This window comes from Saccharothrix sabaoui (genome assembly GCF_051756985.1).
Taxonomy (GTDB): domain Bacteria; phylum Actinomycetota; class Actinomycetes; order Mycobacteriales; family Pseudonocardiaceae; genus Actinosynnema.
In genome coordinates this window covers 1-54895 of record NZ_JBPKJK010000012.1, presented here as the reverse complement: position 1 = coordinate 54895, position 54895 = coordinate 1, and the positions used below count along the sequence as shown (strand labels likewise).

General features: G+C 73.5%; 61 protein-coding genes (1 of these 61 cut by a window edge). 37 read left to right on the top strand and 24 right to left on the bottom strand.

The annotated features are described in order from the left end of the window. The 4 genes from ACR807_RS05995 to ACR807_RS05980 form a co-directional block, all read left to right on the top strand. Positions 1-168 carry the end of a DUF2784 domain-containing protein gene (locus tag ACR807_RS05995; RefSeq protein ID WP_438920195.1) on the top strand. The gene continues 222 nt to the left of window position 1, outside the view, so 168 of the gene's 390 nt are visible here — the last part of the coding sequence; its start codon lies off the left edge, out of view; it ends in the stop codon at positions 166-168. A gap of 222 nt (positions 169-390) precedes the next feature. Next, positions 391-954: a hypothetical protein gene (locus ACR807_RS05990; protein WP_438920194.1), complete on the top strand. Its 564-nt coding sequence runs from the start codon at positions 391-393 to the stop codon at positions 952-954. Between the two features lie 13 nt (positions 955-967). Then, positions 968-1654 carry a TrmH family RNA methyltransferase gene (locus tag ACR807_RS05985; protein ID WP_438920193.1) on the top strand — a complete coding sequence of 229 codons (687 nt, stop codon included), beginning with the start codon at positions 968-970 and terminating at the stop codon, positions 1652-1654. A 100-nt stretch (positions 1655-1754) separates the two neighbouring features. Continuing rightward, on the top strand, positions 1755-2807 hold the full coding sequence (locus tag ACR807_RS05980) for a glycoside hydrolase family 76 protein (RefSeq protein WP_438920192.1): 1053 nt from the start codon (positions 1755-1757) through the stop codon (positions 2805-2807). 64 nt (positions 2808-2871) lie between these two features. On the opposite strand, the gene ACR807_RS05975 is transcribed toward ACR807_RS05980, so the two are convergent. Continuing rightward, positions 2872-3828: a LacI family DNA-binding transcriptional regulator gene (locus tag ACR807_RS05975; RefSeq protein WP_438920191.1), complete on the bottom strand. Its 957-nt coding sequence runs from the start codon at positions 3826-3828 to the stop codon at positions 2872-2874. Positions 3829-3905: 77 nt separating this feature from the next. Here ACR807_RS05975 and ACR807_RS05970 point away from each other — a divergent pair, with 77 nt between their 5' ends. After that, entirely contained in the window at positions 3906-4739 is an 834-nt protein-coding gene (locus ACR807_RS05970) for a carbohydrate kinase family protein (RefSeq protein ID WP_438920190.1), read from the top strand. Next, entirely contained in the window at positions 4736-5359 is a 624-nt protein-coding gene (locus tag ACR807_RS05965) for a nucleoside/nucleotide kinase family protein (RefSeq protein ID WP_438920189.1), read from the top strand. Before ACR807_RS05970 ends, ACR807_RS05965 begins: the two co-directional genes overlap by 4 nt. A 44-nt stretch (positions 5360-5403) precedes the next feature. Here the strand turns inward: ACR807_RS05965 and ACR807_RS05960 are convergent, their stop codons facing one another. Then, a complete protein-coding gene (locus tag ACR807_RS05960; protein WP_438920231.1) occupies positions 5404-6042 on the bottom strand; it encodes a DedA family protein in 639 nt (212 codons plus the stop codon). 172 nt (positions 6043-6214) lie between these two features. Here ACR807_RS05960 and ACR807_RS05955 point away from each other — a divergent pair, with 172 nt between their 5' ends. Further along, positions 6215-7588: an FAD-binding oxidoreductase gene (locus ACR807_RS05955; RefSeq protein WP_438920188.1), complete on the top strand. Its 1374-nt coding sequence runs from the start codon at positions 6215-6217 to the stop codon at positions 7586-7588. Positions 7589-7679: 91 nt separating this feature from the next. On the opposite strand, the gene ACR807_RS05950 is transcribed toward ACR807_RS05955, so the two are convergent. The 5 genes from ACR807_RS05950 to ACR807_RS05930 all read right to left on the bottom strand — a co-directional run bounded on the left by ACR807_RS05950 (position 7680) and on the right by ACR807_RS05930 (position 12264). Further along, the gene (locus tag ACR807_RS05950) at positions 7680-8357 is read right to left on the bottom strand and encodes a DedA family protein (RefSeq protein ID WP_438920230.1); all 678 of its coding nucleotides are present in this window, start codon (positions 8355-8357) and stop codon (positions 7680-7682) included. 93 nt (positions 8358-8450) lie between these two features. Then, positions 8451-8636 (bottom strand): hypothetical protein, encoded by a 186-nt coding sequence (locus ACR807_RS05945; RefSeq protein WP_438920187.1) that lies wholly within the window; start codon positions 8634-8636, stop codon positions 8451-8453. A 101-nt stretch (positions 8637-8737) separates the two neighbouring features. Beyond that, on the bottom strand, positions 8738-9910 hold the full coding sequence (gene nagA, locus ACR807_RS05940) for an N-acetylglucosamine-6-phosphate deacetylase (protein ID WP_438920186.1): 1173 nt from the start codon (positions 9908-9910) through the stop codon (positions 8738-8740). Further along, positions 9907-10812, bottom strand: coding sequence for an ROK family protein (locus tag ACR807_RS05935; RefSeq protein WP_438920185.1), 906 nt, complete (start codon positions 10810-10812; stop codon positions 9907-9909). The genes nagA and ACR807_RS05935 overlap by 4 nt, the downstream gene beginning before the upstream one ends. Before the next feature lie 873 nt (positions 10813-11685). Beyond that, entirely contained in the window at positions 11686-12264 is a 579-nt protein-coding gene (locus ACR807_RS05930) for a SigE family RNA polymerase sigma factor (RefSeq protein ID WP_438920184.1), read from the bottom strand. Between the two features lie 65 nt (positions 12265-12329). On the opposite strand from ACR807_RS05930, the gene ACR807_RS05925 reads away from it, so the two are divergent. Then, positions 12330-12611 (top strand): YciI family protein, encoded by a 282-nt coding sequence (locus tag ACR807_RS05925; protein ID WP_438920183.1) that lies wholly within the window; start codon positions 12330-12332, stop codon positions 12609-12611. 109 nt (positions 12612-12720) lie between these two features. Here the strand turns inward: ACR807_RS05925 and ACR807_RS05920 are convergent, their stop codons facing one another. Continuing rightward, positions 12721-13575 carry an SDR family oxidoreductase gene (locus ACR807_RS05920; protein WP_438920182.1) on the bottom strand — a complete coding sequence of 285 codons (855 nt, stop codon included), beginning with the start codon at positions 13573-13575 and terminating at the stop codon, positions 12721-12723. A gap of 66 nt (positions 13576-13641) precedes the next feature. Then, positions 13642-14574: an aldo/keto reductase gene (locus ACR807_RS05915; protein WP_438920181.1), complete on the bottom strand. Its 933-nt coding sequence runs from the start codon at positions 14572-14574 to the stop codon at positions 13642-13644. Between the two features lie 110 nt (positions 14575-14684). On the opposite strand from ACR807_RS05915, the gene ACR807_RS05910 reads away from it, so the two are divergent. Further along, positions 14685-15572 carry an LLM class F420-dependent oxidoreductase gene (locus ACR807_RS05910; protein ID WP_438920180.1) on the top strand — a complete coding sequence of 296 codons (888 nt, stop codon included), beginning with the start codon at positions 14685-14687 and terminating at the stop codon, positions 15570-15572. A 43-nt stretch (positions 15573-15615) separates the two neighbouring features. Here the strand turns inward: ACR807_RS05910 and ACR807_RS05905 are convergent, their stop codons facing one another. Continuing rightward, positions 15616-15900 (bottom strand): DUF427 domain-containing protein, encoded by a 285-nt coding sequence (locus ACR807_RS05905; protein ID WP_438920179.1) that lies wholly within the window; start codon positions 15898-15900, stop codon positions 15616-15618. A gap of 93 nt (positions 15901-15993) precedes the next feature. Here ACR807_RS05905 and fbaA point away from each other — a divergent pair, with 93 nt between their 5' ends. After that, positions 15994-17028, top strand: a complete 1035-nt coding sequence (gene fbaA, locus ACR807_RS05900) for a class II fructose-bisphosphate aldolase (RefSeq protein ID WP_438920178.1) — start codon at positions 15994-15996, stop codon at positions 17026-17028. A 71-nt stretch (positions 17029-17099) separates the two neighbouring features. On the opposite strand, the gene ACR807_RS05895 is transcribed toward fbaA, so the two are convergent. Further along, on the bottom strand, positions 17100-18218 hold the full coding sequence (locus tag ACR807_RS05895; protein ID WP_438920177.1) for a hypothetical protein: 1119 nt from the start codon (positions 18216-18218) through the stop codon (positions 17100-17102). Between the two features lie 289 nt (positions 18219-18507). On the opposite strand from ACR807_RS05895, the gene ACR807_RS05890 reads away from it, so the two are divergent. Continuing rightward, on the top strand, positions 18508-18918 hold the full coding sequence (locus ACR807_RS05890; RefSeq protein WP_438920176.1) for a DUF3151 domain-containing protein: 411 nt from the start codon (positions 18508-18510) through the stop codon (positions 18916-18918). Positions 18919-18922: 4 nt separating this feature from the next. Beyond that, positions 18923-20005, top strand: coding sequence for an FUSC family protein (locus ACR807_RS05885; protein WP_438920175.1), 1083 nt, complete (start codon positions 18923-18925; stop codon positions 20003-20005). A 75-nt stretch (positions 20006-20080) separates the two neighbouring features. On the opposite strand, the gene ACR807_RS05880 is transcribed toward ACR807_RS05885, so the two are convergent. The 3 genes from ACR807_RS05880 to ACR807_RS05870 all read right to left on the bottom strand — a co-directional run bounded on the left by ACR807_RS05880 (position 20081) and on the right by ACR807_RS05870 (position 21782). After that, positions 20081-20284 (bottom strand): hypothetical protein, encoded by a 204-nt coding sequence (locus tag ACR807_RS05880; protein ID WP_438920174.1) that lies wholly within the window; start codon positions 20282-20284, stop codon positions 20081-20083. 70 nt (positions 20285-20354) lie between these two features. After that, positions 20355-20996 carry an HNH endonuclease family protein gene (locus ACR807_RS05875; protein ID WP_438920173.1) on the bottom strand — a complete coding sequence of 214 codons (642 nt, stop codon included), beginning with the start codon at positions 20994-20996 and terminating at the stop codon, positions 20355-20357. 108 nt (positions 20997-21104) lie between these two features. Further along, positions 21105-21782, bottom strand: a complete 678-nt coding sequence (locus ACR807_RS05870) for a hypothetical protein (RefSeq protein ID WP_438920172.1) — start codon at positions 21780-21782, stop codon at positions 21105-21107. Positions 21783-21855: 73 nt separating this feature from the next. On the opposite strand from ACR807_RS05870, the gene ACR807_RS05865 reads away from it, so the two are divergent. Then, a complete protein-coding gene (locus ACR807_RS05865) occupies positions 21856-23142 on the top strand; it encodes an adenylosuccinate synthase (protein ID WP_438920171.1) in 1287 nt (428 codons plus the stop codon). 180 nt (positions 23143-23322) lie between these two features. Beyond that, positions 23323-24480: an LLM class flavin-dependent oxidoreductase gene (locus ACR807_RS05860; RefSeq protein ID WP_438920170.1), complete on the top strand. Its 1158-nt coding sequence runs from the start codon at positions 23323-23325 to the stop codon at positions 24478-24480. 87 nt (positions 24481-24567) lie between these two features. On the opposite strand, the gene ACR807_RS05855 is transcribed toward ACR807_RS05860, so the two are convergent. Further along, positions 24568-25674, bottom strand: coding sequence for a glycerophosphodiester phosphodiesterase (locus ACR807_RS05855; RefSeq protein ID WP_438920169.1), 1107 nt, complete (start codon positions 25672-25674; stop codon positions 24568-24570). 117 nt (positions 25675-25791) lie between these two features. After that, positions 25792-27345: a Na+/H+ antiporter gene (locus ACR807_RS05850; RefSeq protein WP_438920168.1), complete on the bottom strand. Its 1554-nt coding sequence runs from the start codon at positions 27343-27345 to the stop codon at positions 25792-25794. 28 nt (positions 27346-27373) lie between these two features. Here ACR807_RS05850 and ACR807_RS05845 point away from each other — a divergent pair, with 28 nt between their 5' ends. From ACR807_RS05845 to ACR807_RS05790, 12 genes are all read left to right on the top strand, one after another. Further along, complete coding sequence (locus tag ACR807_RS05845) at positions 27374-27634, top strand: UBP-type zinc finger domain-containing protein (RefSeq protein ID WP_438920167.1); 261 nt, start codon at positions 27374-27376, stop codon at positions 27632-27634. A 98-nt stretch (positions 27635-27732) separates the two neighbouring features. Beyond that, complete coding sequence (locus ACR807_RS05840; protein WP_438920166.1) at positions 27733-29736, top strand: TRAP transporter permease; 2004 nt, start codon at positions 27733-27735, stop codon at positions 29734-29736. Continuing rightward, positions 29729-30718, top strand: a complete 990-nt coding sequence (locus ACR807_RS05835; protein ID WP_438920165.1) for a TAXI family TRAP transporter solute-binding subunit — start codon at positions 29729-29731, stop codon at positions 30716-30718. The genes ACR807_RS05840 and ACR807_RS05835 overlap by 8 nt, the downstream gene beginning before the upstream one ends. A 28-nt stretch (positions 30719-30746) precedes the next feature. Next, positions 30747-32003, top strand: a complete 1257-nt coding sequence (purD, locus tag ACR807_RS05830; RefSeq protein WP_438920164.1) for a phosphoribosylamine--glycine ligase — start codon at positions 30747-30749, stop codon at positions 32001-32003. A gap of 226 nt (positions 32004-32229) precedes the next feature. Further along, complete coding sequence (locus ACR807_RS05825) at positions 32230-32685, top strand: hypothetical protein (RefSeq protein ID WP_438920163.1); 456 nt, start codon at positions 32230-32232, stop codon at positions 32683-32685. A 19-nt stretch (positions 32686-32704) separates the two neighbouring features. Further along, a complete protein-coding gene (locus tag ACR807_RS05820; protein WP_438920162.1) occupies positions 32705-33283 on the top strand; it encodes a DUF3558 domain-containing protein in 579 nt (192 codons plus the stop codon). A gap of 9 nt (positions 33284-33292) precedes the next feature. Continuing rightward, positions 33293-34588 carry a PPE domain-containing protein gene (locus tag ACR807_RS05815; RefSeq protein WP_438920161.1) on the top strand — a complete coding sequence of 432 codons (1296 nt, stop codon included), beginning with the start codon at positions 33293-33295 and terminating at the stop codon, positions 34586-34588. Position 34589: 1 nt separating this feature from the next. Beyond that, entirely contained in the window at positions 34590-35354 is a 765-nt protein-coding gene (locus tag ACR807_RS05810) for an ESX secretion-associated protein EspG (protein ID WP_438920160.1), read from the top strand. A gap of 132 nt (positions 35355-35486) precedes the next feature. Then, the gene (locus tag ACR807_RS05805) at positions 35487-36017 is read left to right on the top strand and encodes an ESX secretion-associated protein EspG (protein ID WP_438920159.1); all 531 of its coding nucleotides are present in this window, start codon (positions 35487-35489) and stop codon (positions 36015-36017) included. A 450-nt stretch (positions 36018-36467) separates the two neighbouring features. Continuing rightward, the gene (locus tag ACR807_RS05800; protein WP_438920158.1) at positions 36468-37622 is read left to right on the top strand and encodes a pyridoxal phosphate-dependent aminotransferase; all 1155 of its coding nucleotides are present in this window, start codon (positions 36468-36470) and stop codon (positions 37620-37622) included. 67 nt (positions 37623-37689) lie between these two features. Continuing rightward, positions 37690-37860, top strand: coding sequence for a hypothetical protein (locus ACR807_RS05795; RefSeq protein WP_438920157.1), 171 nt, complete (start codon positions 37690-37692; stop codon positions 37858-37860). Between the two features lie 48 nt (positions 37861-37908). After that, positions 37909-38778 carry a potassium channel family protein gene (locus tag ACR807_RS05790; protein WP_438920156.1) on the top strand — a complete coding sequence of 290 codons (870 nt, stop codon included), beginning with the start codon at positions 37909-37911 and terminating at the stop codon, positions 38776-38778. Here ACR807_RS05790 and ACR807_RS05785 read toward each other — a convergent pair. Continuing rightward, the gene (locus ACR807_RS05785; RefSeq protein WP_438920155.1) at positions 38749-39330 is read right to left on the bottom strand and encodes an HAD family hydrolase; all 582 of its coding nucleotides are present in this window, start codon (positions 39328-39330) and stop codon (positions 38749-38751) included. The two genes, ACR807_RS05790 and ACR807_RS05785, sit on opposite strands and share 30 nt — an antisense overlap. A gap of 1 nt (position 39331) precedes the next feature. Beyond that, positions 39332-40351 carry a threonine aldolase family protein gene (locus tag ACR807_RS05780; RefSeq protein WP_438920154.1) on the bottom strand — a complete coding sequence of 340 codons (1020 nt, stop codon included), beginning with the start codon at positions 40349-40351 and terminating at the stop codon, positions 39332-39334. Between the two features lie 153 nt (positions 40352-40504). On the opposite strand from ACR807_RS05780, the gene ACR807_RS05775 reads away from it, so the two are divergent. From ACR807_RS05775 to purB, 6 genes are read left to right on the top strand one after another with little or no spacing between them, the layout of a single operon-like run. Then, the gene (locus ACR807_RS05775; RefSeq protein ID WP_438920153.1) at positions 40505-41023 is read left to right on the top strand and encodes a SigE family RNA polymerase sigma factor; all 519 of its coding nucleotides are present in this window, start codon (positions 40505-40507) and stop codon (positions 41021-41023) included. A gap of 17 nt (positions 41024-41040) precedes the next feature. Beyond that, positions 41041-41796, top strand: a complete 756-nt coding sequence (locus ACR807_RS05770; RefSeq protein ID WP_438920152.1) for a hypothetical protein — start codon at positions 41041-41043, stop codon at positions 41794-41796. A 25-nt stretch (positions 41797-41821) separates the two neighbouring features. Beyond that, positions 41822-42406 (top strand): TetR/AcrR family transcriptional regulator, encoded by a 585-nt coding sequence (locus ACR807_RS05765; protein WP_438920151.1) that lies wholly within the window; start codon positions 41822-41824, stop codon positions 42404-42406. A 43-nt stretch (positions 42407-42449) separates the two neighbouring features. Further along, positions 42450-42980, top strand: coding sequence for an RNA polymerase sigma factor (locus ACR807_RS05760; protein ID WP_438920150.1), 531 nt, complete (start codon positions 42450-42452; stop codon positions 42978-42980). Further along, positions 42977-43759, top strand: a complete 783-nt coding sequence (locus tag ACR807_RS05755) for a hypothetical protein (RefSeq protein WP_438920149.1) — start codon at positions 42977-42979, stop codon at positions 43757-43759. Before ACR807_RS05760 ends, ACR807_RS05755 begins: the two co-directional genes overlap by 4 nt. A gap of 46 nt (positions 43760-43805) precedes the next feature. Further along, a complete protein-coding gene (gene purB / locus ACR807_RS05750) occupies positions 43806-45239 on the top strand; it encodes an adenylosuccinate lyase (protein WP_438920148.1) in 1434 nt (477 codons plus the stop codon). 66 nt (positions 45240-45305) lie between these two features. Here purB and ACR807_RS05745 read toward each other — a convergent pair whose 3' ends face one another. From ACR807_RS05745 to ACR807_RS05730, 4 genes are all read right to left on the bottom strand, one after another. After that, positions 45306-45746, bottom strand: a complete 441-nt coding sequence (locus ACR807_RS05745; RefSeq protein ID WP_438920147.1) for a hypothetical protein — start codon at positions 45744-45746, stop codon at positions 45306-45308. Positions 45747-45817: 71 nt separating this feature from the next. Further along, positions 45818-46597 (bottom strand): amino acid ABC transporter ATP-binding protein, encoded by a 780-nt coding sequence (locus tag ACR807_RS05740; RefSeq protein ID WP_438920146.1) that lies wholly within the window; start codon positions 46595-46597, stop codon positions 45818-45820. Further along, positions 46594-47424, bottom strand: a complete 831-nt coding sequence (locus ACR807_RS05735) for an amino acid ABC transporter permease (RefSeq protein WP_438920145.1) — start codon at positions 47422-47424, stop codon at positions 46594-46596. The genes ACR807_RS05740 and ACR807_RS05735 overlap by 4 nt, the downstream gene beginning before the upstream one ends. A gap of 9 nt (positions 47425-47433) precedes the next feature. Continuing rightward, positions 47434-48288: an ABC transporter substrate-binding protein gene (locus ACR807_RS05730; protein WP_438920144.1), complete on the bottom strand. Its 855-nt coding sequence runs from the start codon at positions 48286-48288 to the stop codon at positions 47434-47436. 63 nt (positions 48289-48351) lie between these two features. Here ACR807_RS05730 and ACR807_RS05725 point away from each other — a divergent pair, with 63 nt between their 5' ends. Further along, positions 48352-49245: a phosphoribosylaminoimidazolesuccinocarboxamide synthase gene (locus tag ACR807_RS05725; protein ID WP_438920143.1), complete on the top strand. Its 894-nt coding sequence runs from the start codon at positions 48352-48354 to the stop codon at positions 49243-49245. 86 nt (positions 49246-49331) lie between these two features. After that, positions 49332-50060: a DUF2334 domain-containing protein gene (locus ACR807_RS05720; RefSeq protein ID WP_438920142.1), complete on the top strand. Its 729-nt coding sequence runs from the start codon at positions 49332-49334 to the stop codon at positions 50058-50060. Here ACR807_RS05720 and ACR807_RS05715 read toward each other — a convergent pair. Continuing rightward, on the bottom strand, positions 49982-50593 hold the full coding sequence (locus tag ACR807_RS05715) for an MBL fold metallo-hydrolase (RefSeq protein ID WP_438920141.1): 612 nt from the start codon (positions 50591-50593) through the stop codon (positions 49982-49984). The two genes, ACR807_RS05720 and ACR807_RS05715, sit on opposite strands and share 79 nt — an antisense overlap. 35 nt (positions 50594-50628) lie before the next feature. Continuing rightward, the gene (locus ACR807_RS05710) at positions 50629-51600 is read right to left on the bottom strand and encodes an NAD-dependent epimerase/dehydratase family protein (RefSeq protein WP_438920140.1); all 972 of its coding nucleotides are present in this window, start codon (positions 51598-51600) and stop codon (positions 50629-50631) included. A 155-nt stretch (positions 51601-51755) separates the two neighbouring features. On the opposite strand from ACR807_RS05710, the gene purS reads away from it, so the two are divergent. The 3 genes from purS to purL form a co-directional block, all read left to right on the top strand. Further along, positions 51756-51995, top strand: coding sequence for a phosphoribosylformylglycinamidine synthase subunit PurS (gene purS, locus ACR807_RS05705; protein ID WP_306743917.1), 240 nt, complete (start codon positions 51756-51758; stop codon positions 51993-51995). Further along, positions 51992-52663, top strand: coding sequence for a phosphoribosylformylglycinamidine synthase subunit PurQ (gene purQ, locus ACR807_RS05700; RefSeq protein ID WP_438920139.1), 672 nt, complete (start codon positions 51992-51994; stop codon positions 52661-52663). Before purS ends, purQ begins: the two co-directional genes overlap by 4 nt. Beyond that, the coding region (gene purL / locus ACR807_RS05695) for a phosphoribosylformylglycinamidine synthase subunit PurL (RefSeq protein ID WP_438920138.1) at positions 52660-54895 on the top strand (2236 nt) is incomplete at its 3' end. The genes purQ and purL, both read left to right, overlap by 4 nt.

The window sequence follows — 54895 nt, the reverse complement described above, 5'->3', positions numbered from 1 at the left end:
AGCGGCTTCATCGACACCTACATCGACGGCGTGCTGTACCCCGACGCGGCGGCCCGCCCGGTGCAGGTGCTGGTGGCGCTCGCGGTGATCACGTCGTGGGTCGGGTACTACCTGAAGCGACGCGCTGGACAAACCTCGTCGGCGCGCACGCCGGAGGCGTGTCGCTGAACCGGCTCAGCGGCCCGTTCGGCTGTTGGACCTACTTCGACCGCTCCGCTCCCCTCCCCGTTCTACGCTGACCGGGAGGCGATCGGTGTGAAATGGTTCACGCGCAGGAGAACCGCTTGGCGGTTAGACCTCTACTCGAATCTCCTGGCCCATTACTGCGGGCTTGTCGAACAAGGGATGGGGGCCAATTGGCGCGTCATCACGTGGGACCAGGAAGTGCGGGTGGCCGAGAACGGTGACGTGAGGCAGCGGCTGCTCTTCACCATCTCGGCGGAGTGCGACAGGCTCGACTTCGTCAGCTTCCACGACGCCGTGGACTGGGACTGGCCCGCGAAGCACCGGGATCGGGTCAGGATCGAGGTGCGATCACCGGAGGTCGACGGTGTCGGTGGTGCGAGGCTCGACGTGACGCACCGCCGGTCGGGCGACCGGAGGCTCAGGTCGTTCATCCACTTCGACCGCCCGCTCACGCGTGGCGAGGAGTTCACCGCGGTCGTCGAGGTGTTCTGGCCCGCGATGTGCCTGCCGTTCGTCCTCGGGCACGGACCCGACCGGTTCACCTCGTCGTTCGGCGAGACCGCGCGGCTCGTGAGCCACCGGGTCCTGGTGCCGAAGAAGTGGGCGGTGAAGTTCGAGCACGTCGGTGTGCTGCCCGGGCGGGACGATTACGCGTTGACCGTTTCCCACAACGCGCGAAATCAGGTCGAGGCCTCGCTGACGGTGCGCGACGTGCCCGGTTACCGGAAGGTCGGGTTGAAGTTCGACACGGCCCGGACGCCGGCCTGACTACGATCTCCGGGTGTCGCGAGTCGTCCTCGAAGGTTTTCACGCGGTCAAGCACGCCGTCCGGTTCGGCGCGACCGTCGAGCGGCTGGTCGCGCTCGACCGGGACGCCGCCGTCGCGCTGGCCCGCTCGCACGCGCCCGACCTGGTGGACGTGTTCGAACGGGCCGAGGTGGTGGACGTCGCCGGGTTCCAGCGGGTCGTGGGGCGGACCCACCCGACCGGGGTGGGGGCGGTGGCGGTGCGGCCCGCGGCGGAGGGGGTTCGGCCGGGCGCGCCGGTCGTGCTGCTGGACAACCCGCGCAACCTCGGCAACCTGGGCGCGGTCGTGCGGGTGGCGGCCGGGTTCGGGGCGGGGGGCGTGTGGTCCACCGGGGACGTCGACCCCTGGCACCCGACGGTGGTGCGGGCGGCGGCCGGGCTGCACTTCGCGGTGCCCGTGGCGCGGGTGGACCGGGTCGGGGAGATCGGCGGGACGGTGGTCGCGTTCGACGCCGGCGGCGTGGACGTGCGGGGTTTCCGGGTGCCCGACGACGCCGTGCTGGCGTTCGGGTCCGAGCGGCACGGGTTGTCGGCGGCGGTGAGGGAGCGGGCGGACGTCGTGGTGTCGCTGCCGATGCGGCCGGGCGTGTCCAGCTACAACCTGACCACCAGCGTGGCCATGGCGCTCTACCACTGGGAGCTGTTCCGGCCGGGCCCGTGACCGGCCGGGCCCGTGACCGGTTGGGCCCGTGACCGGTTGGACGGATGATCAGTTGGACCCGTGATCAGTTGAACCCGTGATCGGCGGGCACCCTGGTGGGGTGAGCACACCGAAGACCCACACCGCGCGGGCGGGGGCGGCCGAGCGGGCCGTCGTGTCGCGGCACGTCCGCCGGCTCTGGGGGCTGCCGGGCACGGCCCTGGGGCTGGCGCACTGGCCCGCCGACCCGCCGGACCGCGCGCACGTCCGGTTCGGCTACTGGTGGCAGGCGCACCTGCTGGACTGCCTGCTCGACGCCCAGCTGCGCGCGCCGCGCGGTGACCGGGAGGAGCTGGTCGAGCGGCTGGTGCGCGGCATCCGGCTGCGCAACCTGGGCCGCTGGGTCAACGACTACTACGACGACGTCGCGTGGCTGGGGCTCGCGCTCCAGCGGGCCGGGCGGGAGGGCCGGGTGTCGCGGCCGGGGGCGGTGGGGGTCATCGCGCGCCGGCTGCGGGACGCGTGGACCGACGACGCCGGCGGCGGGATCTGGTGGAAGACGGACGACGACTTCAAGAACGTGCCCGCGAACGGCCCGGCCGCGATCTTCCTCGCCCGCCTCGGCGAGCGCGGGCGGGCGCGGTCCATCGTGGACTGGGTCGAGGGCAGCCTGCGCGACGAGGGCACCGGCCTGCTGTGGGACGGCCTGCACGTCCACCCGGACGGCACGGTCCGCGAGGTCGAGCACAACCTCTACACCTACTGCCAGGGCGTCGTGCTGGGCGCGTGCGTCGAGCTCGGCGGCGAGCACGACGACGTGGCGGCGCGGATCGTCGACGCGGTCGGCGACCACCTCGCGGCGGACGGCGTGCTGCGCGGGCACGGCGGGGGCGACGGCGGGCTGTTCACCGGCATCCTCACCCGCTACCTGGCGCAGGCGGCGCTGCGGCTGCGCCGTCCCCAGGCGGCCCGCGCGGCCGACCTCGTGCTCCGGTCCGCGGAGGCGGTGTGGGCGAACCGGGCCGTCGTGGAGGGCGGGCCGCTGTTCGGTCCGGAGTGGTCGGAGCCCGCCGGCCGGCCGGCGGGCGGTGCTCCGGAGCGCGACCTGTCCGTGCAGCTGGGCGGGTGGATGGCGCTGGAGGCCGCGGCCCTGCTGGAGCGCGACGGCCGGTGAGCCGGGCGTGCGGTGAGCCGGGTGCCGGGGGCCCGCGGTGGAACGGGCCTGCGGTGGAACGGGCCTAGTGGCAGCCGCAGGACTGCCGGTGCCTCAGCACGGGCGGCAGGCGGATCGTCTCGGGCGGCCGGGTCGGGTCCTCGATGCGGGACAGCAGGAGGCGGACCGCGGTGCGGCCGATCTCCTCGACCGGCTGGGCCGCGGTGGTCAGCGGCGGGTCGACCAGCTCGGCCCACTCCACCTCGTCGTAGGTGACCAGCGCCAGCTCCGAGCCGATCCGCACGCCGTGCGCGCGGGCCGTGCGCAGCACCTCCACCAGCACCTGGTGCCCGCCCACCACGACCCCGGTGACCTGCCCGAGCAGCGGCTCCAGCGACGCGGCGACGATCGACTCGTCCCACGGCAGCCCGGCCCGGCCGAGGCCGAGGCGGTAGCCCAGGACGCGCTCGTCGGTGGTGGCCAGGCCCGGCGTGCCGCGGACCAGGCCGATGCGCCGGTGGCCCAGCTCCGCCAGGTGCCGGACCAGCGAGGACGTGGCCTGCACGTTCTCCGGGCCGACCTGGTCGGTGTCCTGCGCGACGGTCAGCCGGTCCACCAGCACGGTCGGCACGCCCAGCCGGCGCAGCTCGGGCAGCGCGGCCGAGCCGGACGTGGGCGTGAGCAGCACACCGTCCACGCGGCGCGAGCGCAGCATCCGCACGGCGGCCTGCTCGGACTCGGCGTCCCCCTGGGTGTCGATCAGCACGAGCGAGTACCCGGCGCGGGTGGCCTCGCCCTCGATGGCCGCGATCAGCTCGGCGAAGTACGGGTGCGACACGAGCGACACGGCCAGGCCCAGCGACTTCGTGCCACCGGTGACCAGCGAGCGCGCGATGGCGTCACCGGTGTAGCCGGTCTCCTCGATCGCCTTGAGGACCCGTTCCCTGGTGCCGGCCGCGACGGGTCTCGTCTCGTTGATCACGTGTGAGACCGTGGTGATGGAGACGCCGGCGAGACTGGCGACCTCCCGCATGGTGACCATGGACTCGTCCCCGTTCGGGCCTGTGCGCAAGCGATTGCGTGGGACTTTACCCGCCGGAGGGCCGTGCCGTGGTCTGCGTGCTGTGTGTCGGGCTGACGACCGTGGACGTGACCCAGCGCGTCACCGAGTTCCCGGAGCCGGGGCGGAAGGTGCAGTCGCTGGGCGTCGAGGTGGTGCCGGGTGGACCGGCGGCGAACGCGGCGCGCGCCGTGGCCGCGCTCGGGCACCGGGCCGTGCTGCTGACCGCCGTGGACGGTGACCTGGGCGGGTTCGCGCGGGAGCGGCTGCACCCGGTGGAGGTGCGCTCGATCGGGCCGGGGCCGGCGGTGAGCGCGGTGGTCGTGCGCGACCGCGACGGCGAGCGGACCGTGGTCTCGCGCAACGCCGCCGACGTGGAGGTGGGCGCGCTGGGGGCGGGTGCGGTGGACCCGGCCGTCGTGGACGGGGCGGACGTGGTGCTCGTGGACGGTCACCTGGGCGCGGCGGCGGTCGCGGTGGCGCGCGAGGCGCGGCGGCGGGGCGTGCCGGTGCTGCTGGACGGCGGCAGCTGGAAACCGGTGCTCGACGAGCTGCTGCCGCTGGTGGACGTGGCCGCGTGCGCCGAGGGGTTCGAGCTGTCCGAGGCGGAGCTGCACGACCGGGGCGTGCCGCTGGTCGTGCGCACGCGCGGTCCGCGTCCCGTCACCTGGTCGCGCGGTGGTGCGACGGGCTCGCAGGAGGTACCTGTTGTCGAGGTCCGCGACACCAACGGCGCGGGCGACGTGTGGCACGGCGCGCTGGCGGTCGCCCTCGCCCTCGGCCGGTCGATCGGACCGGCGGTGCGGTGGGCGAACGAGGTCGCGGCGGTGCGCGTGCGGCACGCGGCGGCGGACTGGGTGGAAGGGCTGGGACGGTGGCGGGACAGTCGGTGAGGTTCGACGAGCTGGTCGACCGGGCGCGGCTGCTGGCCGACACCGGTGAGCGCAGGCTGCTCGGCATCGGCGGCGCGCCCGGGTCGGGCAAGTCGACGCTCGCGCGCCGCCTGGTGGACGCGCTGGGGCCCGCCGCCGCGGCCCTGGTGGAGATGGACGGCTTCCACCTGGCGCAGCGCGAGCTGGAGCGGCTGGGCATCGCCGACCGCAAGGGCGCGCCGGACACGTTCGACGTGCCTGGCTACGTCGACCTGCTGGGCCGGCTCAAGGCGCGCGGGCCGGACGTGGTGTACGCGCCGGAGTTCCGCCGCGAGATCGAGGAGCCGGTGGCGTGCGCGGTGCCGGTCGACCCGTCCGTGCCGCTGGTCGTGACCGAGGGCAACTACCTGCTGATGCAGTACGACAAGTGGAAGCGCGTGCGGCTGGTGCTGGACGAGGCGTGGTTCCTGCTGGTCGACGAGGACCTGCGGGTGGCGCGGCTCGTCGACCGGCACGTCCGGTACGGGCGGTCGGCGGAGGAGGCGCGGGAGCGCGTGCTGCGCGGCAGCGACCACGTCAACGCGCTGATGGTGAACGCGTCGAAGGCCACCGCCGACCTGGTGATCGGCGAGGTGCTCTGAGCGGGGTCGCGGCCACCGGGGGTCGCGGCCACCGGTAGTCGCGGCTACTGGGGGAGGGAGGCTTCCTCGTCCACCGGCTTCTTCATCTCCTGCCGGTAGCGGAACACGCCGTACGCCGTGCCGAGCACGAAGAACGCGACGCTGACGACGAGCGCGACCGTCTCCAACCACGGCACGGCCGACAGCAGGCCCGCGCCGTAGTAGCCGGCCAGCACCAGCGTCGGCACCCACGCGATCGCGCCGATGGTCGTGGCCAGCATGAACCTGCGCGGGTCCATCCGGGCCGCGCCCGCGATCATCGGGGCCAGCGTGCGCACCCACGGTATCCAGCGGGCCAGCACGACCGCCCAGAAGCCGCGCCGGTCCAGGAAGTCCCGCGCCTTGTCCAGGTTCTGCCGGTTCAGCACCTTGCCGCCACGCCGCGCGAGCAGCCTGGTGCCGGTGTGCCTGCCGATGTAGTAGCCGATCTGGTTGCCGACGACGGCCACGATCAACGCGGCCAGCGACAGCAACCAGGCCGACAGCTCGCCGTCGTGCGACGCCAGGACGACGCCGGCGGCGAACAGCAGCGAGTCGCCGGGCAGGAACAACCCGAAGACGAACGCGCACTCGAAGAAGATGAAGCTCAGCGTGATCAACCACACGGCCGTGGGGCCTGCGGAATCGAGCGAGCCGAACGACATGGCTTCGGACGTAGCGGACAACACCACCCGTGCAGGGTACGTGGCACCGGGGGCTCGACTGGGCGACTTGGCGTCAACGGTTCGAGGAAGCCTCGAAGTCGTGGCTCAACGGTGACCGACGACTACGCAACGCAACCGTTGCCTTCGCGTCGAACGGCGTTAGCGTGGGGGGATGGGGTCCCTGCTGGCCGAACTCCGCACCGCCATCGGCGCCGACGCGGTGCTCACCGACGCCGACGTCACCGCGGCCTACCGGCGCGACATGATGCCGCTGGCCCCGCACGGGCAGCCGCTGGCCGTCGTGCTGCCGTCGTCCGCCGAGCAGGTGCAGGCCGTGGTGCGGGCGTGCGCGGCGGCCGGCACGCCGGTCGTGCCGCGCGGCGCGGGCAGCGGGCTGTCCGGCGCGGCCAACGCGGTCGAGGGCTGCGTCGTGCTGGTCACCACGAAGATGAACGCGATCGTGGAGGTCGACCCGGACAACCGGCTGGCCGTCGTCGAGCCGGGCGTGGTCAACCTCGACCTGCGCGCCGCCGTGGAGAAGCACGGGCTGTTCTACCCGCCCGACCCGTCGAGCTACGACTGGTGCACGATCGGCGGCAACCTGGCCACCAACGCGGGCGGCCTGTGCTGCGTGAAGTACGGCGTGACCACGGACTCCGTGCTCGGGCTGGACGTCGTGCTGGCCGACGGCGAGCTGCTGCGCACCGGCCGGCGGACCGTGAAGGGCGTGGCCGGGTACGACCTGACCAAGCTGTTCGTCGGCAGCGAGGGCACGCTCGGCGTGATCACCCGGGCCACGCTGGCGCTGCGCCCGCTGCCGCAGGCGCCGGCCACGCTGGTCGCGACGTTCGGCAGCACGGCGGCGGCGGGCGCGGCGGTGAGCCGGGTCGTGGCCGAGGGCGTCGTGCCGTCCCTGATGGAGATCATGGACCGCACGTCGATCCGGGCGGTCGAGCAGCACCTGAAGACCGACCTGAACGCGGGCGCGGCGCTGCTGCTGTGCCAGTCGGACTCGGGCGGCGAGGCGGCCCGGCGGGAGCTGGCCGCGATCGAGGAGGCGTGCGCCGCGGCGGGCGCGGAGCTGGTGTACGCCACGGACGACGTGTCCGAGGGGCGCGACCTGCTGGCCGCGCGGCGGGCCGTGCTCCCCGCCCTGGAGGTCTACGGGGCGTGGCTGACCGACGACGTGTGCGTGCCGCGGACGCGGATCGCGGACCTGATCGCCGGGTGCGAGCGGATCGCGGACGAGGTGGGGCTGCGGGTCGCCGTGGTCGGGCACGCGGGCGACGGCAACATGCACCCCACGATCGTGTACGACCCGTCGTCCGAGGGCGAGCTCGCGCGGGCGCGGCGGGCGTTCGAAGAGATCCTCGGGTTGGGCCTGGCGCTGGGCGGCACGGTCACCGGCGAGCACGGCGTCGGCAAGGTCAAGCGCGAGTGGCTGGAGAGGGAGATCGGCCCGGTCGGCCTCCGCGTCCACCGCGACGTCAAGCGCGCGCTGGACCCGCGGAACCTGTTCAACCCGGGGTCGATGTTCTCGCTGTGAGCACCGGGCCGTGAGCGCCGGCCGTGAGCGCCGGCCGTGAGCGCCGGCCGCGCGTGGGCCGTTGGTCGGTGCGCTGCTGGTCGGTGCGCTGTTAGTCGATGCGCCGGATCTGCTGGGTGCGGTCGTCGGCGAAGCGGTGCTCCTCGGCGAAGTCGTCCACGCGGTCGATGACCTGCGTGACGTCCTCGACCTCCTGGGCGAGCAGCGACTTCTTCTCGCGCCGCGCCTTGATCACCTCGATGATGATCGGGACGACCGAGATCAGCACGATCAGGATCAGCATCATCTCGATGTTGTCCCGCACGAACGGGATCTGGCCGAGGAAGTAGCCGAGGACCGTGATGCCCGCGGCCCACGCGATGCCGCCGATGAAGGAGTAGGTGAAGTACTTGCGGCGGTCCATCCGGCCCACGCCCGCCATGGCGGTGATGAACGTGCGCACGATGGGCACGAACCGGGCCATGACGATCGCCCGCGCGCCGTACTTCTCGAAGAACTCCTCCGTCTTGTCGACGTACTCCTTCTTGAAGATCTTCGACTCGGGCTTGCTGAACAGCGCGGGCCCCGCCCGGTAGCCGATCCAGTAGCCCACGACGTTGCCGAGCATGGCGCACACCGTGAGCAGCAGGCACACCAGCCACAGCGGGTACTCCAGCAGGCCGGTCGCCACGAACATGCCCGCCGTGAACAGCAGCGAGTCGCCGGGCAGGAAGAACCCGACCAGCAGGCCGCACTCCGCGAAGATGATGAAGCAGAGCCCGACCAGCATGTACGGCCCGAGTCCTTCGAGCAGGACCTGCGGGTCGAGCCAGTCCGGACCGAGGGCAATCGGCGACACCGTCACGCCGCCCACCGTACAGCCTCAACGGAGCGTGACGACCGCCACGACCGTGCCCGACGCGAGGCCCAGCAGCACGGCGAGCAGCAGCACCCACCCCGCGCCGAGGGTCGGGCGGGGCGGGCGCGCCGGGACCGCGGGGTGCGCGCCGGAACTGGTGGCCTGGGCGCGCAGGGCGTCGGTCACCAGCTTCTCGTGGTCTTCGGGCACGGACCCAGTGTGGCACCGGCCCCCGCTCCCGGGAGCCGGTTCGCGCGGGGCCGGTCGGTTCGCGCGGGGCCGGTTCGCGCGGGGGTCGGTCCTCGCCGGCGTCAGTCCTTGACCCAGGCGCCCCGGCTCATCACCTCGCGCGGGCGCAGCTCGGCGTCGAGGACGACGACGTCGGCGGCCAGGCCCGCGCGCAGCTCGCCGGTCACGCCCTCCAGGCCCAGCAGCCGCGCCGGCCGCGCGGAGGTGGCGGACACGGCCTCCTCCACGGTCAGGCCGCAGGAGGTGACCGCGTTGCGGAACGCGGCGTCCATGGTGAGCGTGCTGCCCGCGAGGGACGCGCCGCCCGCCAGCGTCGGCACGCCGTCCACCACGCGGACCTCCAGGCCGCCGACGTCGTAGACGCCGTCGCCCACGCCCGCCGCCGCGATGGCGTCGGTGACCAGGACGGTGCGGTCGCGCCCCGCGTGCCGGGCGGCCAGGCGCACGGCCGTCGGGTGCAGGTGCACGAGGTCGCAGATCAGCTCGACGGTGACCCGCTCGTCGTCCAGCAGCGCGCCGATCGGGCCGGGCTCGCGGTGGTGCAGCGGGCGCATCCCGTTGAACAGGTGGGTGGCGACCGTCGCGCCCGCCTCGACCGCCGGGCGGATCTGGGCCTCGGTGGCGTCGGTGTGGCCGATCGCGGCCAGCACGCCCTGCTCGACCAGGTGCCGGACGGCGTCCACGCCGTGCTCCAGCTCCGGGGCGACGGTGATCATCCGGACCGCGTCGCGGCCGGTGGGGACGCTGCCCGCGGCCAGCAGCCGGTCGAGCGCGCCGCGCTCCGGCGGGCACAGGATGGCCGGGTCGTGCGCGCCGCAGCGCGCGGCGGACAGGAACGGGCCCTCCAGGTGGATGCCCGCCAGGACACCGTCCTGCACCAGTTCGGTCAGCGCCCTGACCTGGTCGGCGAGTTCCGGGACGGGGCGGGACACCAGGCTCGCGACGATCGTGGTGGTGCCGTGCCGGCGGTGCGCGTTCGCGGCCTTGGTCACGCGGGACGGGTCGGCGCTGGTGAACGCCTCACCGCCGCCGCCGTGGCAGTGGATGTCGACGAAGCCCGGCACCACCCAGCCGCCGTCCAGGTCCGTCGTCGGGCCGTCCGGCGGCGCGCCCTCGCCGACGGCCGCGATCAGGCCGTCGCGCACCGCGACCCACCCCTGTTCGAGCACCCCGTCGGGCGTGACGACCCGACCACCGGTCAGGGTCACGTCCACGGGCCCACCCCACGTGCTCATCTTTCCTCCAGCATGTCGATGGCCAGCAGCGCGGCGCCGAGGCACCCGGCCTCGTCGCCCAACGCCGCCAACCGCAGTTCAGGGCGCCGCTGGAACGTGATCAGCTCGTCCAGCCGCTCGCCCAGCGGGTCCGTCAGCAACGGCCCCGCCAGTGCCAGGCCACCGCCCAGCACCACCGCCTCCGGCCCGAGCAGGGCCGCCACCAGCAGGATGCCCCGTGCGAGGGCGTCCACCGCCTCCGTCCACACCGCTGCCGCGTCCGCGTCACCCGTGCTGAGCAGTCGGGCGACCTCCGCCGCGCCGCCGACCTGCCGGTTCGTCCGCTCCGCGTAGCGACGGGCGATGGCGGCGCTGCTCGCGCGCGCCTCGACGCACCCCGTCTGGCCGCACCCGCACGGGTCGCCGTGGCCGACGTCGACGTGGCCGACCTCGCCGGGTGCGGGGGAGACGCGGCCGTCCAGGACGAGGGCGGCGGCGATGCCGGTGCCGATGGGCATGATCACCGCGTTGGTCAGGCCGCGGGCGTTGCCCAGGCGCAGTTCGGCGAGACCGCCGGCGCGCACGTCGTGGCCGAACGCGGTCGGCAGGCCGGTGGCGGCTTCGAGGGTGGTGCGGAACGGGTGGTCGCGCCAGCCCAGGTTGGCGGAGTAGACGCCGGTGCCGGTGGTCTCGTCCACGATGCCGGGGACGACCAGGCCGACGGCCTCCACCGGGTGTTCGCTCGCGGTGCGCAGTTCGTCGACCAGGGAGGTCACGTCCTCGACCACGGCGTCGCCGCCGGGCCTGGTGGGACGGCGTTGCTGCTTCACCGGCACGACCCCGTCCGGGGTCCCGGTGACCAGGGCGGCCTTCGTCCCGGTCCCGCCGACGTCGACGGCTATCACGTGTCTGGTGCGCGCCACGAGGGTCGATACTGCGGCATGGGACGCCATTGGTCTATACCAAGTAGCGGATTGGGACAGTTGCCGTGCCGTGACGACCCTATTTCGCCGCTGTTGTGTAGCACGGTCCTACAAAAGGATTGTTCAACAATCCTCTATTCGAGGTAGTGGACAGCGGCACACCTCAAGGCAGGGCAGCACAGCGGAAGCCGGCGCAGGGACAGGGGCAGGGGCAGCGGAAGCCGAGGCCAAGACAGCGCAGCGGAAGCCGAGGCCAAGACAGCGCAGCGGAAGCCGAGGCCAAGACAGCGCAGCGGAAGCCGAGGCAGGGCGGGCGCAGCAGGACTGAGGGCGGGGTGCGGCGGGCGGGCAGGGCAGTGGCAGCGGAGGTGCTGGGGGCAAAGCAAGGCAGGACTGGCGGCCGGGCAAGGCAGGGCGATTGGCCGAATCTGGAGCGGCGCCGGGCAGGGAAAGGCAAGGCGGGCAGGGAAAGCCAAGGTCGGGTCAGGCCGGCCCGGGTCAAGTAGGACCGCGTCAGGCCGAGCCGGACCGGGTCGGGTCAAGCAGGGCCGGGGTTGGGCGGGGCCGGGCAAGTCCCAGGGCGGGACCAAAGCCGGGCTGGGCAAGGCTGGGCCGGGTGGGGCAAAGCGAGCAGGCGGCCGGGCGAGGCTGGCAGGGGCCGGTGGCCGGGCGGGGCGCAGTGGCCGGGCGGGGTGGCCAGGTGAGGGCGGCCGGGCGGCTTGCCGAGGTGGCCGGATGGGGCGGCCGGGTGGGGTTGAGCGGGTGGGGTGGGTTGGTTGAGGATTGGGGTATTGTTGAACAATCCGGCGATACTTGCCTGGCCAGGTGGGCTGGCGAGTGGGGTGGCGGATGTAGCTGGCGCTGGGCGCTGGGTCAGCGGTTGGCCATGATCTTCTGGAGGGCGTCCAGGGCTCGGCTGGCGGTGCTCTTGACCGTCCCCTTGCTGATGCCGGTGGCCTCGGCGATCTCGGCCTCCGACAGGTCGCCGTAGTAGCGCAGGACCAGCACCTCGCGCTGGCGCGGCGGCAGCTGGGACAGCGCGGACACCACCGCCTGGTGCTCCGCCGTCAGCATGGCCAGGCTCTCCGCCGACCGCGCGTTCGCCACGTGCGGCGGGGTGTAGTCGCGGGCCGTCTTGCGCCGGCGCAGCACGCTGCGCGAACCGTTCACCACCGCCGTCCGCAGGTAACCCACGGCGGCCTGCGCGTCCCTCAGGTTGGACCAGTTGCGGTGCAGGCCGGTGAACGCCTCCTGGACCACGTCCTCCGCCGTCGCCGGTTCGTCGACCAGCAGCAGGGCCAGCCGCACCAACCGCATCCGGTGCTGGCGGTAGAGGTCTTCCAGGGTCAGCGGGCCTGTCGGCGCGGGTGCCGCGCCGTCCTGGATGCGCAGGTTCGTCAGCGTGTCCTGCACGCGCGCGATGCCACCGCTGTTCTGCTCCGGACCGACCACGGAAAAGACGTTACCGCGTCGGGGGGTAGCTTCGGTGCGGCGTCGTGCAACGGAGGTGTGTCCACATGGCCAGGTTCGCGGTCGAGTTGGTGTTCGGGGACGACCAGGAGGCCCGGCTGGCGGTGCGACCCGCCCACCGGGAGTACCTGGCCGCGCTGGTCGAGCGCGGTGTCCTGCTGGTCTCGGGACCGTGGTCCGACCAGACCGGCGCGCTGCTGGTCTACGAGGTGGCCGACGAGGCGGAGCTGCGCGAGGTGCTCGCCGCCGACCCGTACACGCCCGCCGGTGTGGTGACCGAGACGCGCGTGCACGAGTGGCAGGTGTTGATGGGGAACTGGGTCTCCTGACCCGCGGCGACGACCCGGGCGGGACCGGCGATCCGAGCGGGATCGGTGGCCTGAGCGGGACCGGCGGCCCGAGCTGGACCGACAGGTCCGGCGGGTCCCGGCCCGGCGGTCAGTTCTTCCCGGCCGCGGTGCCGCCCGGGCCCACCAGGCCGGACGTGTCGTTCTCGGCCATCGCGCGGTCGGCGGCGGCCATCGACTTGGGGATCTGCCGCGCGACCACGGCCGGCGTGAAGGCGCGGAACATCTTGAGGCCGCCCACCCAGCCCGGGACGTGCGCGGCCTTGGCCCGCCGCTCGACGGCGCGGACCACGGCCCTGCCCACGTCGGACACCGGGTACTTCCTGCTCGCCAACCCCGGCATGCCCCGGCGCAGCGGGCCGAACACCGGGTGCTCGTCGGCGCTGTTCACCATGTCCGTGGAGATCCACGAGAAGTACGCCACGCCCACGTCGACGCCCAGGTGCCGGACCTCGGCGCGCAGGCTGTCGGCGAACGCCTCGCAGCCCGCCTTGGCCGCCGAGTACGCGGCGTTGCCCGGGATGTGCACGATCGCCGCCAGCGACGACACGACGAGGCAGTAGCCGCGGCTCGCGACCAGGTGCGGCAGGCACGTGCGCACGGTCCGCCACACGCCGAGCAGGTTGACCTCGATGACCCGCTCGAAGGCCGCCCGGTCCATCGACCGGATGAAGCCGGTGGCGGCGATGCCCGCGTTGGCGACGACCACGTCGAGGCCGCCGTAGTGGTCGACGACGCCGGCGACGGCGGTCTCCAGGGCGTCCCAGTCGGTGACGTCCGCCTCCCACGCCCGCCCGCCGCACTGCTCGGCGACCTCGCGCAGCTGCTCGCCCTCCAGGCCGACCAGGGCCACCTTCGCGCCCTTCGCGGCCATCCGCCGCGCCACCTCCGCGCCGATGCCCCTGGCCGCGCCAGTGATCAGGACGACCTTGCCCGCAACGTCCACGGTGACCTCCTCAGGCTCGAAGGAGGCCACCGTAACGCAACTTACCGCCAGTAAGCTACTGAAGAGTTAAACATTGCTCGCGGACGTGAGCGCGTCCAGCTCGTCGGCCGTCAGCTCCAGCTCCAGGGCCGGCAGCAGGGCCTCCAGCTGCTCGGCGCTGCGGGCGCTCGCGATCGGCGAGGCCACCGTCGGCCGGCTCGCGAGCCACGCCAGGGCGACCGCGGACGGGGTCGTCCCGCGCGCCCCCGCGACCTCGTCGACGGCCGCGAGGACGCGCAGCCCGCGTTCGTCGAGGTACTTCGACGCCGCCGCCGCGCGCGGGCTGTCGACGGTCGCGCCGGGCCGGTACTTGCCGGTCAGGAAGCCCTTGGCCAGGCCCCAGTACGGCGCGGACGCCAGCCCGGCCGACGCCACGACGTCCCGCAGGTCGCCCTCGTAGTCGCGCTCCACCAGGTTGTAGGGCTGCTGGAGCGCGACGAACGACGCCAGCCCCTCGCGCCGGGAGACCTCCAGCGCCGAGGCCAGCCGCTCCGCGGTGTAGTTCGACGCCGCGACGTGCCGGACCTTGCCCGCCCGCACGAGCCGGTCGAACGCCGCGAGCGTCTCCTCCTGCGGGGTGTCCGGGTCGTCCCGGTGCGCGTAGTACAGGTCGATGTGGTCGACGCCGAGGCGGCGCAGCGACTCCTCGGCGGCGCGCTCCACCGTGTCCGCCCGCAGGCCGTCCAGCCCGCGGAGCATGCCCACCTTGGTGGCCACGACGACCTCGTCGCGGTTGCCCCGGGACTTGAGCCACCGGCCGATGACCCGCTCCGACTCGCCGCCGATGTGCCCCTCGGCCCACATCGAGTACGAGTCGGCGGTGTCCACGAAGTTGCCACCCGCACGGGTGAACCCGTCCAGCACGGCGAACGAGGTCGCCTCGTCGGCGGTCCACCCGAAGACGTTCCCGCCCAGGCACAGCCGCGACACGTCGAGGTCGCTGGTTCCCAGTTTCGTCATGCCGCGAACCCAACCCCACCCGTCCGCTCCGCGCCGAACGGAGCAGTCAGGACTAAAACCAGGGGTGGAGGGGTTGCTGCTGTCCGAGGGCTGGTTCGCAGGGAGGCGAAATGTCTGTCGAGTTGGGCGGGTACGGCGTGTGGGACATGGCGCCGAAGTGGGTCGGTGGTGGCGAGCGCGCCCGTGAGCTGGAGGAACTCGGCTACGGGACGCTCTGGTTGGGCGGGTCGCCCGGGTCCGAGGTCTTCCCGACCGTGGCGGACCTGCTGTCGGCCACCGAGAAGCTGACCGTGGCCACCGGCATCCTGAACGTGTGGACGACGCCCGCGTCCGAGGTCAACGACGGGTACCGGGAGCTGGCCTGGACGGACCGCTTCCTGGTCGGCATCGGCGTGGGCCACCGGGAGATCGTGGGTGAGGTGTACCACAGCCCGTACCAGAAGCTGGTCCACTACCTGGACGAGCTGGACGTGCCGCGCGACCGGTTGGCGCTGGCCGCGCTCGGGCCGCGGGTGCTGCGCCTGGCCGTGGCGCGGACCTCCGTCGCGCACCCCTACCTGGTGACGCCCGAGTACACGGCGCGGGCCCGCGATACGGTCGGGTCTGGCGCGCTGCTGGCGCCCGAGCAGCACGTGGTGCTGGAGGAGGACCCCGCGGTGGCCCGCGACCTGGGCCGCCAGGCCCTGTCGTTCTACCTGGGGCTGCCGAACTACACGCGCAACTGGCTGCGCCACGGGTTCACCGAGGACGACCTGCTCGACGGCGGCAGCGACCGCCTGGTGGACTCGCTCGTCGCCTGGGGCCCGGTGGAGCGGGTCGCCACGCGGCTGCGCGAGCACCGCGAGGCGGGCGCCGACCACGTCGCCGTGCAGGTGGTCGGCGCCGCGCCCGGTCGGGACGCCTACCGCGAGGTCGCGGAGGCGCTCGGCCTGGTCACCGGTCAGGGCGCCCCGGCCCGCCCGGTCGAGAACGACCGGGCGACGCCCCCGACCGGGTGAAACCCCTGACCGGGCGACGACCCCGACCGGGCGACGACCCCGACTAGTCGGACACCTCGACGCCGCGCCAGAACGCGACGTGGCCCTTGATGTTCGCCGCGGCCTCCTTGGGCTCCGCGTAGTACCACGCGGCGTCGGGGTTGTCCTGGCCCCCGACGTGGAGGGTGTAGTAGTTCGCCGTGCCCTTCCACGGGCACACCGACGTCGTCTCCGACGGCCTGAAGAACTCCGTGCGGACGGACTCGGCGGGGAAGTAGTGGTTCCCCTCCACCGTCTCGGTCTTCTCGCTCTCGGCGATGATCTCGCCGTTCCACCGTGCGATCGCCATGCCACCACTATGCCGGTGATCAAAATTCCCCGCCGGGCGTGGCCGTAGGATGCTGCCGACACCGCGTTCCGGGCACCCGAGGAGGACCCACCGATGCCCATCGCAACCCCCGAGGTCTACGCCGAGATGCTCGACCGCGCGAAGGCGAACGAGTTCGCCTACCCCGCGATCAACGTCACCTCGTCCGAGACCCTCAACGCGGCGCTGCGCGGCTTCGCGGAGGCCGAGAGCGACGGGATCATCCAGGTCTCGACCGGTGGTGCCGAGTTCGCCTCGGGCACCAAGGTCAAGGACATGGTGACCGGCGCGGTCGCGCTGGCGGAGTTCGCGCACGTCGTCGCCGAGAAGTACCCGGTGAACATCGCGCTGCACACCGACCACTGCCCCAAGGACAAGCTGGACGGCTACGTCCGCCCGCTCGTCGCGATCAGCCAGGAGCGCGTGGACAAGGGCCTCAACCCCCTGTTCCAGTCGCACATGTGGGACGGCTCGGCCGTGCCGCTGGACGAGAACCTGAAGATCGCCGCCGAGCTGCTCGACCTCACCGCCAAGGCGAAGATCATCCTCGAGATCGAGGTGGGCGTCGTCGGCGGCGAGGAGGACGGCGTCGCGCACGAGATCAACGAGAAGCTCTACACCACGCCCGAGGACTACCTGAAGACGGTGGACGCCCTCGGTGCCGGCGAGAAGGGCCGCTACCTGGTGGCGGCGACCTTCGGCAACGTGCACGGCGTCTACAAGCCGGGCAACGTGAAGCTGCGCCCGGAGATCCTCAAGCAGGGCCAGGACGTGGTGGCCGAGAAGCTGGGCCTGGCGGCCGGCTCCAAGCCGTTCGACCTGGTCTTCCACGGCGGCTCCGGCTCGCTGCTGGAGGAGATCCACGAGGCGCTGACCTACGGCGTCATCAAGATGAACATCGACACGGACACGCAGTACGCGTTCACCCGGCCGATCGTGGGTCACTTCTTCCAGAACTACGACGGCGTGCTCAAGGTGGACGGCGAGGTCGGCAACAAGAAGGCGTACGACCCGCGCTCCTACCTCAAGGCCGCCGAGCAGGGCATGGCCGCCCGCATCGCCCAGGCGTGCGAGCACCTGAAGTCCTCCGGCCGCATGATCGCCGGCTGACGCACCCGCACGACAACCGGGACGGCCCCCTCCGCGCGGTGTGGAGGGGGCCGTCCCGCGTCCGGGGTCGGTCAGGCCGTGACGAGCGGTTCCCGGGCGGTGGTCCTCGTCGTGAGGCGGTCCGCGACCACCCAGAGCACCGCGAGCAGCGCGAACGTCGCGACGGCCGAGGGGTAGAGGATCGGCGGGGCCGCGTCGAAGGACTGCTGGAGCCAGATGCCGCCGTAGCCCAGGCCCGTCACGGCGGCGGCGCCGAGGACGGCGGACACCGGCGCGGGCACCCGGCCGAGGTGGGCGGCGTCGACCGCGAGGCCGACGAGGACCAGGAACAGCGGCACGGCGGACAGCGGGAAGTCGGCGCCGGCCAGCAGCGGCCAGACCAGGCAGCGGTAGGCGACGTAGCCCGCGGCCACGGCGGTCGCGGACCAGCGTCCGCCGAGCGTGCGGCGGGCGACGAGCAGCACCAGCGCGGCGGCCACCAGGCCCCACACCGGGTAGACCCAGTCCGGGATGGGCAGCGAGAACTGGACGATCGACTCGCGGTCCACCGGGCGGCCGATCTGGTCGGCGGCGAACTGGAGCAGGATCGGCTCGGCGTACGGGTCGCCGCGGTCCCACGAGGCGATCTCCAGGACGCCGTACTCCTGGTGCTGGTTGGGGAACCAGGCGTTCTCCAGGAAGAAGAACCACAGCGCGGCGAGGCCGGGCACGCGCCACCGGGTGGCCGGGTAGAGCCGCAGCCAGCCGCGGACCGCCCCGGCGAGCATGATCGCGGTGCCCAGGTAGAGCAGGGCGTGCGAGCCGCTCCACGACGTGATGTCCAGGCCGTTGACCCGGTGGTTGATCAGGTCGATGGGCAGCGCGACGAGGAAGACGCCGGTGCCCCACTGCATCAGGCGCAGCGCCGTGCGGTCGGCGCCGTAGCCGGTGTAGGTGTGGAACAGGGTGAGCGCGACGACGATCACCGTGCCCAACGTGTTCAGCATGTGGGGCGGGGCGAGTTCGTCGCGCAGCCACTTGAAGTGCCACGCCACGTCCCACGTGGAGCCGAGCAGCTTGAGCAGCAGGCCCGCCAACCACAGGTGGTAGAGACCCGCGGCCAGCCGCGGCGGGGTGTCGCGGCCGGGTTCGCCGCGCTCCCAGTACTGGTCGCGGAACTGCCTGCCGCGCTCGATGACCCCCGTTTTCACCCGCTCATGATGCGTCCGGGCCGGTGTCGCCGGAAGGGTGCTCTCCCCCGGTTTCATGCTGGTGTTTCCCCTAGGGGTGAATGTGAGCTGGCCTTTTCCTCGACAATTGACCCTAACAGGTGAGCGACGTTGCTCTGTTCGGCCGGGTGCGGGAAAGTGCCCCGGCTGAGAGTCCGCTGAGAGTCGTGGAGCGTCGTGATGGGCAAGAGGGTCGTCGCCGGGATCGTCGTGACCGCGCTGGTGCTGGCACTGGTCGCTGCGGTCGCCCGGGTGTTCCTATCCTGACCGCATGGAGAACCTGCTCGGTGGTCCCGCCCCCACGCTGCTGCCCGACCGGCCGGAGGCGCAGGCCGCCGCCGAGGCCGGCACCGACCCGGCCAAGATCGTCCGCGCGTACCCCGACTTCAGCGAGGCGTGGGCGCTGCTCGCCGAACGCGCGTTGCAGACCGGCGACCCGGTCGCCGCGTACGCCTACGCCCGCACCGGCTACCACCGCGGCCTCGACCAGCTGCGCCGCGCCGGCTGGAAGGGCCACGGCCCGATCCCGTGGTCGCACCGCCCCAACCACGGCTTCCTGCGCGCGCTCGCCGCGCTGGCCCGCGCCGCCGACGAGATCGGCGAGGCCGAAGAGCACGAGCGCTGCCGGGGGTTCCTCGCCGACAGCGACCCCGCGGCGCCCGCCGCCCTCGGCCTGGGCTGACGGCGTGGGTGCCGTGCGCGACGAGGTGGCGCGCAGGCTGAAGCGGTGGCGGAGCACGGCCCTGCCGATCGCGCAGGCCGCGCTCGCCGCCGGGCTGTCCTGGCTGGTCGCCACCGAGGTCGTCGGTCACGCGCACCCGTTCTTCGCGCCGATCGCCGCCGTCGTCTGCCTCGGCGTCTCGCTGGGGCAGCGGCTGCGGCGGGTCGTCGAGCTCGTCGTGGGCGTGTCGGTGGGCGTGGGCGTCGGCGACGTGCTGATCTCGCTCATCGGTTCCGGCACGTGGCAGATCGCGCTGGTCGTGGCGCTGGCGATGTCGTCGGCCGTGCTGCTCGACGGCGGCGCGGTCATCGCGCTCCAGGCCGGGTCGTCGGCCGTGCTGGTGGCCACGCTGCTGCCGCCCAGCGCGGGCGGCGGGCTCGACCGGATGGTCGACGCGCTGGTGGGCGGGCTCGTCGGGCTCGCCGTGACGGCGCTGCTGCCCGCGAACCCGCTGACCGTGGCGCACCGGCAGGCGAAGGTGGTGCTCGGCGAGCTGACGACCGCGCTGCGCGGCGTCGCGGCGTCGGTGTCCGAACGGGACGCCGTGCGGGCGGCCGGCGTGCTGGCGCGGCTGCGGGACAGCCAGGACGCGGTGGACGAGTTCACGTCCGCGCTGAAGACCGGCGGCGAGATCGCCACCATCGCGCCGATCCGGTGGCGGCGGCGGCACGAGCTGGGCCGGTACGAGACGGCCGCGGCGCCGGTGGACTACGCGCTGCGCAACACGCGCGTGCTGGCCCGGCGGGCGCTGGCGGCCCTGCGCGACGGCGAGCGCGTGCCCGACGTGCTGCCCGACGTGCTGCGGCGGTACGCGGACGCGGTCGACGTGCTGCGGAACGAGCTGGAGCGCGGTGACGAGCCGGTGGGGGCCCGCGCGGCGGTGTGCGGGGCCGCCGCGGCGACGACGCACGTGCTGGGCGGCGAGGGCTTCTCCACCAGGGTGGTGCTGGCCCAGGTCCGGTCGGTCGCGGTGGACCTGCTCCAGGCCACCGGGCTGTCCCGGGCGGAGGCCGTGGAGGCGCTGCCGCCCCTGACCCGCAAGGGCTGACGCGGGTCGGGGGCGGCGCCCCTCTGGGGTCGACCTCCCGGGGCCGACCCTCCCAGGGCCGACCCTCCCGGGTGACTACCCCTCCGGCCGGTTGAGCACGCCGAGCAGGACGGCGTGCACGGCGTCGTGGTCGCGCGGGTCCGCGAGGCGGCACGACGCGCCGGTGATCGCGTACCACTCCTCCGCGCCCTCGTAGCGGACCTCGGCGCGCAGCGCGCCGCGCTCCAGCGTGGTGCGCAGTTCGAGGTCACCGGTGACGACGCCGACCTCGTCGGTCATCACGCCACCGGGACCGGCCACGAAAGGGGACGAGCGTTCGGCCACCCGGATCAGCTCCCAGAATCGACAATCAACACCCGCCGAGCATGGCCTGCAACGCAGACTTCTCCGCCGGGTTCACCGTCAAACCCCACTTGTACTTGGATCGCGTCCACATCTTGGCGTAGGTGCACCAGTACGAGCCCAGCGGCGGCTTCCACAGGGCCGGGTCCTGGTCGCCCTTGGCCTGGTTGACGTTGTCCGTGACGGCGATGAGCTGCGGGCCGCCCAGGTCGTTCGCGAACGACTGCCGCCTGGTCGTGGTCCACGACGACGCGCCGGAGCGCCACGCCTCGGCGAGCGGCACGACGTGGTCGATGTCCACGTCGGACGCCGCGCTCCAGGTCGCGCCGTCGTACGGGCTGTACCAGCGGCCGGAGGTGGCGGCGCACGCGGAGTCGGTGACCACGTTCGTGCCGTCGCGCTTGAGCACCTGCTCCCGGGTGTTGCAGGCGCCCGAGACGGTGGTCCAGTGCGGGAACTTGTCCCGCGAGTAGCCCGTGGAGGACCCCTCGGCCGCCACCGCGAGCGCGGCCAGCTCCGCCAGGGCGGTGCTGGTGCTCGGGATGTTCGGGGGCGTCGCCTGGGCGGGGGTGACCAGGCTCAGGGCCAGCGCACCAGCCAGGAGCAGGGAGGAGATCGAGAATCGCGCGGCTTTGTTGACCGTTGACATAATTCCGACCTTCCTAGTTGGAAGCTGTCGGAATCACCCTGGGGCAATTTTTCGGCCGGTACAACGCTTTCGCGTGACACTCGAATGACCGACGAGAAAATTTCTCCGTCAGTGCACCCCGCGGACGAGCCGCAGGTCTTCCGTGTGGCGGTACCACGTCCACTTGCCCATGGGCCGCGGGTGCGCCACCCCGTCGGAGTCCACCTGCACGGGCAGGCACCCGAGCTGGAACGCCCGCGCGGCCGTCGTCCTCACCTTCCGGGTGAGCAGCCGCTTGTGGATCACCCGGACGAGGAGCCCGAGGCCGCCGTCCGGGTCCGGGGTCACCTCGATCCGGCTCGCCTGCCCGCGCAGCACCACCGTGTCGTCGCCGTAGCCGACGCCGCGGACCGGGCCGAGCGAGCCGAGGCCGACGAGCACGCCGCCGACGTCGTTGCGCACGAGGGACACCCGGTCGGGGTCGCCGGACAGGGCGAGGTCGAGCGCCCGGCCCGGGTCGGTCGGCAGGCCCCACAGCTTCGCGACCTCCGAAGCGGGGTCCGAAGGCACGTACCCGACGGGCGTCTCCGCCAGCCGCTCGGTGCGCAGCAGGCGCAGCACCACCGCGTTGAGGTCGGCGTCCGTGCCGTGCACGACGAGACGCGCGTCACCCAGACCGGCGACGACCGGGTCCACCTCGGCCTTCCCGGGGCGTGCGGCCGTCCGGCGGACCTCCAACCGGTCACCGTCAGTGATCAGTGGCGACTGCGAGTTTCCGCAGGCCAGCACGATTCCGCGCACGTTCATCTCCTGGTCTACCCTCAAGCACCGGCATTCGCTCTTGCCCTGTAACCATCCGTCCTACCGCTTGGAGTTTCACATGCCGGCCGTCGTGCTGATCGGTGCCCAGTGGGGCGATGAGGGCAAGGGCAAGGCAACGGACCTGCTCGGTGACCGCGTGCAGTGGGTCGTCCGCTACCAGGGCGGCAACAACGCCGGGCACACCGTCGTGCTGCCCGACGGGCAGAAGTTCGCCCTGCACCTGATCCCCTCCGGCATCCTCACGCCCGGCGTGACGAGCGTCATCGGCAACGGCGTCGTGGTCGACCCCGGCGTGCTGCTGGAGGAGCTGGCCGGCCTGGACGAGCAGGGCGTGGACACCAGCAAGCTGATCATCTCCGCCGACGCGCACCTGATCATGCCCTACCACGTGGCCATCGATAAGGTCACCGAGCGCTACCTGGGCAAGGCCAAGATCGGCACCACCGGCCGCGGCATCGGCCCCTGCTACCAGGACAAGATCGCCCGCGTCGGCGTGCGCGTCCAGGACCTGCTCGACGAGAAGATCCTGCGGCAGAAGGTGGAAGCCGCCCTGGACTTCAAGAACCAGGTGCTGGTCAAGGTCTACAACCGCAAGGCGCTCGACGCCGACGAGATCGTGGACAACGTGCTGGAGCACGGCTCGAAGTTCGCGAACCGCATCGCCGACACCCGCCTGCTGCTCAACCAGGCGCTGGAGCGCGGCGAGACCGTGCTGCTGGAGGGCTCGCAGGGCACCCTGCTGGACGTCGACCACGGCACCTACCCGTTCGTGACCTCGTCCAACCCGACGTCCGGCGGCGCCTCGGCGGGCTCGGGCATCGGGCCGACCCGGATCACCACGGTCATCGGCATCCTCAAGGCGTACACCACGCGCGTCGGCTCCGGCCCGTTCCCGACCGAGCTGAACGACGACATGGGCGAGCACCTGCGCAAGACCGGCGGCGAGTTCGGCGTCACCACGGGCCGCTCGCGGCGCACCGGCTGGTTCGACGCCGTGATCGCCCGCTACGCGGCGCGGGTCAACGGCATCACCGACTACTTCCTCACCAAGCTGGACGTGCTGTCCGGCCTGGAGAAGGTGCCGGTGTGCGTCGGCTACACGGTCGACGGCGAGCGCGTCGACGACATGCCCATGACGCAGACCGACGTGCACCACGCCGTGCCGGTGTACGAGGAGCTGCCGGGCTGGTTCGAGGACATCAGCGCCTGCCGCACGTTCGAGGAGCTGCCCGCCAACGCCCGCGCGTACGTCGAGCACCTGGAGGAGATCTCCGGCGCCCGGATGTCCGCGATCGGCGTCGGCCCCGGCCGCGACCAGACCATCGTGCGCCACGAGATCATCTAGCCCTCTCCCCTCGGACCAGTGCCTCCGACCCCGAAGCAATCGGGGTCGGAGGCATTTTCACGATCCGGGACGCGTTGACTTCCCCTCGGGGCACGACGAAAACTCAGGTCCGCCGAGTGGACGACGTCGGAGCTGCCCGGCGCGGCGAACCCGACGGCTGCACGTTCCAGGGGAGCGGTCATGAGCGTCGTACTGCACTGGTTCCTGCCCACGTCCGGCGACGGGCGCACGGTCGTCGAGCGCTTCCACGCCAACCGCTCCCTCGGGGCCGCCGCCCAGCGCGACCCCGACATCGACTACCTGGCCGAGGTGGCTCAGGCGGCCGAGCGCAACGGCTTCGAGGGCGTGCTGACGCCCACCGGCACGTGGTGCGAGGACGCGTGGCTCACCACCGCCGCGCTGATCGCCCGCACGTCCACGCTGAAGTTCCTGGTCGCCTTCCGGCCGGGCGTCCTCTCGCCCACCCTGGCCGCCCAGATGGCCGCGACCTACCAGCGGATCTCCCGGGGCAGGCTGCTGCTCAACGTGGTGACCGGCGGCGACGAGGTCGAGCAGCGCCGGTTCGGCGACTGGCTCGACCACGACCAGCGCTACGCCCGCACCGACGAGTTCCTGCACGTCGTGCGCGCCGCGTGGTCCGGGACGCCGGTGCACTTCGAGGGCGCCCACTACCGGATCGAGGGCGGCACGGTGCTGGGCGCGCCCGACCCCGTGCCGCCGATCTACTTCGGCGGTTCGTCGGACGCCGCCCTGCCGGTCGCGGCCCGCCGCGCCGACGTGTACCTGACGTGGGGCGAACCCCCGGCGCAGGTGGCGGAGAAGATCGGCCGCGTCCGCGACCTGGCGGGCGACCGCCCGATCCGGTTCGGCATCAGGCTGCACACCATCAGCCGCGACACGTCCGCCGAGGCGTGGCGGGAGGCGGAGAAGCTGCTGGAGGCCCTCGACCCGGCCCAGGTGGCGCGGGCCCAGGAGCAGCTGCGCACCTCGCAGTCCGTGGGGCAGCAGCGCATGGTCGCCCTGCACGGCGGCGACCTGTCGAGGGGCGTGCGGGGCCTGGAGGTCCACCCCGGCCTGTGGGCCGGCATCGGCCTGGTGCGCGGCGGCGCGGGCACCGCCCTGGTGGGCAGCCACGAGGAGGTGGCGGACCTGGTCGAGGAGTACCACGCGCTGGGCGTGGACGAGTTCGTGCTCTCCGGCTACCCGCACCTGGAGGAGGCGTACTGGTTCGGCGAGGGCGTCCGCCCCCTCCTGGCCGCGCGCGGCCTGCTCGCCCGGCCCGGCGACGCCGCCGCCCTGTCGGTGCCCCGTGACACCCTGTCCCTCGGGGGGTCCTGATCACCGGGTGACCCCCGCCTGAGCGCGCGGGAGGGCCCCGGCGGTGTGCCGGGGCCCTCCGTCGCACGGCCCTCCGTCGCACGGCGGTCAGCCGTTGCGGGCTTCCACGGCGGTGTCCGGGTTGTCGGCGAACACGCCGTCCAGGCCGGTGGCGTAGAACGCCGTGTACTCGTCGAACGCGCGCCCGTAGGCGGCCGGGTCGGCGGAGGTGCGGAGGTTCGCCGGCAGGAACGCGTTCTCGTTGCGGAACGTCCAGGCGTGCACGACCAGGCCGCGCGCGTGGGCGTCGCGCACGAGGGTCGTCGGCGTCGTCAGGTTGCCGTTGGCGTCGCGCGGGATGATGCGGCTCTTCTCCGCGCCGACGCCCGACGCGTAGGTGCGGATCTCGCGCAGCCCCTCCGGCGTCACGAGGTCGCTGTAGGTGCGCTTGTCACCGGCCTTGACGAAGTCGTACGGCGCGCCCGAGCCGCTGACCAGCTGCACGAGCGGCACCCGGAGCTGCCGCTTGAGCGCCTTGAGGTTCGCCACCTCGAACGACTGCACGTACACCTCGGCGCCGTGCCGGTTGAGGCCCTTGCGGTTGAGCACGTCGACCAGGCGCGGCTCCAGGGGCAGGCCGATCTCCTGGAAGTACGTCGGGTGCTTGGTCTCCGCGTAGAGGCCGATGTCGCGGCCCAGCTCGCGCGACAGCCGCCGGGTCAGCTCGACGACCTCCTCCAGGGTGGGGACCTCGAACCGGCCGTTGTAGAGCGCGTTGCGCGGCCGGGTGTCCGGGATGCGCTCGACGGCGCGCAGCGTCTTCAGCTCGGCGAGCGTGAAGTCCTCGGTGAACCAGCCGGTGATCGACGTGCCGTCGATGACCTTGGTGGTCTTGCGCGCGGCGAACTCCGGGTGCGCGGCCACGTCGGTGGTGCCGCCGATCTCGTTCTCGTGCCGCGCGACGAGCTTCCCGTCCTTGGTGACGACCAGGTCCGGTTCCACGTAGTCCGCGCCCATCCGCGCGGCCAGCTCGTACGACGCCAGCGTGTGCTCCGGGCGGTACCCCGACGCACCCCGGTGGCCGACCACCAGCGGGCCCTTGCGCGCCACCTGCGCGCGGTCGTCGCCGCTGGCGGAGCCACCGGGCAGGACCGCCACCGCCCCGGCCACCACCAGCGCCGCGAGCGCCGCCCCGACGATCCTCGTCCGCACCATCGCCGACCTCCCGTAGAGAATCCAGACGCGCGGCAGCCTCGTCGCGCACCGCGACGTCCGGGTCACCGTAGGGCGAACCCGGGACCACGTCACGGTGAACGCCTCGGGCGCCCGCCGTCACTCGCGGGAGATGGCGGCCTCCTCCAGGTCCAGTTCGCGCAGCACGCGGAACAGCACCTCGTCGTCGATCCGGCCCTCGTCCCGGGCCTCGACGAACACCTGGCGCTCGGCGTCGAGCATGGTCCGCCGCAGCCGCCGGTAGGACGCGGCGGGCGACTCGTCGTCCTGCCGCCCGAGCCGCTCCCACGCCGCGTTGCCCCGGTGCTCGGCCATGATCCGCAGCCGCTCCACGACGTGCCCCGGCGTGCGGTCGTCGTCCTCCACCACCTCGTCGAGCCGCGCCACCGCCGCCTGCGCCGCCGCGTGCTGCACCTGCGCCTCGGCCAGCGCGTCGGCCCGCGCCTCGTCGCCCCGGTGGCCCAGCTTGCGGATGACGAACGGCAGCGTCGTGCCCTGCGCCAGCAGCGTCCCCACCGTGACCACGAACGCGCAGAACACGATCACGTCGCGCCCCGGCAGGTCCAGCGGCAGCGCCGCCGCGGCGGCCAGCGACACCACGCCCCGCATCCCGGCCCACGAGATCACCGTGACGCCCCGCCACCCCGGCGCCGGCTCGCGCTCGCGGACCCGCCGCGACAGCAGCCGGGGGAGGTACGCGGCCGGGTACATCCAGGCGAACCGCACCAGCACCGTCGCCGCCAGCACCGCCGCCGCGCCCCACAGCAGCGCGGACGTGACGTCCACGGCCGCGACGACCGTCTTGAGCTGCAACCCGATCAGGGCGAACACGAACGACTCCAGCAGCACGTCCACCGACCGCCACACCGCGGTGTCCTGGAGGCGCGTGTAGTACGAGCTGCGCGGCGCGTAGTGCCCGATGTAGAGGCCCGCCACGACGACCGCGAGCACCCCCGACGAGTGCAGCTCCTCGGCGAGGATGTACGCGCCGAACGGCACCAGCATGCCCAGCGCGCTCTCCAGCACGCCGTCGTCCAGCCGGTCGCGCACCCACCGCACGGCCACGCCGACCACCAGCCCGACGACCACCCCGCCGCCCGCGCTGACCAGGAACGTGCCGGTGCCCGACGCCCACGTCGCGGTGGCCCCGGCCGCCGCCGCGACGGCCACCTTGTACGCGGTCAGCGCGGTCGCGTCGTTGATCAGGCTCTCGCCGGTCAGCAGCGTCATGGTGCGGCGCGGCAGGTTCAGCCGGCGCCCGACCGCCACCGCGGCCACCGCGTCCGGCGGGGCCACCACCGCGCCCAGCACGAGCGCCGACCACAGCGGCAGCTCCGGCAGCGCCAGGTGCGCCACGACGCCGACGGCGACCGTGGTGGCCAGCACCAGGCCCACCGCGAGCAGCCCGATCGGCCGCAGGTTGGCGCGGATGTTGTGGTACGAGCTGTCCAGCGCCGCCGAGTACAGCAGCGGCGGGAGCACCAGCACCAGGACGAGCTCGGGTTCCAGGGCGAACGCCGGCAGGCCCGGGATGAACGACACCGCCAGGCCGACGCCGACCAGGACCAGCGGCGCCGACCAGCCGAGCCGCTTGGCGGCCGCGGTCACCAGCAGCGCGCCGACGAGCAACAGGAGCAGTTCGGGTCCGTGCATGGCGCAATCTTGCGTGATGATGGCGGGTATGACCTGCCCCCACACGACGGAACTGCCCACCGAGGTCTCGCCCGACAACCCCGAGGGGTGCGCGGACTGCCTGGCCGCGGGCGAGCACAACTGGGCCCACCTGAGGATCTGCCTGAGCTGCGGGCACGTGGCGTGCTGCGACTCCAGCCCCCGCCAGCACGCGACGGCGCACTTCCGCGGCGCGCACCACCCCGTGGTGCGCTCGTTCGAACCGGGCGAGGACTGGCGCTGGTGCTACGTGGACAACCGCATCGTGTGACGGCTTTACAGTCCCTTTAGACGGTCGGCCTATGGCTGTGACCGGTGTCACGGATAGCTTCGTGGGCGCTCCACCAGGCGCGACACGAAGGGGTGCGCGTGTCCACGACGCAGCAGCCGGGGCCCGACGCCGCCACCGGCACGGCAGAGGTAGACCGGCTCATCGCCGAGCACGACGAGGAGCGCCCGTCGCGCGCCCTGTCCCGGCGGTGGGACCTGGGCGTGCGGGTGGCGGGGTTCGCCGTCGCGCTGCTCGTGCTCAAGCAGGTGTTCTGGCCGTTCGCCGAGGGCGGCCAGTACTACCTGGTCGTCTTCCTGGCGGTCACGCTGCCGCTCGTCTTCCTCTGCTACCGCCCGCGCGGTCGGCGCGGCGGCGCGGTCGGCGACGACCCCGGCCCGCTCGACTGGGCGTTCGCCGCCGCGGCGTTCGCGGTCGGCGCGTACCCCCTGTTCGGGGGCTTCGACGCGTTCCTCGACCGGCAGGGGCAGCTCACCGACCTCGACGTGGTCGCCGGGACGCTGCTGCTGGTCCTGGTCCTGGAGGCGTGCCGGCGCACCACCGGGTGGGTGCTGCCGGTCGTGTGCCTGGCGTTCATCGCGTACGCCTACTACGGCGGGTACCTGCCGCAAGCGTGGGACGTCGCCCACGCGGGCGTGGACTTCGGGCAGGTCATCAACGGCTTCTACAACGACGCCACCGGGTTCTACGGCACCCCGCTCGACGTCGCCGCCACCTACATCGTGCTGTTCACCGTCTACGGCGCGGTGCTCAACGCCTCCGGCGCGGGCGCGTTCTTCGTCGACATCAGCTTCTCCGCGTTCCGCGGGTCGCGCACCGCGCCCGGCCGCACCACCGCCACCGCCGGGTTCCTGCTCGGCACCGTGTCCGGCTCGGGCACCGCCACCACCGTGTCGCTCGGCGCGGTGACGTGGCCGATGCTGCGCGAGGCCGGCTACCCCCGGGAGAACGCGGGCGGCCTGCTCGCCGCGTCCGGCATCGGCGCGATCCTGTCCCCGCCCACCCTCGGCGCGGCGGCGTTCATCATCGCCGAGTACCTGGAGACCTCGTACCTGCAGGTGCTGGTGTGGGCGATCCTGCCGACGCTGCTGTACTACCTGGGCATCGCGCTCGCCGTCGAGGTCGACGCCCGCAAGTTCGGCGCGAAGCCGGTGGAGGTCGACGCGCCCCGCCCGTGGGCGCTGCTCAAGCGCGGCGGCCACCACTTCCTGTCGCTCGGCGTGATCGTGCTGTTCCTCGCGCTCGACATCCCGGTCTACTCGGCCGTCGTCTACGCCACCGGCGTGGCCGCCGCGTTCGCGCTGCTCGCCCGGCGCGGCGACGTGCGCGGCTGGCTGCTCGACCTGGCCGACGCGCTGTCCACCGGCGTGCGGTCCGCGCTGCCGGTGATCGCCGTGTGCGCGGCGGCCGGCGTGATCACGTCCACCATCACCAAGACCGGCCTCGGCCAGGTGCTGGCGTCCACGCTGGTCGACATCGCGGGCGCGATCTCGACGAACCCCACCGCGGTGCTGGCGATCACCGCCGTGCTCGCGGCGGTCGCGGTGAGCGTGCTCGGGCTCGCGGTGCCGGTGACGGCGTCGTTCATCATCGCCTGGGTCGTCATCGGGCCCGCGCTGACCGAGCTGGGCGTGGCCCCCGAGGAAGCGGCCATGTTCATCTTCTACTACGCGGTGCTGTCCGAGGTGACGCCGCCGACCGCGCTCGCCGCCGTCGCCGCCGCCGCCATCACCGGCGGCGACGTCATGAAGACGATGTGGCGGACGTGGAAGTACACGCTGCCCGCGTTCCTCGTGCCGCTCGCGTTCGTGCTCACCGAGCACGGCGCCGGGCTGCTGCTGCGGACCACGCCCCTCGACGCGCTCTGGGTGTTCGCCGTGTCCGCCCTGGGAGTGGCCGCCCTGGCCGTGCTCACCGGCGGCTGGCTGCTCGGCCCCGCGCGGTGGCCCGAACGCGCCCTGTGCGCGCCCGCCGCCGTCGCCCTGCTCTACCTGCAACCGGTCACCATCGCCGTCGGCCTGGGCTTCCTCGCCGCCGCGGTCGCGGTGCACCTCGTCCTGAGGAAGAAGGAACAGCATGCGTAGCTGGGCGTTCAAGACCGTCGCCGGCGTGCTCTCGATCGGGCTCGTCGCCGCCGGGTGCGGCGGCAAGCGGACCCCCGACGCGTCGTCGGGCTCCGACGCCGCCGCCTGCGAGGCGGGCGACGGCCGCATCACCATCGCCACCGGCAACTCCGGCGGCGTGTACTACGTCGTCGGCGGCGGCCTGGCCAAGCTGATCAGCGACAACACCAAGCTCAAGGCCACCGCCGCGGAGACCGGCGCGTCCGTGCAGAACATCCAGCAGCTCGTCTCGGGCGACTACGACGTGGCGTTCTCGCTCGCCGACACCGCCGCCGACGCCGTCGCGGGCAAGGGCTCGTTCGAGGGGAAGCCGCAGAAGGTCCAGGCGCTGACCAGGCTCTACCCCAACCACACCCAGGTGCTGGTGCGCGCCGACTCCGGCATCTCCTCGATCGCCGACATGCGCGGCAAGCGCATCTCCACCGGCTCGCCCAAGTCCGGCACCGAGGTCATCGCGACCCGGCTGCTCAAGGCCGCCGGGCTCGACATCGACACCGACGTGCAGGCGCAGCGCCTCGACCTCGCCAAGACCGCCGACGGCATGAAGGACGGCAGCCTCGACGGCCTCGTCTGGTCCGGCGGCCTGCCCACCGCGCAGATCACCGACCTGACCACGTCGCTGGGCGACGACGTGCGGTTCCTCGACACGACGCCGCAGCTCGACGCCCTCAAGGAGGTCAACGAGGTCTACGACCGGGGCGTCGTCCCGGCCGCCGCCTACGGGCAGCCGGCCGACGTGCCGACCGTCGTGGTGCCCAACGTGCTGCTCGTCCGGGAGGACTTCCCGGTGGGCGACGCGTGCGCCGTGACGAAGCTCCTCTTCGACAAGAAGGGCGACCTGGAGGCCGTGCACCCGGCGGCCAAGGGCATCTCGCGGGACGACGCCCGCGAGACCGGCCCGGTGCCGCTGCACCCCGGCTCGCTGGACGCACTGGGAGGGTGAGCCACCGGGTCATCTAGGCTTCCGCACCGTGCGTGTCCTGGTCATCGGGTCTGGCGCCCGTGAACATGCCCTAGTCCTCGCCTTGTCGCGGGACCCCTCGGTGATCGCCTTGGCGTGCGCGCCCGGCAACGCCGGCATCGCCGGTGCGGCGGAGACCTACGGGGTCGACGTCACCGACGGCGCGGCGGTCGCCGCGCTGGCCCAGGAGTGGAAGGCCGACCTCGTCGTGGTCGGGCCGGAGCAGCCCCTCGTGGCGGGCGCGGCGGACGCCGTGCGCGCCGCCGGCATCGCCTGCTTCGGCCCGTCCGCCGAGGCCGCCCGCATCGAGGGCTCCAAGGCGTTCGCGAAGGACGTCATGGCCGCGGCGGGCGTGCCCACGGCCACGTCCGAGGTGGTCGACAACCCGGCCCGCCTCGACGCCGCGCTCACCCACTTCGGCCCCACTTGGGTCGTCAAGGACGACGGCCTCGCCGCCGGCAAGGGCGTCGTCGTCACCGCGGACCGCGCCGTGGCCCGCGCCCACGCCATGACCCTGCTCGACCACGGCCACCCCGTGCTGCTGGAGTCGTTCCTCGACGGCCCCGAGGTGTCCCTGTTCTGCCTGGTGGACGGCGCCACCGTGGTGCCCCTGCTGCCCGCCCAGGACTTCAAGCGCGTCGGCGACGGCGACTCCGGCCCCAACACCGGCGGCATGGGCGCCTACGCCCCGCTGCCGTGGGCCCCGGCCGACCTGGTCGACACCATCGTGTCCACCTGCGTGCAGCCGGTCGTCGACGAACTCGCCCGCCGCGGCACCCCGTTCGCCGGCCTGCTGTACGCGGGCCTGGCCCTGACCTCGACGGGCCCCCAGGTCATCGAGTTCAACTGCCGCTTCGGCGACCCGGAGACCCAGGCCGTCGTCGCCCTCCTGCGCACCCCCCTGGCCGGCCTCTTCCACGCCGCCGCCACGGGCTCGCTCGCGTCCGCGCCGCCCCTGGACTGGTCGGACGGCTACGCGGTCACCGTCGTGGTGGCCGCCGAGGGCTACCCGGGCCTCCCGCGCACCGGCGACGTCGTGGGCGGCGCCGAGGCCGAGGGCGTCCTGCACGCCGGCACCCGCCGCCGCGAGGACGGCGCCGTCGTCTCCACCGGCGGCCGGGTCCTGTCCGTGGTCGGCACCGGCGCCACCCTGGCCGAAGCCCGGACCGACGCCTACCGGCGCGTGGACGCCGTTCACCTGACCGGGTCCCACCACCGCACCGACATCGCGCTGCGCGCGGCGGAGGGCGTGATCGAGGTCCCGTAGGTCACGGCCCGCCGGGCACCGCTCGTGCCCGGCGGCCGACCGCGCGGGCACCCGTCGTCGCGGCCTCCGCGAGGCTCGCGCGGCCCCGGGACCGGTGGGCAAGTCCTCCGAACCCGCGGGAACCGGCGGAGGTGCGGCTTCGTCCAACCTCAGACCCGGTTCACGCGGTCGTTGGTAGCCTCGGACCGGGAGTGAGTCGTCACCGAGCGTACGGGGGTAGGGCGTCGTGGCAGAGGAGAACGGCCTACTGGGCGCGGTCGCGGGCATCGGCGGAGCCATCGGCAAGGCGGTCGGAGAGGTCTTCGCGGCGGAGAAGAGCCTGGGTCGGACGATGGCCTCGGGACCCGGCTCCAGCCAGAAGTTCGAGGTGTCCGAGGAGACGGTGCTCCAGGCGGGGAAACTCGTCAACGACCAGATCGACGCCCTGCGCACCAGTTACCGCGCGGCGTTCCGCGACATCAGGGTCAACCTCGACGGTCTGGACGACCTGAACACGGAGATCGCCGCGGCCTGGAACGACCGGCTGATCGAGAACGACGACTCCTACACGAGCCGCATCGAGCAGTACATCGACAGCCTCAGCAGCCTGGTCGAGCAGTTGCGCGCCACGGCGACGCAGTACGGGCACACCGAGGAAGAGGTAGTGGCGGCTATGGGGGCAGCGGGTGCTTCGAAGCAGTAGGGCTCTGGTCGTGGTCGCCGTGGCCGGTGCGGTTCTCGCCGGCTGCACGACCCAGGAGCCCGGCGACCCCACCCCGCGACCGACGGGGACCAGCGGTTCGGCCGGTCCGACGTCCGGTTCGTCGAAGCCCACCGTCGAGTTCCCGGCCAGGCCGGCCGAGGTCACGCTCGACGGCATCGCCGACGCCTGCCGGGCCCTCACGCCCGAGCAGCAGGAGCGGTTGGGAATCGACGAGGCGATCAGCGAGCCCCAGGACGTCATCGAGGGCAAGAACTCGCCGGGGTGCAGCTTCCAGGGCAACTCCCGGCCGCTGTTCAGCTACGAGGTCACGCTGATCGCGGACGAGGGCGTCGACTACTGGGAAGGCCCGAGCAACCTCGAAATCGAGCAGAAGACGGTCGCGGGCTTCGGTGCCTACCAGGTCACCCTGATCGGCACGACCAAGGGCGACTGCGCCGTGGCGGTCGACGTGGCGGACGGGCAGCAGCTGTTCGTGTCGTTCCTGCCCATCGGCGACGGGTTCACCCGGGACCAGATGTGCGAGAACGCGGCCAAGGGCGCGGAAGCGGCGCTGACGACTTTGCGGACTCTGAAGTAAGGGGCAGGCATGGGCTTCAGGCAGATCACGGACCACCGCTTCGAGGGCTACTCCAACGCCGCCCTGGCCGGCCTGGTCGAGCAGTTCCAGAGCGGCGACGCCTCCCAGCGCTTCAGCAACGCCTCGCACGCCCTGCGCCAGCTGGCGGCGACCCTGGACGAGACCGACGAGACGCTGCGCAACGAGCTGAAGAAGCTCGGCATCAACTGGCAGGGCGCGGCCGGTGACAACGCCGGGAAGGCGGTCACCGTGTCGGCGGACGTGGCGTCGTCCGGCACCGACGCCGCCAAGCAGAACTCCAAGGCCACCGCCGTGCAGGGGGCCAACTACAGCCAGACGCGCAACAGCATGCCGCCGCCCACCGCGTTGCAGGGCGACACGGAGACCAGCTTCTGGGACGACGCGGGCGGGTTCTTCGGGTACGAGACCGACCACGCCAAGGAGGTCAAGGCGACCCAGGCGGCGCGCGAGCAGACCATCCGCGGGCTCGACCAGTACACCGAGGCGAGCCGCGACGCGCTCGACCAGTACCAGGGCATGAACAAGCCGCCGCAGTTCGACGTCACCTCCGCCTCCAGCGTCAGCACGCCGGTGTCGCCCGCGATCCAGCCCGGTGGCGGGATCACGGGTGTGCCGGGGGCCGTGCCCGGGTCGCTGCCCGGCGGTGGCGGGGTCGGGTCGGTGCCCGGCGGCGGTTCGGTCGGGCTGCCGCAGCAGTTGCCGGGGGTGCTGCCCGGCGGTGCCGTCACCGGCATCGCGCCCGGCACGCCCGGGCCCGGTGGGACGGTGCTGCCGCCCGCCGCGCTGGGCAAGGTCGGCGGGTCGAACCTCGGGCTGGGGCTCGGCCTCGGCCTGGCCGGCGGTGCGGCGCTCGGGTTGGCGGCGGGTGCCGCGCGCGGGGGACGGGTCGTGCGCAACCCGTCCGGTGGCGGGCTGCCCGCCGGCGCCAAGGTGCCGGAGGGCGCGGCCGGCGGCAAGGGCGGTTCCGGTGCCGGTGGCGGCGTGCCCAAGGGCGGGGTGCCCGGCGGTGCCGGTGGCGCGTTGACCGGCAAGCCCGGCGTCTCGGCCACGATCGGCATGATCGACCCGGACGAGCGCGTCCCCGGACGTCCCGGTGCCGCGGGTGTCGCCGCGGGCAAGGGCGCGGGCGGGTCGATGATGCAGGCCGCCGCGGCCCCGCAGCGCGGCGAGGGCGAGGAGGACGCCGAGCACGTGCGCAAGTACGGCGTGGACTCCGACGACGTCTTCGGCGACGAGCGGATGGTCGTGCAGTCGGTCATCGGCGACGAGCCCGAGAAGAAGTGAAGTGAACACGGTCGTCCTGTCGACCCTGGAGTTCGACGTCGCGTGGGAGGGCGAGCGGTCGGCCAGGCGCAGCGTCGCGCTGGACGTGCCCAGCCCCGGTGTCACGCACACCGAGCGGGCCGCGCTGGTGGACCAGGCGTGGCAGTCGCTCGCCGTCCGCGGGTTGGCCCGGAACCGGCGGCTGACGCCCGAGCTGGCCGACGCGTTCGCGCTGCTGGCGAACCCGCAGGTGTCGATTGACCTGTGGGTGTGGGTGGACCGCCGCAAGATCAAGGGCCTCGCGGCCTCCGCCGGTGACGACGGCCTGCTGGCCGTCGTCGACGGCGACGAGGTGTGGTTGATCGAGGCACGCGCCAGCGCGCTCGCCGAGGCGGCGGTGTCCGTCGCCGGCGAGGTGAACGCCGGGTACGGGCGGTCGATCAGCCTCCCGAACGACGTGCTGCGCAAGGCGTCCGACGAGGCCGGACGGGACGCCGAGAAGCTGGTGCTGTCGCTGGAGCGGCACGGGTTGCCGCTGCACGAGGCGCAGGAGCTGGCCGCGATGTGCGACGGCATGAGCACCCGCGGCCAGTTCGGCGCCGAACGCGCCCAGCGCGGCGGACCGCCGGTCCGGGCCTCGCGGGTGGTGGCGTGGCACGACACCCCGTCCGGCCGGTACCTGCACCTCGTGCGGCCCAGCTCGGACGGCCGCGAGTGGAGCACCATCACGCCGATCGACAACGCCCGGCTGGCGGCCTGCGTCTGGGAGCTGCTCCAGGAGGTCTGACCCCTTTTTCAGGGGGGTCACGGGGGCCGTACAGGGGGTGGGTCCGGGAACCCCGACGCCCCGCACCACGTCAATCCCGTTGCGGGCCTGGGGGGCCAAGCACTGCCCGCCGTCATTCGGGAGTGACGTTCGGTGACCAACGCTACGCTCAGCGCTACCGCGTTCCGCACGGCATGGGAACACCTGGACCTCGGCGCCATGCCGATCGTCCTGCACGTCCAGGACGACCCCGCACCGTGGAGCCACCTGACCGCGCAGGGCCTGGCCCGCGGCGGGGAGCTCGACCCGTGGTTGGGGGCCGCGTTCAAACTGCTCGCCTACCCGCCCCGTTCGGCGGACCTGAGGCTCGGCTTCGGCAGCACCGCCGTGCGCGCGCTCGCGGCGTCCTCGGGGACCGGGTCGCTGCTGGCCGTGCTCAGGCGGGACCTGCTCACCGTGCGCGAGGTGGACCACGACCTGGCCACCGCGCTCGTCGGCCTGCTGCCCCGGCAGCCGGGTGGGCGGGTCGGCGCACCGGACCTGCACGGCCAGTTCGGCGCCGCGGCGACCGACCGGACCGGGCGCAGGCGCCGCGCGGCTGACGTGGTCGGCTTCCACGGACCGACGGACCCCGCCGACCTGCGCGAGAGGATCGCCGTGTTGTTGAACGAGTTCCGCGACTAGGCCGGGTGCCACAGGTGGGGTGATCGGCACCGCGGACGGCCCGGCCGGCGTGGGTGACCGCGGGCGGCCCGGCCGGCGCGGGTGGTCCAGGCGGCCCGAACGGCCCGAACAGCCCGGCTGGCGTGGGCGGCCCGGCCAGCACGAATGGCGCGGGCGGCCCGGCTGGCGTGGGTGGCGTGGGTGGCCCGGGCGGCGCGAATGGCGCGGGTGGCCGGGCTGGCGCGGGTGGCCGGGATGTGGCCGCGGTGTCCGCGCCGAGGTCGGGAACGGCGGTCGCGCGGGTCGACGCCGAGGTCGTGCGGCGGTGCTGTGGCCGTGCGGCGGTGCCGGCGCGCGGTCGGCGGACCGGCGAGTCCGGCGGCGCGACCGCCGGGTCGCCGGACTCGCCGGCGCTGTCGGCGCTGCCGGGGGCATGCGGTTGTGCGGTGACCAGGGGTTAGCCTGGCGTCCATGCTGGGTGTTTCGGCTCGTGCGGACGTTCCTCCCTTCCACGTGATGGAGGTGCTGTCGGCCGCCGCCCGCCGGCAGCGGACGCACGGGGACGTCGTGTCGTTGGCCGCCGGGCAGCCCTCCAGCCCCGCTCCCGCGCCGGTGCTGGAGGCGGCGCAGCGGGCGTTGCGGGAGCAGCCGTTGGGCTACACCGAGCAGCTCGGGATCGTCGAGCTGCGGGAGGCGCTGGCCGGCCACTACGACCGGCAGTACGGCCTCTCGGTGTCCGCCGACGACGTGGTGGTCACCACCGGGTCGTCGGGGGCCTTCCTGCTCGCGTTCCTCGCTTCCTTCGAGGCGGGTGACCGGGTGGCGCTCGCGCGCCCCGGCTACCCGGCGTACCGGAACATCCTGCGGGCACTGGGGTGCGAGGTCGTCGAACTGCCGTGCGGACCGGGGACCCGGTTCCAGCCGACCGTCGAGATGCTGGAGGCGGCGGGCCGCCTCGACGGGCTGATCGTGGCGAGCCCGGCCAACCCGACCGGCACCGTGCTCGCCCCCGACGAGTTGCGCGGGCTCGTCGAGTGGTGCGCGGAGCACGGGGTGCGGCTCGTCAGCGACGAGATCTACCACGGCATCGGCTACGGCACGCCCCTCGCCTGCTCGTGGGAGACCTCCCGGGACACCATCGTCGTCAACTCCTTCTCCAAGGTTTTCGCCATGACCGGCTGGCGGTTGGGGTGGATGCTGCTGCCGCCCGACCTGCGCCGGGCGGTGGACCGGCTCACGGGCAACTTCACGCTCTGCCCGCCCGCGCTCGCCCAGCACGCGGCCGTCGCGGCGTTCGAGCCCGAGTCGTACGCGCAGACCGAGCGCCTGGTCGAGGGGTACCGCCTCAACCGGGACCTGCTGCTCAAGGGCCTGGCCGACCTGGGCATCGACGAGGTGGCCCCCGCCGACGGCGCCTTCTACGCCTACGCCGACGTCTCGCACCTCACGACCGACTCGACGGACTTCTGCCGCCGCCTGCTCGACGACACGGGCGTCGCGATCGTGCCCGGCGTCGACTTCGACCCCGTGCGCGGGCACGAGTTCATCCGGATGTCCTTCGCCGGGGCCGGCCACGACATCGAGGAGGCGCTGCGGCGGATCGGCGGGTGGTTGTCGTCATCATGATGACCGTTGTACCCGCGTTGGTCGCCGGGTGGGGGAACTGACGGCGGGTGTCGCTCGTTCGTGTGGCATGGCCCGAATAATCCTGTGGCTGCTCGCCGCGTGGATCGTGATCACCGTCGCCGGGGCCCTCATCGAGGGCATCTTCTGGCTGGCCGTGGTCGGTGGCGTGCTGTTCCTCGGCACCGCCGCGTACGGTGCGATCAAGTCGAACGGCCGCAAGGGCATCAAAGGGCCGTAACGCCGCACGGAGCTGGTAAAACGCCGAACCGACGCTCACGATGGTGCGGTGTTCGAGACTGATGAACGCCGCCTGGTCCGCTGGGAGCGGCGCGTCGAGTGGCCCCTGACGGGCCTCGCCGTGCTGTTCCTGGTGGCCTACGCCTGGCAGGTCCTCGACGACCGGGCGACCCCCGGTCTGCACGGCGCGCTGGAGGTCGTCCTCTGGTTCGTCTGGCTGGTCTTCGCGGTCGACTACGCGGCCCGCCTGGTGCTCGCCGCGGACAAGCGGCGGTTCCTGGTCACCCACCTGGTCGACCTGCTCGCGGTGCTGCTGCCGGCGGTCCGCCAGCTGCGCGTGCTCCGCCTGCTCACCGTGCTCAAGCTGCTCAACCGCCGGTTCGCGGGCCGGGTCCGGCAGCGGATCGGCCTCTACGTCGCGGGCGTCACGGCCCTGATCGGCCTGTCCGCCTCGCTCGCCGTCCTGGACGCCGAGCGCCACCACCCCGACGCCACGATCACCACGTTCGGCGACGCGGCGTGGTGGACCCTCACCACGATCACGACCGTCGGCTACGGCGACCGCTACCCCGTGACCTGGGAGGGGCGGTTGGTCGCCGCGCTGCTCATGGTCGGCGGCATCGCCCTGCTGGGTGTCATCACGGGCACCATCGCGTCCTGGATCGTGGACCGGCTCAGCGGCGTCGAGGGCTCGGTGGCCGAGGCCGAGCAGGCCACCGCGGCCGAGCTGCGCCTGGTGCGGGCGGAGCTGGCGGCCCTGCGGGAGGAACTGGCCGGGCGAGCGGAACCGGCCGGGCGGGCGGAGCAGGCAGGGAGCGGGGAGCAGGCCGGGAACGGGGCGCAGGTCGGGAACGGGGAGCAGGCCGGGCGAGCTGGCCCGGCCGGGGAGCTACGGGCCGAGCACCGACCGGGCGTGTGAGCTGCCCCGCCACAGCACGCCGGTCAGGCCCGCCGCGTTCGCCCCGTCCACGTTGACCTGCCGGTCGTCGAAGAACACGCAGTCACCCGGCTCCGCCCCGAGCCGCTCGACCAGCGCGGTGAAGATCCGCCGGTCCGGCTTGGCCACGCCCAGGTCACCGGAGAACACCAGGTGCCGGAAGTGCGCGGCCCACGGCTCGCGCTCGGCGACCCGCGCGAACGACGCGGGCGCGTTGGACAGCAGCGCCAGCGGCACCCCGGACGCCGCCAGCTCCTCGACCAGCGCCACCACCGACGGGTCGGGCAGCAGCCACCCCCGCACGTCCACGTCGGTCAACCGCGCGGCCAGCTCGGCGTCCACCCCGACGCCCAGCCGCGCGCCCACGGCCCGCCAGTACCCCAGGTCCGGCGTGCCGCTGTCGTAGTCGTGCCGCGGAGCCCAGTAGGCCGCCGCGAAGCCCTCCTCGGGCACGCCGAGCAGGGACGCCAGTTCGGGCAGCGCCTCCGTCGGCCGCGAGATGACCTCGCCGTAGTCGAACACCACCCAGCGCACGTCAGCTCACCGACACGATCCGCCGCAGCGCCTCGGCCACGTCGTCCGCGCCCACGTCCCGGTGCGTCACGAACCGCACCTTGCCCGACATCGGGCCCGCGTACACGCCCAGGTGCCGCAGCCCGGCGAGCGTCACCTCCAGGTCCGGCACGCCCGCCAGCACGATGTTCGTCTCCGGCTCGTCCACCTGCCAGCCCAGGGCGGCGAGGCCCTTGGCCAGGGTGCGGGCGTTCGCGTGGTCCTGCGCCAGGTCGTCCAGGCGACCCAGCCCGACCAGGCCCGCCGCGGCCAGCACACCGCCCTGCCGCACGCCGCCGCCCAGCATCTTGCGCACCCGGCGCGCCTCGGCGACGAACAGCGACGACCCGGCCACGACCGACCCGACCGGCGCGCCCAGGCCCTTGGACAGGCACACCTGCACGGTGTCCACGCCCACGGTCAGGGCCGCGGGCGGCAGCCCCAGCGCGACGGCCGCGTTCCACAGCCGCGCGCCGTCCAGGTGCACCCGCAGCCCGGTCTCCTTCGCCGCCGACACCAGCAGCGCGTGCTCGTCGGGCTGGGTCACCGAGCCGCCCGCCGAGTTGTGCGTGTTCTCCAGGCACAACAGGGTCGTGCGCAGCGTGTAGTACGGCCCCGAGGACCCCGCCGCGGCGCGCACCGCGTCCGGCGACGCGCGACCCGGCCCGGCGTCGCACTCCAGCGGGTGCGGCATCCCGCCCGCGATGAACGCGGCCGTGCCCAGCTCGCTGTCCAGCACGTGCGCGCCGCGCGGCGCGAGGAACCGGTCACCGGGGCGCAGGTGCACGGTGAGCGCGATGAGGTTGCCCATCGACCCGGTCGGCACCCACAGCGCGGCCTCCACGCCGAGCACCTCGGCGACCCGCTCCTCCAGCAGTCTCATCGTCGGGTCGTGGTCCAGGACGTCGTCGGCGACCTCGGCGCGCGACATCGCCAGTCGCATTTCCTCGTCCGGCTGGGTCACGGTGTCCGACCGGAAGTCGAGCGGCGGGAGCAGGGTCACGAACGGATCACATCACACCGCGCAAGTCCTGACCCGATCGCGCCGGCCGTACGACGATGGGGGGTGACGCACGTCTCGCCGGAGGGGCGTGCAACCGTTGACCGTCCCGGTTCCGTCCAGCAGGTGCAAGCACGACGAGCGGAGAGAGTCCGCGTGGATCAGCGCGACGAGCAGGAGTTCGCGGAGTACTTCGCCGCTCGCCGGGAGGCCGTGCGCCGAACGGCGTTCCTGCTCTGCGGCGACTGGCACCGGGCGGACGACCTCGCGCAGACCGCGTTCGTCGCGCTGCACCGCAGGTGGCGGAAGGTCCGGGACAAGCAGGCCCTGGACGCGTACGTCCGCCGCAGCGTGGTGCGCGCGGTGATCGACGAGTCCCGGCGGCCGTGGCGGCGGGAGCGGTTCGTGGACGAGGTCCCGGACGCGCCCGCGACCGACGGCGAGGTCGCCGACTCGGTGGCGACGCGCGAGACCCTGGTCACGGGCTTGCGGCGGGTGCCACCGAGGCAGCGGGCGGTGCTCGTGCTCAGGTTCCTGGAGGGGCTGGACGTCTCGGCGACCGCGGTGGCGCTGGGGTGTTCGGAGGGCACGGTCAAGAGCCAGACCTCCCGGGGCCTGGAAGCGTTGCGCGAGGCCCTCGGCGACGCGATCGACGACCTGCGGCCCGCGTCGTGAACGGGAGGTGGAGGTAGGTGGACGAGCAGAAGCTCTCGGAGCTGTTCCGCGACGCGGCCGGCGACGCGCCCCCCGCGTCCTTCGACGTGGGCGAGGTGCGGGCGGCCTCGGCGCGCGCGACCGCCCGCCGCAGGTCGGCCGCGGCGCTCGGCTCCGCGCTCGCCGTCGTGCTCGTGTTCGGCGGGGTCGTCGTCTCGACCGACCTGTTCGCGAAGTCGACCGGCGACACGACCGCGGCGGGTTCCGCTGAGAGCGCCCCGTCCCCTGACGTCACCCCGTTCGGTGAAGCCGAGGTACCCGCGGTCCCGAAGGACGCCTCACCGGACCGGAGCGGTGGAATGCCGCCCAAGAGCGTCCCCGACGACCCGTCCACGCAGGGGGACGAGCCGTTGGGGACAGCCGACCGCCCGACGGTCGGCCGCACCCCGGGTGGGTGTGTGGAGGTGGACCGGGAGCTCGCCGTCGCCCTCGCCGACGAGCTCCCGGTCGCCCGCGGCCTCCAGCCCTCGCCCGCCGCCGCGAACTGCCCGGCGGGCGGTCGCGGCGCCGGTTACCTGGTCCGCGACGGCGGTGCCACCGGCACGGTGTCCGTCGTCGTCGTGCCCCCGGGCACGCCCGACCTCGTCCCGGACCGGTCGGTCCGGTTCCAGAGCTCGCCCACGTCGGGCGGCGAGGAGCTGTACGTGCTCAGCGAGCCGGCGGCCGGGTCGGGGGTCGCGCCCTTCGCGGACGAGCTGGCGTCGCTGGCGCGGCGGCTCGGGGACCGGTTCTGACGCGCGCACTAGTACCTTCCCTGCAATGACAGCCGCTACGCCGAAGGGTGAACGCCGGCGCCAGGCGCTGGTCGAGGCCGCCGCGGACCTCCTGGCCGACGGCGGGTTCGACGCGGTCCGGCACCGCGCCGTCGCCGAGCGCGCCGGCCTGCCCCTGGCGTCGACCACCTACTACTTCGACTCGCTGGACGACCTGGTCGCCGCGGCCCTGGAGCACCGCAGCATCGCCGAGCTGGCCTACGGCAAGGCCCGGCTGGAGGAGCTCGACCCGGCGGACTGCGGCGGCGACGCGCTCATCGACCTGGTGCTCGACCTGCTGCTCGGACCCGTGGGCGACGGCGACGCGGAGGCCGTGCTGCTGCGCTACGAGCGCCTCGTCGCCACCGGCAGGCGGCCCTACCTGCGACCGCTGATGCGCCGCATGTCCGGGCAGCTGCACGACCTGCTGTTCGACATCTTCACCCGCACCGGCCAACCGGTCACCCGTGAGCGCGTCGAGGAGCTGATCGCGCTGGTCGACGGCGCCGTCGTGAACGCCCTCATCGAGATCAGCCCGGACCCCCGCGCCGCCGCCCGGCGCATGTTGGAGAAGTCGATGCAACCCCGGTGACCCCCGACCGCGTTCACAAGGTGGGGGCGCGGAAGGGGATGGCATGCGCAAGGCCGATGAGCAGGGGTTCCGCGAGTTCGCGGTGGGGCACGCGGCCTCCCTGCGGCGAACGGCGTACCTGTTCTGCGGTGACTGGCACATGGCGGAGGACCTGATGCAGGCGAGCCTGCTCAAGCTCTACCAGGCGTGGCACCGCATCGAGTGGCGCGACAACGCCTCGGCCTACGCCCGCAAGGTGCTGCTGCGCACGTGGCTCGACGAGAAGCGGCGCCCGTGGCGGAGGGCCGAGCAGCGCGACGGCGAGGTGCCGGACGTGGCGGACTCGTCGTCCGACCCGGACCGGGCGGGCGAGCAGCTGTGGGCGCGCGACCTCGTGCACGCGGCGCTGCTGCGCGTGCCGCCGCGCCAGCGGGCCGCGCTCGTGCTGCGCTACTTCGAGGACCTGCCGGTGGCGGAGGTCGCGGTGGCGATGGGCTGCACCGAGGGCACGGTCAAGAGCCAGACCGCGCGCGGGCTCGTCGCGCTGCGCGTCGCCGTCGAGGAACTGGAGCAGGGGGCGGTGGTGGCCTCGTGAGCGAGGCGGAGCTGAGGGAGGGCCTGCGCGCCGCGGTGGGGGACGAGCCGCCGCTGGACTTCGACCCGGACGCGCTGATCGCCCGCGCCCGGCACGCGCGCAAGAGGCGTCGTGCGCTGGTGGCGGTGGCCGTGGCGACCCTGGCGCTGACCGGGACGGCGCTGTCGCTGCCGGGCGCCCTCGACCGGCGCCCGCTGCTCGACGCGGCGGCGGGGCCGCTGCTGACGACCGCGGCGTCCCCGCCCCCGACCGGGCGCCCGCCCGCCCCCACCGCCCTGCCGCCCACCACCACGCCGGAGGCGCCCACCCCCCGGAGCGGACCCGAGGGCCTCCTGGCGCGGCGCGTGACCGACCTGCTCGCCCGGGTGGCCCCCGGGGCCGAGGTGGTCGCGGTCGACTTCGACGACAAGGACCAGCAGGGCGCCCGGTTCATCAGCGGGCTGGTGCAGTACGTCGACGCCGAGGGCAGCAGCGGGATCGCCGTGCAGATCACCGGTGCCGGGGTGGGGCCGGACCCCGACCGGTTCTGCGCGTCGGCGACCTGCGTGTCGACCTCCACGCGGCCGGACGGCAGCCGCGTCGAGGTCGCCGTGGCCGACGGCGGACCGGAGGGCACGACCGTGCTCACCGCCGCGCACTTCCGCCTCGACGGCACCGTGGTGCAGGTCAACGCCTACAACTACGACCCGGCGAAGGGGGGTGCCCTGCGCGCCACCGTGCCCCTGTCGGTGGACCAACTGGTCGAGCTGGCCGTCGACCCCGGCCTGGCCCTGCTCTGACGTGCCCGGTTCCCGGTCCCGGCCGGACGGCAAATATGCTGGTCACGTGACGGTCAAGCCCCGCATCGCCAATGTCCTCGCCGGTCGCTACGCCTCCGCGGAGCTGGCCACGCTGTGGTCCGCCGAGCACAAGGTCGTGCTGGAGCGGCAGCTGTGGCTCGCCGTGCTGCGGGCGCAGGCCGAGCTGGGCGTCGACGTGCCCACCGGGGCCGTCGCGGACTACGAGCGGGTCGTCGAGCAGGTCGACCTGGCGTCCATCGCCGAGCGCGAGCGGGTCACCCGGCACGACGTGAAGGCGCGCATCGAGGAGTTCAACGCCCTCGCCGGCCACGAGCACGTGCACAAGGGCATGACCTCGCGCGACCTGACCGAGAACGTCGAGCAGCTCCAGGTCCTGCGCTCGCTGGAGCACGTGCGCGGCAAGACCGCCGCCGTCCTCGCCCGCCTCGCGCAGCGCGCCGCCGAGTACACCGACCTCGTCATGGCCGGTCGCTCGCACAACGTCGCCGCCCAGGCCACCACCCTCGGCAAGCGCTTCGCGACCGCCGCCGACGAGGTGCTCGTCGCGTTCCGGCGGCTGGAGGAGCTGATCGCGCGGTACCCGCTGCGCGGCGTCAAGGGCCCGGTCGGCACCGCCCAGGACATGCTCGACCTGCTCGGCGGCGACCGGGACAAGCTGGTGGCGCTGGAGCGCGCCGTCGCCGGGCACCTCGGCTTCGAGCGGGTGCTGACCAGCGTCGGCCAGGTGTACCCGCGGTCGCTGGACTTCGACGTCGTGTCGACGCTCGTGCAGCTGGCGGCCGGGCCGTCGTCGCTGGCCAAGACCATCCGGCTGATGGCGGGCCACGAGCTGGTGACCGAGGGCTTCAAGCCCGGCCAGGTCGGCTCCAGCGCCATGCCGCACAAGATGAACACCCGTTCGTGTGAGCGCGTGAACGGGTTCGCGGTGATCCTGCGGGGCTACCTGTCGATGGTCGGCGAACTCGCGGGCGACCAGTGGAACGAGGGCGACGTGTCGTGCTCGGTCGTGCGCCGGGTCGCGCTGCCGGACGCGTTCTTCGCGTTCGACGGCCTGCTGGAGACGTTCCTGACGGTGCTCGACGAGTTCGGCGCCCACCCGGCCGTGGTGGCCCGCGAACTGGACCGCTACCTGCCGTTCCTCGGGACGACCAAGGTGCTGATGGCGGCCGTGCGCGCGGGCGTCGGCCGGGAGACCGCGCACGAGGCGATCAAGGAGAACGCGGTCGGCGTGGCGCTCGCGATGCGCGAGCGCGGCCTGGCGGAGAACGACCTGCTGGACCGCCTCGCCGCCGACGACCGCCTGCCGCTCGACCGGGCCGCCCTGGACGCCCTGCTCGCCGACCGCCTGTCGTTCACCGGCGTGGCGGAGCAGCAGGTGGCGGCCGTGGTGGCGCAGGTCGAGGACGTGCTGTCGGCGTTCCCGGCGGCGGCGGGCTACGTGCCGGAACCGATCCTCTGACGAGCGGGTCGGGCCCTTGAAGGGCGTCGGCCCGCGTCGGAACGGGCCGGGCCCGGCCGAGGGCGGTCAGCGGACGCGCGTCCAGCGGAGGCGGTCCCGGCGGCCCGGTTCGCAGGTCAGGGCGCGGCCCGCCGGGTCCACGGCCGTCGCGCCCCGCTCGTCGCACGGGAAGCCCTCGATCGCCACCTCGTCGAACGCGGGTTCGGTCGTGGTCGGCGGCGGCGCCGGGGGCGCCGGCGGCGGCACGGGCTGGACCTCCACCGGCGGTGGTGGCGGCGGGGGTTCGGTGGTCGCCTCCGCGGTGGGGGGCGGGGTGGTGGCGACCGCGCGGACGGAGATGCTCGCCACCGCGGGCACCGACGCGGGGGGCGTCGTCGAACCGGTGGTGATGGTGGGCAGCTCGACCGGTTCCGGGGCAGCCGTCGGCTTGCCGCACGCGCCCGCGAGCAGCACGGCGATCAGGCTGCCCCCCGCGACGGGGGCCAGTAGCGCCTTCCGGTGGACCACGCCGAGCAGAGTAGGGGCAGCAGGCCCGATACCCCAAGTGGCGGTGTGCCGGACGCACACCCGGAGTAGAGCTACAGCCTCCCCGCGTCGATGATCCTCTTCAGGAACTGCCGGGTCCGCGGGTGCTCCGGGTCGCCCAGGACCTGCTCCGGCGGCCCGGACTCGACGAGCCGCCCGCCGTCGAGGAACACCACCCGGTCGGCGACCTGGCGGGCGAACCCCATTTCGTGCGTCGCCATCAGGATCGTCCTGCCCTGCCCCGCCAGCTCCCTGACCAGCGACAGCACCTCGCCGACGAGTTCCGGGTCCAGCGCGCTGGTGATCTCGTCCAGCAGCAGCAGGCGCGGCACGTGGGCCAGCGCACGGGCGATGGCGACGCGCTGCTGCTGCCCGCCCGACAGCTGCTCGGGGTAGCCGCGGGCCCGGTCGGCGAGGCCCACGCGCCCCAGCAGGTCCAGGGCGGTGCGCTCGGCCTCCGCCCGGGGCACGCCGTGCACGACGCGCGACGCGAGGGTGACGTTGTCGAGCACGGTCATGTGCGGGAACAGGTTGAACGCCTGGAACACGACGCCCATCGCCCGCCGCGCCACGTCGGCGTCGACCCGCGGGTCGGACACGTCGACGCCGTCGAGGAGCACCTGGCCGTCGTCCAGCTCCTCCAGCAGGTTCACGCAGCGCAGCAGGGTCGACTTGCCCGACCCGGACGACCCGATCAGCGCCACCACCTCGTGCTCGTGCACGTCGAGGTCGACGCCGTCGAGCACCGTGCGGCCCCCGTAGCGCTTCACCACGCCGCGCACGGACAGCACCGGTCCGGGCAGCCCCCGCGCGGGTGCACCGCGGTCGCTCATCGTCCCCCCTGACGCCGTTCCACCCGGCGGCCCACCGCGTCGGCGAACCGCGCCGTGGGCACCGCGAGCAGTACGAACAGCAGCCCCGCCACCACGTACGGGGTGAAGTTGAACGCCCTGGCCTGCTCGATCTGCGCCGCGCGCACCGCGTCCACCGCGCCCAGCACGGAGATCAGCCCGCAGTCCTTCTGGAGCGCCACGAAGTCGTTGAGCAGCGCCGGCATGACCCGCCGCACCGCCTGCGGCAGCACGACCAGCCGCATCGTCTTGCGCGGCGTCAGCCCCAGCGAGCGGGCCGCCGCCACCTGCGACGGGTGCACCGACTCGATGCCCGCCCGGAACACCTCGGCCACGTACGCGGTGTAGGCGAGCACGAGCGCCACGCCGCCGAGCACCACGAAGTCGTTCGGCACGCCCGTGAGCCGCAGCGCGGGCAGCCCGAACCCGACCAGGTACAGCAGGATGATCAGCGGCAGCCCGCGGAACAGGTCCACGTACACGGTGGCCAGGGCGCGCAGCGGGAACCACACCGGGCTGCGCAGGGTGCGCAGCGCCGCCACGCCGAGCGCGAGCACCAGGATCAGCGCCCCGCACACGACCAGCACGCGCAGGTTCAGCCACAGCCCCTCCAGGATGGCGGGCAGCGACCGCCACGCGACCTCCGGGTCGAAGAAGGAGTCCCGGACGCGCGGCCAGCCGGGCGCGGTGGCGACGGTCGCGGTGGCCGCCGCGGCGAACACGACCGTGGACAGCAGCGCGACCAGCGTGGACCGCCGCGAGCGGGAACGCCGGTAGGCGAGGCGCTCCCGTTGCAGCAGGCTCGTCACGTCAGGCGGTCACTTCAGCTCGGGTGCCGTGCCGGCGGCCGACAGCCACTCCTGCTCGATCTTCGCCAGCGTGCCGTCGGCCCGCAGGTTCTCCACCGCGGTCGACACGCACGCGGTGAGCGGGCTGCCCTTGTCCAGCACGACGCCGAACTGCTCGGGCTTGCCGTCGCCGGGCGGCACCTGGCCGACGATCAGGCCGTCCTCCAGCTCCGCGGACGTGATGTAGAACGCGGTCGGCAGGTCCACCACCAGCGCGTCGATCTGCCCGGCGCGCAGGGCGGCCTTGGCGTCGTCGTTGGTGTTGTAGACGGCGACGTCCTGCGCGGGCTGGAGCCGCTGGGCGGCCTCGAAGCTGGTCGTGCCCACCTGGGCGCCGACCTTGACCTCCTTCAGCTCGGCGAGCGTCTTCACGGACGCGGCCCTGGACGACTCCAGCGTGATCACGGCCTGGTCCACGTCGTAGTACGGCGCGGAGAAGTCGACGGCCTGCCTGCGCTCCTCGGTGATGGAGAACTCGGTGAGGTTGGCGTCGTAGGTCTTCTTCCCCGGCTGGATGGCCGCGTTGAACGGGACGCGCGTCCAGACGACGTCCTCCTTCGCGTACCCCAGCTCCCCGGCGAGGGCGTGGGCGACGGCGGACTCGAAGCCCTTGCCGTTGGTCGGGTCGTCGTCCACGTACCACGGCTCGTAGACCGGCTGGTCCGTGCCGAACGTGATCCTGCCCGCGGTCAGGGTCGCCAGGTTCGCCTTCTCGCAGGCGACGCCGTCCACCTGGTTGGTGGGCGGCGCGGCCTGCTCCTCGGGGGCGCAGGCGGCCGCCGCGAGGAGGGCGGTGGCGGCGAGTATCACTCCGGGTGCACGCATGGGGGAGATCTTGCCGCAGGTGGGAAGGGGTGCCCACGGAGCGGGACAAGTAGGCTTCGGATCGTGCCCAAGCTCGCCGATTACCGGCTGGTCGCCACCGGCAAGGTCCGCCAGGTCCACGAGGTGGACGACGACCTGCTGCTGTTCGTGGCCTCCGACCGGATCTCCGCCTTCGACCACGTGCTCTCCACGGAGATCCCCGACAAGGGACGCGTGCTCACCGCGATGAGCGTGTTCTGGTTCGAGAGGTTCGCCGACCTCGTGCCGAACCACCTGGTGGCGTGGGACGACCCGCGCATCCCGGACGAGGTGCGCGGCCGGGCGCTGCTCGTGCGCCGGCTCGACATGGTGCAGGTGGAGTGCGTCGCCCGCGGCTACCTCACCGGGTCCGGCATGGCCGAGTACCGGCGCGACGGCGGGGTGTGCGGCGTGCGGCTGCCCGAGGGGCTGGTCGAGGCGTCCGAGCTGGCGGAGCCGATCTTCACCCCGGCGACGAAGGCCGAGATCGGCGCGCACGACGAGAACGTGTCGTTCGAGCACGTCGTGGCCGAGGTCGGGGCCGGCCTGGCCGGGCGGCTGCGGGACGCCACCCTGGAGATCTACGGCGCGGCGCGCGAGTTCGCCCGGTCCAAGGGGGTGGTCCTGGCCGACACGAAGTTCGAGTTCGGCCTGGACGCCTCGGGCGCGCTGGTCCTCGGCGACGAGGTGCTCACGCCCGACTCGTCGCGCTACTGGCCCGCCGACGGGTACGCGCCCGGCCGGGTGCAGCCGTCGTTCGACAAGCAGTACGTGCGCGACTGGCTGACCTCGGACGCCTCCGGCTGGGACCGGGCGTCCGACGCGCCGCCGCCCCCGCTGCCCGACGACGTGGTGGCCGCGACCCGCGCCCGGTACGTCGAGGCGTACGAGCGGATCACCGGGCTGTCCTTCGCCGACTGGCCGTCCGGCACCCCCTGAGCCCGACCTCGTGATTTCGCCCGATCCGCACCGGCGCGTCACCTCGTCGCCAAGCGGGCGACACGCCGGTGCGGCGCACTGGGCACATGGGCGCCCACCTCGTGGTTTCGCTGTCCGGCATCGGGCCGAGCACGCTCGACCGGTGCGCCGACCTGGCCGGGGAGCTGGACCGGCGGCACGTGCCGCTGTCCCTGCTCCTGGCCCCGCGCAAGGCCGTCCCCGGCGCGGTCCCCGACTGGGTCCGCGCGCGCGTCGCCGCCGGTGACGCGCTCGTGCTGCACGGGTTCGACCACGCCGCCGACCCGACGCACCGGGCGGTGTCGCTGCGCCGCCGGGCCGAGTTCTCCGCGCTGCCCGCGCACGAGGCGGGGCTGCGGCTGGTCGCCGCCCGCGCCGGCCTGGAGCGGCTCGGCCTGGCCACCGACCTGTTCGCGCCGCCGTCGTGGCTCGCGTCGCCGGGCACGCTGGTCGCGCTGCGCCGGCACCGGTTCGCGGTGTGCGCGGACATGGCGGGCGTGCGCGACCTGCGCACCGGCGACGTGCGGCCGGGGCGGGTGCGGATGGCCGTCGACCACTGGGGCCACCTGCTCGCGGTCGGCCGGTCGGCGCGGCGCGGCGGCCTGGTGCGGCTCGGCGCGGACGCCGCGTCGCTGGACCGGCTCGCGCCCGTGCTGCTGGAGGCCGTGGACCTGGCCCTGCACCACGGCGCGACCCCGACGACCTACAGCGCCTCGACCTACAGCGCCACGACCTCCCCCTCGGGCAGCACGACCACCTCGACGCCCTCCGGCGCGGTGCCGGTCAGGACGCGGTAGTACACCCCGGGGTGGGCCAGGAGCGACTGGTGGATCGGCACGGCCCGGCGCGGGCCGACCGCGGCGAGGAAGTCGGCCGCCTCGGACAGCTTCATCCACGGCGCGGCGGTCGGCAGGCCCAGCACGTCGACGCGCTGCCCGGGCACCCTCAGCGAGTCGCCCGGGTGGTAGAACGCGCCGTCGTCGACCAGGTAGCCGACGTTCGCGGGCAGCGGGACGCTCGGGTGGATCACCTCGTGCGGCGCGTCGAGGACGCGCACGGACGTGCCGCCGAACCCCAGCACCGCGCCGGGCTCGGCCCGGGTCGCGCCGTCGAGGTCGAACGGGGCGAAGACCGGGACGCCGGGGTTGGCGTCGCGCAGGGCGGGCAGCCGGGCGGGGTCGAGGTGGTCGGGGTGCTCGTGGGTGACCAGGACCGCGTCGAGCCCGGTGACCCCCTCGAAGCCGGTCGAGAACGTGCCGGGGTCGAACAGGACGCGCGCGGAGCCGGTGTCGACCAGCAGGCAGGAGTGTCCGAAGTGGACGATTTCCATGGTGGTGCCTCCTCAGGGCACCGTTCTACCCCGGTTCAGCCGATCGCGCGCAGCAGCTCCCGCTCCACCTCGGGCGGCAGGCCGGCGCGGCGCTCGCGGTCCGGGCCCAGCTCCCGCTCGTGCGCCAGGGCGTCGACGGCGGTCCCGGCGGTCGGCCGGACGCGCAGCCCGGCGGCCAGCGCGGGACCCGCGTCGCGGAACATCATCGACCGGTGGCTGCGCGGCAACCACAGCGGCAGCGACCTCGGCCCGGCCCACGGCTGGACCCCGTGCCGCGCCAGGACGTCCCCCGGGACGCGGACCAGCTCGGTCCCCGGCGGCGCCACCGCGCCCGCGACCTCGCCGAGGACCATGCCCAACGGGTTGCTCGGCCCGATCGCGTCGTAGGTGCCGGTGACGCGCCGCTCGGCCGCGTCCACCACCCACGCGGCCAGGTCGCGCACGTCCACGTGCTGCGCCGGCTGGTCCGCCGCGTCGGGCACGACCACCCGGCCGCCCCGGCTGAGCCGGTTCGGCCAGTACCCGAACCGGTCGCTCCGGTCACCGGGCCCGGTGATGAGGCCGGCGCGGACGATGAACGCCCGGTCGCCGTGCGCGTCCAGCACCGCGTTCTCGCAGGCCACCTTCACCGACCCGTACAGCTCGGGCGTCGTCGGCGCGCCGGGCTCGTCCTCCGCCGGCGGGAGGGTCGCCGTGCCGCCGGGGGTGGCGTGGTCGGCGTAGACGGAGCAGCTGGAGATGAACGCCCAGTGGTCCGCGCCCACCGAGCGCAGCGCGTCGCGCACCCAGGTCACCGACATGGTGGCGACGTCCACGACCGCGTCGAAGCGCGTGCCCGCCAGCTCGCCGAGCCCGGCGTCCCGGTCGACGGGCACGTGCACGGCCCCCGCGGGCACCGCCCCGGACTCGCCGCGCGCCGCGCACACCACCTCGTGCCCGCGCCCCACCGCCTCGGCCGCCGTCGCCCTGCCGAGGAAGACCGTGCCGCCGAGCACCAGCATCCGCATGGGCCCACCCTGGACCCCGCGGGGCGCGACCGCCGGCAGGTCAGCCCAGGGCGAACAGGTGAACGTGTGCCCCCGGCCACCTGTGAACTGGATGAACACCCAGGTCAGGTACCCTTCGCCAGTACCGCAGTCCTCCTACCTTGGAGCAGCCTGTCGTGGCCCGAGTCGTCGTCGACGTCATGCCGAAGCCCGAAATCCTCGACCCGCAGGGACAGGCGGTGGCCAACGCGCTGCCCCGTCTCGGGTTCGACGGAATCACCACTGTCCGCCAGGGCAAGCACTTCGAGCTGGAGGTCGCCGACGACGTCGACGACGCCACGCTCGCGAAGATCGCCGAGACGTTCCTCGCCAACCCCGTCATCGAGGACTGGGTCGTGAGGCGGGTCGAGGCATGAGGGTCGGGGTCATCACGTTCCCGGGCACGCTGGACGACGTCGACGCGGCGCGCGCGGTCAGGTACGCGGACGGCGAGGCCGTCCCGCTGTGGCACGCGGACCGCGACCTCAAGGGCGTCGACGCGGTCATCGTGCCCGGTGGCTTCTCCTACGGCGACTACCTGCGCTGCGGCGCCATCGCCCGGTTCGCCCCGGTGATGGAGGAGGTCGTCGAGGCCGCGAACAAGGGCATGCCGGTCCTGGGCATCTGCAACGGCTTCCAGATCCTGTGCGAGGCCCACCTGCTGCCCGGCGCGCTCGTGCGCAACTCGAAGCTGCACTTCGTGTGCCGCGACCAGTGGCTGAAGGTCGAGAACACCACGACCGCCTGGACGACCCGGTACGACGAGGGCGCCGAGATCCTGGTGCCGCTCAAGTCCGGCGAGGGCGGCTACCAGGCCGACCAGCGCACCCTCGACGAGCTGGAGGGGGAGGGCCGCGTCGTGTTCCGCTACGTCGGCGAGAACCCGAACGGCTCGCGCAACGACATCGCGGGCATCACCAGCGCGAACGGCCGGGTCGTCGGCCTCATGCCGCACCCGGAGCACGCGATCGAGGCGCTGACCGGCCCCACGGACGACGGGCTCGGCATGTTCCTGTCCCTGCTCGACTCGGTGGTGAGCGCATGACCGTCGACACCGTCGAGAACGCCGGGAGCACGCCGGACCAGGAGCAGCCCTACAAGGAGCTGGGCCTGAAGGACGACGAGTACGCCCGCATCAAGGAGATCCTGGGCCGCCGCCCCACGGACGCCGAGCTGGCCATGTACTCGGTGATGTGGAGCGAGCACTGCTCCTACAAGTCGTCCAAGGTGCACCTGAAGTACTTCTCCGAGACCACCACCGACGAGATGCGCGCCAAGATGCTCGCGGGCATCGGCGAGAACGCGGGCGTGGTCGACATCGGCGACGGCTGGGCGATCACGTTCAAGGCGGAGAGCCACAACCACCCGTCCTACGTCGAGCCGTACCAGGGCGCGGCGACGGGCGTGGGCGGCATCGTGCGCGACATCCTGGCCATGGGCGCGCGCCCGCTGGCCGTGATGGACCCGCTGCGCTTCGGCCCGGCCGACGCTCCGGACACGCGCCGCGTGCTGCCCGGGATCGTCGCGGGCGTCGGCGGCTACGGCAACTGCCTGGGCCTGCCGAACATCGGCGGCGAGGTCGTGTTCGACGCGACCTACGCGGGCAACCCGCTGGTCAACGCCCTGTGCGTGGGTGCCATGCGGGTCGAGGACCTGCACCTGGCGCACGCCTCGGGCACCGGCAACAAGGTCGTCCTGTTCGGCGCGCGCACCGGCCTCGACGGCATCGGCGGCGTGTCCGTGCTGGCGTCCGAGACCTTCGACGACACGGCGGGCAAGCGCAAGAAGCTGCCCAGCGTGCAGGTGGGCGACCCGTTCACCGAGAAGGTGCTCATCGAGTGCTGCCTGGAGCTGTTCGCCGAGCGCATCGTCGTCGGCATCCAGGACCTCGGCGGCGCGGGCCTGGCGTGCGCGACGTCGGAGCTGGCCAGCGCCGGTGACGGCGGGATGCACGTCTACCTGGAGCGGGTGCCGCTGCGCGCCACCGGCATGACGCCGGCGGAGATCCTGTCCAGCGAGTCGCAGGAGCGCATGTGCGCGGTCGTGCGGCCCGAGGACATGGACGCGTTCATGGCGGTCTGCGCCAAGTGGGACGTCATCGCCACCGAGATCGGCGAGGTCACCGAGGGCGACCGGCTCGTCATCACCTGGCACGACGAGGTCGTCCTCGACGTCCCGCCGCGCACGGTCGCGCACGAGGGCCCGGTGTACGACCGGCCGATCGAGCGCCCGGCCGACCAGGACGCCCTCCAGGCCGACGTGCCGGACGCGCTGCCCCGGCCGGCGGACGGCGAGCTGCTGGAGCTGGTCAAGACCATGGCGGCATCGCCGAACCTGGCGTCGAAGCGGTGGGTCACCCAGCAGTACGACCGGTACGTGCGCGGCGGCACGGTGCTCGCCCAGCCGTCCGACTCGGGCATGATCCGCATCGACGAGTCGACGCACCGGGGCGTGGCGCTGGCCACCGACTGCAACGGCCGCTACACCAAGCTCGACCCGTACGCGGGCGCGCAGCTCGCGCTGGCCGAGGCGTACCGGAACGTGGCCACGTCGGGCGCGACGCCGGTCGCGGTGACGAACTGCCTGAACTTCGGCTCGCCCGAGGACCCGGCGGTGATGTGGCAGTTCGAGCAGGCCGTGAAGGGCCTCGCGGACGGCTGCGTCGAGCTGGGCATCCCGGTGACCGGCGGCAACGTCAGCTTCTACAACCAGACCGGGTCGACGGCGATCCTGCCGACGCCGGTGGTGGGCGTGCTGGGCGTGATCGACGACGTCCGCCGCCGCACCCCCACCGGGATCGGCGCGGAGGCCGGCGAGACGCTGCTGCTGCTCGGCGAGACCCGCGCCGAGTTCGGCGGGTCCGAGTGGGCGCACGTCGTGCACGGGCACCTGGGCGGCCTGCCGCCGAAGGTGGACCTGGCGCGGGAGAAGCTGCTCGGCGAGGTGCTGGTGGCCGGGTCGCGCGACGGGATGCTGTCCGCCGCGCACGACCTGTCCGACGGCGGCCTGGCGCAGGCGCTGGTCGAGACGTGCCTGATCGGCGAGGTGGGCGCCCGGGTGTTCCTGGAGGGCGACCCGTTCACCGAGCTGTTCAGCGAGTCGGCGGCCCGCGTGCTGGTGGCCGTGCCGCGCACGGAGGAGCTGCGGTTCACCGACATGTGCACGGCGCGCGGCCTGCCGTGGCGCAAGGTCGGCGTGGTGGACCCGGAGTCCGGGGCGCTGGAGTTCCAGGGCCTCGGCGCGCTGCCGCTGGCGGAGCTGCGCGAGGCGTGGGAGG

What these genes read in the sequence shown, in the direction of transcription:
- ACR807_RS05860 (WP_438920170.1), top strand. Translation starts at nt 23,323, where the DNA reads ATGAGCGTCGTACTGCACTGGTTCCTGCCCACGTCCGGCGACGGGCGC.
- ACR807_RS05870 (WP_438920172.1), bottom strand. Translation starts at nt 21,782, where the DNA reads ATGAACGTGCGCGGAATCGTGCTGGCCTGCGGAAACTCGCAGTCGCCA.
- ACR807_RS05720 (WP_438920142.1), top strand. Translation starts at nt 49,332, where the DNA reads ATGGGCGCCCACCTCGTGGTTTCGCTGTCCGGCATCGGGCCGAGCACG.
- ACR807_RS05815 (WP_438920161.1), top strand. Translation starts at nt 33,293, where the DNA reads ATGGGCTTCAGGCAGATCACGGACCACCGCTTCGAGGGCTACTCCAAC.
- ACR807_RS05925 (WP_438920183.1), top strand. Translation starts at nt 12,330, where the DNA reads ATGGCCAGGTTCGCGGTCGAGTTGGTGTTCGGGGACGACCAGGAGGCC.
- ACR807_RS05855 (WP_438920169.1), bottom strand. Translation starts at nt 25,674, where the DNA reads ATGGTGCGGACGAGGATCGTCGGGGCGGCGCTCGCGGCGCTGGTGGTG.
- ACR807_RS05850 (WP_438920168.1), bottom strand. Translation starts at nt 27,345, where the DNA reads ATGCACGGACCCGAACTGCTCCTGTTGCTCGTCGGCGCGCTGCTGGTG.
- ACR807_RS05915 (WP_438920181.1), bottom strand. Translation starts at nt 14,574, where the DNA reads ATGACGAAACTGGGAACCAGCGACCTCGACGTGTCGCGGCTGTGCCTG.
- ACR807_RS05715 (WP_438920141.1), bottom strand. Translation starts at nt 50,593, where the DNA reads ATGGAAATCGTCCACTTCGGACACTCCTGCCTGCTGGTCGACACCGGC.
- ACR807_RS05875 (WP_438920173.1), bottom strand. Translation starts at nt 20,996, where the DNA reads ATGTCAACGGTCAACAAAGCCGCGCGATTCTCGATCTCCTCCCTGCTC.
- ACR807_RS05880 (WP_438920174.1), bottom strand. Translation starts at nt 20,284, where the DNA reads ATGACCGACGAGGTCGGCGTCGTCACCGGTGACCTCGAACTGCGCACC.
- ACR807_RS05905 (WP_438920179.1), bottom strand. Translation starts at nt 15,900, where the DNA reads ATGGCGATCGCACGGTGGAACGGCGAGATCATCGCCGAGAGCGAGAAG.
- ACR807_RS05795 (WP_438920157.1), top strand. Translation starts at nt 37,690, where the DNA reads ATGGCCCGAATAATCCTGTGGCTGCTCGCCGCGTGGATCGTGATCACC.
- ACR807_RS05955 (WP_438920188.1), top strand. Translation starts at nt 6,215, where the DNA reads ATGGGGTCCCTGCTGGCCGAACTCCGCACCGCCATCGGCGCCGACGCG.
- ACR807_RS05800 (WP_438920158.1), top strand. Translation starts at nt 36,468, where the DNA reads ATGCTGGGTGTTTCGGCTCGTGCGGACGTTCCTCCCTTCCACGTGATG.
- ACR807_RS05865 (WP_438920171.1), top strand. Translation starts at nt 21,856, where the DNA reads ATGCCGGCCGTCGTGCTGATCGGTGCCCAGTGGGGCGATGAGGGCAAG.
- ACR807_RS05710 (WP_438920140.1), bottom strand. Translation starts at nt 51,600, where the DNA reads ATGCGGATGCTGGTGCTCGGCGGCACGGTCTTCCTCGGCAGGGCGACG.
- ACR807_RS05910 (WP_438920180.1), top strand. Translation starts at nt 14,685, where the DNA reads ATGTCTGTCGAGTTGGGCGGGTACGGCGTGTGGGACATGGCGCCGAAG.
- ACR807_RS05765 (WP_438920151.1), top strand. Translation starts at nt 41,822, where the DNA reads ATGACAGCCGCTACGCCGAAGGGTGAACGCCGGCGCCAGGCGCTGGTC.
- ACR807_RS05960 (WP_438920231.1), bottom strand. Translation starts at nt 6,042, where the DNA reads ATGTCGTTCGGCTCGCTCGATTCCGCAGGCCCCACGGCCGTGTGGTTG.
- ACR807_RS05975 (WP_438920191.1), bottom strand. Translation starts at nt 3,828, where the DNA reads ATGGTCACCATGCGGGAGGTCGCCAGTCTCGCCGGCGTCTCCATCACC.
- ACR807_RS05845 (WP_438920167.1), top strand. Translation starts at nt 27,374, where the DNA reads ATGACCTGCCCCCACACGACGGAACTGCCCACCGAGGTCTCGCCCGAC.
- ACR807_RS05740 (WP_438920146.1), bottom strand. Translation starts at nt 46,597, where the DNA reads ATGAGCGACCGCGGTGCACCCGCGCGGGGGCTGCCCGGACCGGTGCTG.
- ACR807_RS05730 (WP_438920144.1), bottom strand. Translation starts at nt 48,288, where the DNA reads ATGCGTGCACCCGGAGTGATACTCGCCGCCACCGCCCTCCTCGCGGCG.
- purQ (WP_438920139.1), top strand. Translation starts at nt 51,992, where the DNA reads ATGAGGGTCGGGGTCATCACGTTCCCGGGCACGCTGGACGACGTCGAC.
- ACR807_RS05950 (WP_438920230.1), bottom strand. Translation starts at nt 8,357, where the DNA reads ATGCTGGTCGGGCTCTGCTTCATCATCTTCGCGGAGTGCGGCCTGCTG.
- ACR807_RS05890 (WP_438920176.1), top strand. Translation starts at nt 18,508, where the DNA reads ATGGAGAACCTGCTCGGTGGTCCCGCCCCCACGCTGCTGCCCGACCGG.
- ACR807_RS05835 (WP_438920165.1), top strand. Translation starts at nt 29,729, where the DNA reads ATGCGTAGCTGGGCGTTCAAGACCGTCGCCGGCGTGCTCTCGATCGGG.
- fbaA (WP_438920178.1), top strand. Translation starts at nt 15,994, where the DNA reads ATGCCCATCGCAACCCCCGAGGTCTACGCCGAGATGCTCGACCGCGCG.
- ACR807_RS05760 (WP_438920150.1), top strand. Translation starts at nt 42,450, where the DNA reads ATGCGCAAGGCCGATGAGCAGGGGTTCCGCGAGTTCGCGGTGGGGCAC.
- nagA (WP_438920186.1), bottom strand. Translation starts at nt 9,910, where the DNA reads ATGAGCACGTGGGGTGGGCCCGTGGACGTGACCCTGACCGGTGGTCGG.